The 55,525-nt window shown below is 68.9% G+C and carries 57 protein-coding genes (1 of these 57 only partly in view); 25 read left to right on the top strand and 32 right to left on the bottom strand.

Going from position 1 to position 55,525, the window contains the following annotated elements:
- From ACLARN_RS11860 to pafA, 5 genes are all read right to left on the bottom strand, one after another.
- Window positions 1-502 carry the 5' portion of a hypothetical protein gene (locus ACLARN_RS11860; RefSeq protein ID WP_409491390.1) on the bottom strand. It extends 5 nt beyond the left edge of the window, so only the first 502 of its 507 coding nucleotides appear in the window; the start codon lies at window positions 500-502; the stop codon falls past the left edge of the window.
- A 50-nt stretch (window positions 503-552) separates the two neighbouring features.
- Window positions 553-1,311, bottom strand: coding sequence for a hypothetical protein (locus ACLARN_RS11855; protein ID WP_409491389.1), 759 nt, complete (start codon window positions 1,309-1,311; stop codon window positions 553-555).
- A 24-nt stretch (window positions 1,312-1,335) separates the two neighbouring features.
- Window positions 1,336-1,659, bottom strand: coding sequence for a hypothetical protein (locus tag ACLARN_RS11850; protein ID WP_409491388.1), 324 nt, complete (start codon window positions 1,657-1,659; stop codon window positions 1,336-1,338).
- Window positions 1,659-2,381 (bottom strand): hypothetical protein, encoded by a 723-nt coding sequence (locus tag ACLARN_RS11845; protein ID WP_409491387.1) that lies wholly within the window; start codon window positions 2,379-2,381, stop codon window positions 1,659-1,661. Before ACLARN_RS11845 ends, ACLARN_RS11850 begins: the two co-directional genes overlap by 1 nt.
- 89 nt (window positions 2,382-2,470) lie before the next feature.
- Window positions 2,471-3,829, bottom strand: coding sequence for a Pup--protein ligase (gene pafA, locus ACLARN_RS11840; protein WP_181772308.1), 1,359 nt, complete (start codon window positions 3,827-3,829; stop codon window positions 2,471-2,473).
- A gap of 204 nt (window positions 3,830-4,033) precedes the next feature.
- On the opposite strand from pafA, the gene ACLARN_RS11835 reads away from it, so the two are divergent.
- Window positions 4,034-5,455, top strand: coding sequence for a bifunctional phosphatase PAP2/diacylglycerol kinase family protein (locus ACLARN_RS11835; protein ID WP_409491386.1), 1,422 nt, complete (start codon window positions 4,034-4,036; stop codon window positions 5,453-5,455).
- A gap of 30 nt (window positions 5,456-5,485) precedes the next feature.
- Here ACLARN_RS11835 and ACLARN_RS11830 read toward each other — a convergent pair whose 3' ends face one another.
- Window positions 5,486-6,460, bottom strand: coding sequence for an ArsR/SmtB family transcription factor (locus ACLARN_RS11830; protein ID WP_409491385.1), 975 nt, complete (start codon window positions 6,458-6,460; stop codon window positions 5,486-5,488).
- A gap of 286 nt (window positions 6,461-6,746) precedes the next feature.
- On the opposite strand from ACLARN_RS11830, the gene ACLARN_RS11825 reads away from it, so the two are divergent.
- Complete coding sequence (locus tag ACLARN_RS11825) at window positions 6,747-7,385, top strand: RICIN domain-containing protein (protein WP_409491384.1); 639 nt, start codon at window positions 6,747-6,749, stop codon at window positions 7,383-7,385.
- A gap of 182 nt (window positions 7,386-7,567) precedes the next feature.
- On the opposite strand, the gene prcA is transcribed toward ACLARN_RS11825, so the two are convergent.
- The 4 genes from prcA to dop form a co-directional block, all read right to left on the bottom strand.
- A complete protein-coding gene (gene prcA / locus ACLARN_RS11820; RefSeq protein WP_409491383.1) occupies window positions 7,568-8,329 on the bottom strand; it encodes a proteasome subunit alpha in 762 nt (253 codons plus the stop codon).
- Between the two features lie 48 nt (window positions 8,330-8,377).
- Complete coding sequence (gene prcB / locus ACLARN_RS11815) at window positions 8,378-9,214, bottom strand: proteasome subunit beta (protein WP_409491382.1); 837 nt, start codon at window positions 9,212-9,214, stop codon at window positions 8,378-8,380.
- 74 nt (window positions 9,215-9,288) lie between these two features.
- On the bottom strand, window positions 9,289-9,483 hold the full coding sequence (locus tag ACLARN_RS11810; RefSeq protein ID WP_037319666.1) for a ubiquitin-like protein Pup: 195 nt from the start codon (window positions 9,481-9,483) through the stop codon (window positions 9,289-9,291).
- 96 nt (window positions 9,484-9,579) lie between these two features.
- On the bottom strand, window positions 9,580-11,082 hold the full coding sequence (gene dop / locus ACLARN_RS11805; protein WP_409491381.1) for a depupylase/deamidase Dop: 1,503 nt from the start codon (window positions 11,080-11,082) through the stop codon (window positions 9,580-9,582).
- Between the two features lie 43 nt (window positions 11,083-11,125).
- Between dop and ACLARN_RS11800 the strand changes: the two genes are divergently transcribed.
- Entirely contained in the window at window positions 11,126-11,638 is a 513-nt protein-coding gene (locus ACLARN_RS11800; protein ID WP_409491380.1) for an NUDIX hydrolase, read from the top strand.
- Between the two features lie 73 nt (window positions 11,639-11,711).
- Here ACLARN_RS11800 and ACLARN_RS11795 read toward each other — a convergent pair whose 3' ends face one another.
- Genes ACLARN_RS11795 through ACLARN_RS11785 form a run of 3 tightly spaced genes read right to left on the bottom strand, consistent with a single transcriptional unit; the run spans window position 11,712 to window position 13,667 of the window.
- Window positions 11,712-12,317 carry a hypothetical protein gene (locus tag ACLARN_RS11795; protein ID WP_409491379.1) on the bottom strand — a complete coding sequence of 202 codons (606 nt, stop codon included), beginning with the start codon at window positions 12,315-12,317 and terminating at the stop codon, window positions 11,712-11,714.
- A gap of 55 nt (window positions 12,318-12,372) precedes the next feature.
- Window positions 12,373-13,326, bottom strand: a complete 954-nt coding sequence (locus tag ACLARN_RS11790; protein ID WP_409491378.1) for an aldo/keto reductase — start codon at window positions 13,324-13,326, stop codon at window positions 12,373-12,375.
- On the bottom strand, window positions 13,323-13,667 hold the full coding sequence (locus tag ACLARN_RS11785) for a hypothetical protein (protein ID WP_409491377.1): 345 nt from the start codon (window positions 13,665-13,667) through the stop codon (window positions 13,323-13,325). Before ACLARN_RS11785 ends, ACLARN_RS11790 begins: the two co-directional genes overlap by 4 nt.
- Window positions 13,668-13,810: 143 nt before the next feature.
- Between ACLARN_RS11785 and ACLARN_RS11780 the strand changes: the two genes are divergently transcribed.
- Window positions 13,811-14,722: a DMT family transporter gene (locus tag ACLARN_RS11780; RefSeq protein WP_409491376.1), complete on the top strand. Its 912-nt coding sequence runs from the start codon at window positions 13,811-13,813 to the stop codon at window positions 14,720-14,722.
- Between the two features lie 111 nt (window positions 14,723-14,833).
- Here ACLARN_RS11780 and arc read toward each other — a convergent pair whose 3' ends face one another.
- Window positions 14,834-16,636 (bottom strand): proteasome ATPase, encoded by a 1,803-nt coding sequence (gene arc / locus ACLARN_RS11775; protein WP_409491375.1) that lies wholly within the window; start codon window positions 16,634-16,636, stop codon window positions 14,834-14,836.
- A 363-nt stretch (window positions 16,637-16,999) separates the two neighbouring features.
- On the opposite strand from arc, the gene ACLARN_RS11770 reads away from it, so the two are divergent.
- On the top strand, window positions 17,000-17,818 hold the full coding sequence (locus ACLARN_RS11770) for a hypothetical protein (protein ID WP_409491374.1): 819 nt from the start codon (window positions 17,000-17,002) through the stop codon (window positions 17,816-17,818).
- Window positions 17,819-17,828: 10 nt separating this feature from the next.
- A complete protein-coding gene (locus tag ACLARN_RS11765) occupies window positions 17,829-18,278 on the top strand; it encodes a hypothetical protein (protein ID WP_409491373.1) in 450 nt (149 codons plus the stop codon).
- A gap of 89 nt (window positions 18,279-18,367) precedes the next feature.
- Here ACLARN_RS11765 and ACLARN_RS11760 read toward each other — a convergent pair whose 3' ends face one another.
- Both ACLARN_RS11760 and ACLARN_RS11755 read right to left on the bottom strand, forming a co-directional pair.
- Window positions 18,368-19,192 (bottom strand): tRNA (adenine-N1)-methyltransferase, encoded by an 825-nt coding sequence (locus ACLARN_RS11760; protein ID WP_409491372.1) that lies wholly within the window; start codon window positions 19,190-19,192, stop codon window positions 18,368-18,370.
- 60 nt (window positions 19,193-19,252) lie between these two features.
- Window positions 19,253-20,404: a site-2 protease family protein gene (locus ACLARN_RS11755; RefSeq protein WP_409491371.1), complete on the bottom strand. Its 1,152-nt coding sequence runs from the start codon at window positions 20,402-20,404 to the stop codon at window positions 19,253-19,255.
- 128 nt (window positions 20,405-20,532) lie between these two features.
- On the opposite strand from ACLARN_RS11755, the gene ACLARN_RS11750 reads away from it, so the two are divergent.
- From ACLARN_RS11750 to ACLARN_RS11740, 3 genes are all read left to right on the top strand, one after another.
- Window positions 20,533-21,426, top strand: coding sequence for a RecB family exonuclease (locus tag ACLARN_RS11750; protein WP_409491370.1), 894 nt, complete (start codon window positions 20,533-20,535; stop codon window positions 21,424-21,426).
- Between the two features lie 9 nt (window positions 21,427-21,435).
- Window positions 21,436-22,221: a thioesterase family protein gene (locus ACLARN_RS11745; protein ID WP_409491369.1), complete on the top strand. Its 786-nt coding sequence runs from the start codon at window positions 21,436-21,438 to the stop codon at window positions 22,219-22,221.
- A 232-nt stretch (window positions 22,222-22,453) separates the two neighbouring features.
- Window positions 22,454-23,389, top strand: a complete 936-nt coding sequence (locus ACLARN_RS11740; RefSeq protein ID WP_409491368.1) for a ParA family protein — start codon at window positions 22,454-22,456, stop codon at window positions 23,387-23,389.
- A gap of 104 nt (window positions 23,390-23,493) precedes the next feature.
- On the opposite strand, the gene hisG is transcribed toward ACLARN_RS11740, so the two are convergent.
- The 6 genes from hisG to ACLARN_RS11710 all read right to left on the bottom strand — a co-directional run bounded on the left by hisG (window position 23,494) and on the right by ACLARN_RS11710 (window position 28,159).
- The gene (gene hisG, locus ACLARN_RS11735) at window positions 23,494-24,339 is read right to left on the bottom strand and encodes an ATP phosphoribosyltransferase (RefSeq protein ID WP_409491367.1); all 846 of its coding nucleotides are present in this window, start codon (window positions 24,337-24,339) and stop codon (window positions 23,494-23,496) included.
- Between the two features lie 32 nt (window positions 24,340-24,371).
- The gene (locus ACLARN_RS11730) at window positions 24,372-24,635 is read right to left on the bottom strand and encodes a phosphoribosyl-ATP diphosphatase (RefSeq protein ID WP_076161940.1); all 264 of its coding nucleotides are present in this window, start codon (window positions 24,633-24,635) and stop codon (window positions 24,372-24,374) included.
- A 72-nt stretch (window positions 24,636-24,707) separates the two neighbouring features.
- On the bottom strand, window positions 24,708-25,199 hold the full coding sequence (locus ACLARN_RS11725; RefSeq protein ID WP_409491366.1) for a methylated-DNA--[protein]-cysteine S-methyltransferase: 492 nt from the start codon (window positions 25,197-25,199) through the stop codon (window positions 24,708-24,710).
- A gap of 15 nt (window positions 25,200-25,214) precedes the next feature.
- On the bottom strand, window positions 25,215-26,678 hold the full coding sequence (locus tag ACLARN_RS11720; RefSeq protein WP_409491365.1) for a DNA-3-methyladenine glycosylase 2 family protein: 1,464 nt from the start codon (window positions 26,676-26,678) through the stop codon (window positions 25,215-25,217).
- Between the two features lie 55 nt (window positions 26,679-26,733).
- On the bottom strand, window positions 26,734-27,414 hold the full coding sequence (locus ACLARN_RS11715; protein WP_409491364.1) for an HAD family hydrolase: 681 nt from the start codon (window positions 27,412-27,414) through the stop codon (window positions 26,734-26,736).
- A gap of 64 nt (window positions 27,415-27,478) precedes the next feature.
- Window positions 27,479-28,159 (bottom strand): TetR/AcrR family transcriptional regulator, encoded by a 681-nt coding sequence (locus ACLARN_RS11710; protein ID WP_409491363.1) that lies wholly within the window; start codon window positions 28,157-28,159, stop codon window positions 27,479-27,481.
- A gap of 72 nt (window positions 28,160-28,231) precedes the next feature.
- On the opposite strand from ACLARN_RS11710, the gene ACLARN_RS11705 reads away from it, so the two are divergent.
- Together ACLARN_RS11705 and ACLARN_RS11700 are read left to right on the top strand one after the other, a co-directional pair.
- Window positions 28,232-29,341 carry an FAD-dependent oxidoreductase gene (locus tag ACLARN_RS11705; protein WP_409491362.1) on the top strand — a complete coding sequence of 370 codons (1,110 nt, stop codon included), beginning with the start codon at window positions 28,232-28,234 and terminating at the stop codon, window positions 29,339-29,341.
- Window positions 29,342-29,398: 57 nt separating this feature from the next.
- Window positions 29,399-30,298 carry a PAC2 family protein gene (locus ACLARN_RS11700; RefSeq protein WP_076161950.1) on the top strand — a complete coding sequence of 300 codons (900 nt, stop codon included), beginning with the start codon at window positions 29,399-29,401 and terminating at the stop codon, window positions 30,296-30,298.
- Between the two features lie 135 nt (window positions 30,299-30,433).
- Here ACLARN_RS11700 and ACLARN_RS11695 read toward each other — a convergent pair whose 3' ends face one another.
- Genes ACLARN_RS11695 through ACLARN_RS11685 form a run of 3 tightly spaced genes read right to left on the bottom strand, consistent with a single transcriptional unit; the run spans window position 30,434 to window position 33,093 of the window.
- The gene (locus ACLARN_RS11695) at window positions 30,434-31,258 is read right to left on the bottom strand and encodes a metallophosphoesterase family protein (RefSeq protein WP_409491361.1); all 825 of its coding nucleotides are present in this window, start codon (window positions 31,256-31,258) and stop codon (window positions 30,434-30,436) included.
- A gap of 15 nt (window positions 31,259-31,273) precedes the next feature.
- On the bottom strand, window positions 31,274-32,518 hold the full coding sequence (locus ACLARN_RS11690) for an MFS transporter (RefSeq protein WP_409491360.1): 1,245 nt from the start codon (window positions 32,516-32,518) through the stop codon (window positions 31,274-31,276).
- A complete protein-coding gene (locus ACLARN_RS11685) occupies window positions 32,515-33,093 on the bottom strand; it encodes an ArsR/SmtB family transcription factor (protein ID WP_409491359.1) in 579 nt (192 codons plus the stop codon). The genes ACLARN_RS11690 and ACLARN_RS11685 overlap by 4 nt, the downstream gene beginning before the upstream one ends.
- Window positions 33,094-33,245: 152 nt before the next feature.
- Between ACLARN_RS11685 and ACLARN_RS11680 the strand changes: the two genes are divergently transcribed.
- Together ACLARN_RS11680 and ACLARN_RS11675 are read left to right on the top strand one after the other, a co-directional pair.
- Window positions 33,246-33,707 (top strand): MarR family winged helix-turn-helix transcriptional regulator, encoded by a 462-nt coding sequence (locus ACLARN_RS11680; protein ID WP_409491358.1) that lies wholly within the window; start codon window positions 33,246-33,248, stop codon window positions 33,705-33,707.
- A gap of 152 nt (window positions 33,708-33,859) precedes the next feature.
- Entirely contained in the window at window positions 33,860-35,467 is a 1,608-nt protein-coding gene (locus ACLARN_RS11675) for an ABC-F family ATP-binding cassette domain-containing protein (protein ID WP_409491357.1), read from the top strand.
- A 52-nt stretch (window positions 35,468-35,519) separates the two neighbouring features.
- Here ACLARN_RS11675 and mshC read toward each other — a convergent pair whose 3' ends face one another.
- Together mshC and ACLARN_RS11665 are read right to left on the bottom strand one after the other, a co-directional pair.
- Window positions 35,520-36,758 carry a cysteine--1-D-myo-inosityl 2-amino-2-deoxy-alpha-D-glucopyranoside ligase gene (gene mshC, locus ACLARN_RS11670; RefSeq protein ID WP_409491356.1) on the bottom strand — a complete coding sequence of 413 codons (1,239 nt, stop codon included), beginning with the start codon at window positions 36,756-36,758 and terminating at the stop codon, window positions 35,520-35,522.
- Between the two features lie 80 nt (window positions 36,759-36,838).
- A complete protein-coding gene (locus tag ACLARN_RS11665) occupies window positions 36,839-37,597 on the bottom strand; it encodes a MerR family transcriptional regulator (RefSeq protein ID WP_409491355.1) in 759 nt (252 codons plus the stop codon).
- Between the two features lie 49 nt (window positions 37,598-37,646).
- On the opposite strand from ACLARN_RS11665, the gene ACLARN_RS11660 reads away from it, so the two are divergent.
- On the top strand, window positions 37,647-38,960 hold the full coding sequence (locus ACLARN_RS11660; RefSeq protein ID WP_409491354.1) for a cytochrome P450: 1,314 nt from the start codon (window positions 37,647-37,649) through the stop codon (window positions 38,958-38,960).
- A gap of 218 nt (window positions 38,961-39,178) precedes the next feature.
- Here ACLARN_RS11660 and ACLARN_RS11655 read toward each other — a convergent pair whose 3' ends face one another.
- Together ACLARN_RS11655 and ACLARN_RS11650 are read right to left on the bottom strand one after the other, a co-directional pair.
- Entirely contained in the window at window positions 39,179-41,137 is a 1,959-nt protein-coding gene (locus tag ACLARN_RS11655; RefSeq protein WP_409491353.1) for a vWA domain-containing protein, read from the bottom strand.
- The gene (locus tag ACLARN_RS11650) at window positions 41,134-42,531 is read right to left on the bottom strand and encodes a sigma 54-interacting transcriptional regulator (protein ID WP_409491352.1); all 1,398 of its coding nucleotides are present in this window, start codon (window positions 42,529-42,531) and stop codon (window positions 41,134-41,136) included. Before ACLARN_RS11650 ends, ACLARN_RS11655 begins: the two co-directional genes overlap by 4 nt.
- Window positions 42,532-42,721: 190 nt before the next feature.
- Between ACLARN_RS11650 and ACLARN_RS11645 the strand changes: the two genes are divergently transcribed.
- The 4 genes from ACLARN_RS11645 to ACLARN_RS11630 all read left to right on the top strand — a co-directional run bounded on the left by ACLARN_RS11645 (window position 42,722) and on the right by ACLARN_RS11630 (window position 45,609).
- Window positions 42,722-43,486, top strand: a complete 765-nt coding sequence (locus ACLARN_RS11645; protein ID WP_409491351.1) for a hypothetical protein — start codon at window positions 42,722-42,724, stop codon at window positions 43,484-43,486.
- Window positions 43,399-43,947: a sensor histidine kinase gene (locus ACLARN_RS11640; RefSeq protein ID WP_409491350.1), complete on the top strand. Its 549-nt coding sequence runs from the start codon at window positions 43,399-43,401 to the stop codon at window positions 43,945-43,947. Before ACLARN_RS11645 ends, ACLARN_RS11640 begins: the two co-directional genes overlap by 88 nt.
- The gene (locus ACLARN_RS11635) at window positions 43,940-44,581 is read left to right on the top strand and encodes a response regulator (protein WP_409491349.1); all 642 of its coding nucleotides are present in this window, start codon (window positions 43,940-43,942) and stop codon (window positions 44,579-44,581) included. Before ACLARN_RS11640 ends, ACLARN_RS11635 begins: the two co-directional genes overlap by 8 nt.
- 230 nt (window positions 44,582-44,811) lie before the next feature.
- Window positions 44,812-45,609, top strand: coding sequence for a hypothetical protein (locus ACLARN_RS11630; protein WP_409491348.1), 798 nt, complete (start codon window positions 44,812-44,814; stop codon window positions 45,607-45,609).
- Window positions 45,610-45,690: 81 nt separating this feature from the next.
- Here the strand turns inward: ACLARN_RS11630 and ACLARN_RS11625 are convergent, their stop codons facing one another.
- Window positions 45,691-46,737 (bottom strand): ferrochelatase, encoded by a 1,047-nt coding sequence (locus tag ACLARN_RS11625; RefSeq protein WP_409491347.1) that lies wholly within the window; start codon window positions 46,735-46,737, stop codon window positions 45,691-45,693.
- 85 nt (window positions 46,738-46,822) lie between these two features.
- Here ACLARN_RS11625 and ACLARN_RS11620 point away from each other — a divergent pair, with 85 nt between their 5' ends.
- The 3 genes from ACLARN_RS11620 (at window position 46,823) to ACLARN_RS11610 (ending at window position 49,073) form a co-directional block, all read left to right on the top strand.
- Window positions 46,823-47,407, top strand: a complete 585-nt coding sequence (locus ACLARN_RS11620; RefSeq protein WP_409491346.1) for a TetR/AcrR family transcriptional regulator — start codon at window positions 46,823-46,825, stop codon at window positions 47,405-47,407.
- A 71-nt stretch (window positions 47,408-47,478) separates the two neighbouring features.
- Entirely contained in the window at window positions 47,479-48,660 is a 1,182-nt protein-coding gene (locus ACLARN_RS11615) for a Cmx/CmrA family chloramphenicol efflux MFS transporter (protein ID WP_409491345.1), read from the top strand.
- Between the two features lie 8 nt (window positions 48,661-48,668).
- Entirely contained in the window at window positions 48,669-49,073 is a 405-nt protein-coding gene (locus ACLARN_RS11610) for a nuclear transport factor 2 family protein (RefSeq protein ID WP_409491344.1), read from the top strand.
- Window positions 49,074-49,338: 265 nt separating this feature from the next.
- Here ACLARN_RS11610 and fabI read toward each other — a convergent pair whose 3' ends face one another.
- A complete protein-coding gene (fabI, locus tag ACLARN_RS11605; RefSeq protein ID WP_409491343.1) occupies window positions 49,339-50,106 on the bottom strand; it encodes an enoyl-ACP reductase FabI in 768 nt (255 codons plus the stop codon).
- A gap of 48 nt (window positions 50,107-50,154) precedes the next feature.
- The gene (gene fabG, locus ACLARN_RS11600; protein ID WP_409491342.1) at window positions 50,155-50,859 is read right to left on the bottom strand and encodes a 3-oxoacyl-ACP reductase FabG; all 705 of its coding nucleotides are present in this window, start codon (window positions 50,857-50,859) and stop codon (window positions 50,155-50,157) included.
- 191 nt (window positions 50,860-51,050) lie between these two features.
- Here fabG and ACLARN_RS11595 point away from each other — a divergent pair, with 191 nt between their 5' ends.
- From ACLARN_RS11595 to ACLARN_RS11580, 4 genes are read left to right on the top strand one after another with little or no spacing between them, the layout of a single operon-like run.
- Window positions 51,051-52,409, top strand: a complete 1,359-nt coding sequence (locus ACLARN_RS11595; RefSeq protein ID WP_409491341.1) for an MFS transporter — start codon at window positions 51,051-51,053, stop codon at window positions 52,407-52,409.
- A 16-nt stretch (window positions 52,410-52,425) separates the two neighbouring features.
- On the top strand, window positions 52,426-53,088 hold the full coding sequence (locus ACLARN_RS11590) for a response regulator transcription factor (RefSeq protein ID WP_409491340.1): 663 nt from the start codon (window positions 52,426-52,428) through the stop codon (window positions 53,086-53,088).
- Window positions 53,089-53,091: 3 nt separating this feature from the next.
- Entirely contained in the window at window positions 53,092-54,492 is a 1,401-nt protein-coding gene (locus ACLARN_RS11585; RefSeq protein ID WP_409491339.1) for a sensor histidine kinase, read from the top strand.
- Window positions 54,489-55,430, top strand: a complete 942-nt coding sequence (locus tag ACLARN_RS11580) for a TAXI family TRAP transporter solute-binding subunit (RefSeq protein WP_409491338.1) — start codon at window positions 54,489-54,491, stop codon at window positions 55,428-55,430. The genes ACLARN_RS11585 and ACLARN_RS11580 overlap by 4 nt, the downstream gene beginning before the upstream one ends.
- The last annotated feature ends 95 nt before the right edge of the window (window positions 55,431-55,525 follow it).

The following is a 55,525-nucleotide window of genomic DNA, read 5'->3' as shown; positions in this document are numbered from 1 at the left end:
CGGACTCCCGCGAAAGATGCTTCTGGACCTTCGCGACAGTCGGGAAAAGCAACCGATGCGCGACGACGAGATTGACGACGGCCAGAATCGTGGCGAGAACCGGTAAGAGGGTGTACATCACGATGCCTGGCGTGAATTCTATTCGATCTTTCGCATCATATCGCCCAGAACCGGCAATCCCGGAGACATAGAAGATCAAGAAAACCACTGTCGCAAAGAAAGCGCCGACGAACATTCCCGCCTCGACTCCACGCACGAGAATGGCACCTTTGGTCTCGACAGCACCAGTTCTCACATACGACCGGGACATCATCATGCCAACGCCGGAGAGGAACAGAAAGGCTGCAGTCAGTGTCGCCATTCCCATGGTAAGGACATTGGCCCCGTCACTCGAAGTGGGGAGAACCCTTCCTTCAATCTGTATGACGACGACGAGAACCAGGCCGATAACGCCCGTCCCCGCACCGAGACTGGTGGAGATCTCGCGAATGGCTCTGATCATGCCGGATGGGAGCCGCCGGTAGGGCTCCGTCGGCCACACAGTCGGATACGTCACGACTGCCGCTTCCAGTCCGTCGGATGCGACATCGATTCCGTGTTGGTCTTGGGCCAGGTGCTCCCCAGAGAGGTGACCTTGTCCAGGATCGCGGTTTGTTCCACACCGATGCTGTTGGTGAGCGAATCAACGGCACCGATGGTGGTGAAGATCGAAGCAATGCCCGCGCCGAGCACTCCGATCAGAATGACGATCGCAGCCGGAATTCCGACCACGGTGATGGCGCTGACAGCGGCCGCGGCGGTAGCGATGACCAACCCCGCGACCGTTCCGTATATCTGGAGCCAGAAGCTCTCAAGGCCGTTGGCGAGGTTGACGAGCGAGTTCCGGATCTGCAATCCCAGATCCTTGAGCGAGTTCAGCCCCGCGACTTGAGCGGGCACGGTGGCCTTGTACGTCTCGGCCGCCTTGCCACTCCATTCGATGTTCGTCTTGAGCTTGTCCAGGGTTACCGAACCGGCGATCTCGCCGACACCGTTACCGATCCGATCCGACCACTCGGCGGCTACTTGTCTCAGTTTGACGGGGTCGCCGATGTCGGTGGTGAAATTTCTGATCGCACCCCAGAACTCGGTCATCTTCCCGTTCAGTTCGTTCATGCCCCGTCGCACGGGTTCGATCAGATCCGAGAGGACGTCCGGCACCCAGCTCATCACGCTGTTCACCTCGTCGAACAACTCGCGGATCTTGTCTTCGATTTCGCGAAGCTTTTCCATCGACTGATCGATGACCGGATTCGCTCCAGCGGCCGTCATGGTGGATTCCCCTCGGGTAGGTCGCTAGCCGCGGCCGGCGCGATCGATGTCGAGCGCGTGCTGGTCCTCGTCATGCGCGTACCGGTCAGCAGCCGCGCGCAGGCTGGAAGACAGCGCGCGGAAGTTGCTTCCGGCTTGGTCGATCATGTCCTGGATGAGGGCACGGGCCTGGTTGTATTGCCTGTCGAGTCCTTTCGCTGCCGCGTACGACATGACCTCACGGGGCGTCAGTCCGAGTGGATCGATCGCAGCGCGAGGAGCGGCGAGATCGTCCGCGGCTGTGTCCCACAGGTCCGCGTCCGAACGAAGCGCGTCCAGCGCCAGCGCAATGTCGTAAGCGTCCGCCATCAGGACTGCTCCCTGCTGATCGACGGTCCGAGACCGACGCGACGCGCCATCCGGTGCGGGTCGAAGAGCAGTCCCATGAGCTCGGCGATCGCGGGACCTTGCGGACCATCGGTGAGGCCCGGCGGAGCGCTCGCCCTGCGAAGCTGACGAAGCACGTCGAGGATTTCGCTCTCGATCTCGCCTGTCCGCACCTGCGCCACCCACGACGAGTCGATCTCCACGGCGACGATCTGCCCGTTGGACGCCTCGCCGCGGACATGGCCGCCGCGACTCTCGACGGTGATGCGGCGATTGACGACCGTGGCGGCTCGCTGAGTGAACTGCGCCAGCTCGGCGGTCGCGGCGTCCACCAGGCGAAGCATGTCTTGAGTACCGAGAGGTGACTCGTCAGCGGCGGACGCGGGGGTCGCACCGAAGGTCGGCATGGCAGGCGGATTGCGTGCGACATCGTCCACCTGCCGACCCAACGCGGCGATGGTGGCGGCGTTCGCCGCCGCGGTCACGGCGCTGGGAAGCCCGCGCGGGTCGACCGACTGTTTCCACTCGTGCGTGAGGACCACTGAGAGGACATCGGCGTCCGGTGACACGACCACCGTGACGACACCATCCTGATCCTGGCCGCTGATCCGGTCCTCCTCGGGAACCGGCTCAGTGGATGACGACCGCGGTGGATCGTCGTCCTGTTCCAGTTCCTCCTCGAAGGCCCATCGCTCGTCGTCCATCCTCGCCCTCCCCGGCTCAGAACCAACAGCGACCAACACCGTACTCGGAGTAATGGTCGCATGTCAGCCGGTTCTGAGCCGGGTGTCGATCAGAGCGAGGAGATCAGCCTCTCGACGCGTTCGTCCACCGAACGGAACGGGTCCTTGCACAGCACGGTCCGCTGCGCCTGGTCGTTCAGCTTCAGGTGCACCCAGTCCACGGTGAAGTCACGTCCGGCGGCCTGCGCGGCGGCGATGAAGTCACCGCGCAGTTTCGCCCGCGTGGTCTGCGGCGGGGTGTCCTTGGCGACCTCGATCTCGCCGTCGTCGGTGACCCGGCGGACCAGCCCCTTGCGCTGCAGCAGGTCGAAGATGCCGCGGCCACGCCGGATGTCGTGGTAGGCCAGGTCGAGCTGCGCGATCCGCGGGCTCGACAGGTCGAGGTCGTGCTTGGCACGGTAGCGCTCGACCAGCCGGTGCTTGATCGCCCAGTCGATCTCGGTGTCGATCTTGCTGAAGTCCTGCTGCTCCACCGCCTCCAGCGCCCGGCCCCACAGTTCGACGACGCGCTCGGACTGCGGCGACGAACCGGTCTCCTTGACGTGCTGGACGGCGCGGGCGTGGTACTCGCGCTGGATGTCCAGCGCGGACGCCTCGCGGCCGCCGGCGAGCCGCACCTGGCGGCGGCCGGTGAGGTCGTGGCTGATCTCGCGGATCGCCCTTATCGGGTTGTCCAGGGTGAAGTCGCGGAACTGGACACCCGCCTCGATCATCTCCAGCACCAGGTTCGCCGACCCGACCTTGAGCAGGGTGGTCGGTTCGGCCATGTTCGAGTCGCCGACGATCACGTGCAGGCGCCGGTACCGCTCGGCGTCGGCGTGTGGTTCGTCGCGGGTGTTGATGATCGGCCGCGAACGCGTGGTGGCGCTGGAGACGCCTTCCCAGATGTGTTCCGCTCGCTGGGACAGGCAGTACACCGCGCCACGCGGCGTCTGCAAGACCTTCCCCGCGCCGCAGATCAGCTGCCGGGTCACCAGGAACGGCAGCAGCACGTCGGCGATCCGGGAGAACTCCCCGGCACGGGTCACCAGGTAATTCTCGTGACAGCCGTAGGAGTTGCCCGCCGAGTCGGTGTTGTTCTTGAACAGGAAGATGTCGCCGCCGATGCCCTCGTCCGCCAGCCGACGCTCGGCGTCGACCAGCAGATCCTCGAGGATCCGCTCCCCCGCCTTGTCATGCGTGACGAGCTGGACGAGGTCGTCGCATTCGGCCGTGGCGTATTCCGGGTGGGAGCCCACGTCGAGATAGAGCCGCGAGCCGTTGGACAGGAACACGTTCGACGAACGCCCCCAGGACACGACACGCCGAAACAGGTAACGCGCCACTTCGTCCGGAGAGAGCCTGCGTTGCCCGTGAAAGGTGCACGTGACCCCGAACTCGGTCTCGATGCCAAAGATCCGCCGCTGCATCCCACCAGAGTAGGCGGTGAGGCCCCACTGACGGTGCGCCGTTCGGGCGGCGACACGCGGTCGGTACGTTGCATTCGGTGAAAGGTGTGCGGGAAGTCCCGATCGGGTATCACGCGCATGACATCCCGATCCGGAAGCGGTGAAACCGTGTTAAAGCAGCTCAAGCGCCCTTTCCGCAAGGTCGGGCGGACCGACCGGCGACTGATGGCACGGAGCGCGGCGCTGCCGAGGACCCGGGCCGACGACGTGATCACCTCGCTCTCCAAAAGTGCGGACAAATCCAAGCTCTGGTGGTGTGTCGCGGTCCTGCTCGCGGCGAAGAAGGGCCCGACACGCCGGGGCGCGCTCCGCGGTGTGGCGGCCATCGCCGGAGCGAGCGCCGCGGCGAACCTGATCGGCAAACCGCTGTTCCCCCGCCGCCGCCCCGCGGCCGAGGAGGTGCCGATGCACCGGCGCCTCGTCCGGCGCCCGACCTCGTCGTCGTTCCCCTCCGGGCACTCGGCGTCCGCGGCCGCCTTCGTCACCGCCGTCGCGATGGAATCGCCCAGGACCGGCGCGGCCCTCGTACCGCTGGCCGCCGCCGTGGCCTACTCCCGGGTCCACACCGGCGTCCACTGGCCGAGTGACGTCGGTGTGGGTATCAGCATCGGCGTCGGCGCGGGCCTGCTCACGCGGCACTGGTGGCCGCTGAACCCCGACGTCCCCGGCCGCACCGCGCACACCGCCGAGGCACCCGAAATGCGCGACGGCGAGGACATGCTCGTCCTGGTCAACCCGAACTCGGGGATCGACGGCCAGGACCCGACCGAGGAGGCCCGCTTCGCGTGGCCGAAGGCGACCATCCTGTACCCGGACTCGAAGCGGGACCTGCGCGAACAGCTCGTCGACGAGATCGCCGGCCGTGACGGCACCGTGCGCGCGCTGGGCGTCGCCGGCGGGGACGGGACGGTCGCCGCGGTGGCCTCCGTCGCGGCCGACCACGACCTGCCGCTCGCGCTCATCCCGGCGGGCACCCTCAACCACTTCGCCCGGGACGTCGGCATGCGCTCCATGCCCGACGCGGACGCCGCCACCGAGGCGGGCAACGCCGTGGGCGTCGACCTCGGCGAGGTCGAGATCAACGACGACGATGACCACCGCTACTTCGTCAACACCGCCAGCCTCGGCGGCTACCCGGAAATGGTGCGGGTGCGGGAAAGGCTGCAGAAGCGGCACCCGAAGTGGCCGTCCGCGGCGATCGCGCTCGCCCGCACGCTCCGGCGCGCGAAGCCGCTGGAAGTGACCCTCAACGGGAAGACGACCAGCATCTGGCTGCTGTTCGTCGGCAACGGCACCTACGCGCCGAAGGGGTTGGCTCCCTCGCACCGCCCGGCGCTCGACACCGGCCTTCTCGACGTCCGCTACCTGCGAGCCGACCTTCCCTACTCCCGGGCGCGGTTCATCCTGGCCACGATCACGAACAGCCTCAACGCGAGCCACGTCTACCAGGAACTCGACGTCCCGGAACTGCATGTCCGGCTCCTCAACGGCAACCGCCGCGTCGCCACCGACGGCGAGGTCGGGCCGCTCGGCAACGACTTCCGCTTCCGGTCGCGGCCCAGCGCGCTGACCATCTACCGGAACTAGCGCTTAGTGGTCACCATCGAAGTCCTCCACTTAGGCTTCGAGCAGGGCGCTGCCCAGCGGCGTCAGCGAGTGCAGCACGGCGTTGCGGTCGCGTTCGGTGGTAATCAGCCCCGCGCGCCGCAACACGGTGGTGTGCTTGCTGATCGCCGACGGCGTCACTCCCAGCCTGGCGGCCAGCTCGGACGTGCTGCGCCCGACCGCGAGGACCGCCAGCGCCGCCGCCCGGGTCGGCCCGAGCAGGTCGGCGAGCGCGCTGTCCGGCGATCTCCGCACGTCACGGCCGTAGCCGGTCGACGGGGCCGCTTGCCGCACCGACGGATACAGCAGCCGGACCGGTGCCTCACCCGCCGCCGGGACGATCACCGGGCACACCGCGAAGTAGGTCGGCGAGATCACCAGCCCGGCCCCACCCGCGGCACAGGAGCCGATGATCCCGTCGGCGATCTCCAGCACCGGAGACGACCAGCGCACCCGCGGCCGCAGACTCGTCAGTACCGCGCCCACTCCGCCGTGAAGCAACAGCTGCGCCCGCATCCCACGGTCCGCGTCGACCTGCGCCCGCGCCGGCTCCCATCCCGGCGCCAGCGACAGTTCGAAGTAGTCCTGCATCGCCTGGACGAGCCTCGAGAGCCCGGCGGTGTCCCCATCCGGCAATCCCGCCGCCCACGCGGGCAGTTCCCGGTTGACCGCGGCGTCCCGCAACGCCGCTTTCAGGTACACCGAGTCGGTCCGGGCGATCTCCGCGAGCCCCGCCTCCAAGCCGCTTTCGTCGGCGTCCGGAACGAGGAACGCCGGGATCGGTGCGTACGGGCGGCACAGCCACAGCAGTACCGAGGCCGACTCCGGCAGCCCGAGCCGGACACGGTGCCGCCACCGGTTGAACAACGCCGAGCCCGCGTCGCGCCGTTGCAGGATCTGCAAGCTGGAGACCAGCTCGGCCAAGGGGTCGGCTTCGGGCGCGAGCCGGACGCGTGTCAGGTCCTGCAACGTCAGCTCGATGCGCACGGATGTCCTCGCCTTGATCGGAGTCTTCGCCGTGTGATCGCGAGCCACGCCGTTCCGTTACATGGCTGAACTGCCTTATTGCCGCTCCCGGAAATCTCCTCGACGGCCGTGGTTCAGACCTGAATGATGTTCGAAGAAGGTCCGCTTCTCGGGGGTTTACGCGGAGCCTTCCACGAGGGGGATTCACCGGCAGGGCCCAAAGGCCGCGATTCGTCGCGGTCTGACGATTCCTGCCGTTCTCCCTCACCTCACTGGGAGAAAACGCTTTCCACAAAGGGGAAAGAAAATGACTAAAATGAAGCGCCTGGCGGGAATCATCGCCGCCGCGGCCGGTGTGCTGACCCTGGCCACCGCGCCCGCCGCCACCGCGGCCCCGCAGCCCACCGGCGACGGGTTCAAGACGGTCTCCGTGCACGGCATCAAGCTCATCCCGGTCAAGCGCACCTCGACCGGCGCGCGCACGCAGGCCGCCGGCGTGGCCGACGCGGACATGTACCTGATCCCGTCCGGGCTGGACTCGAACAAGTGCTGGGACGCGGACCTCAACAGCATCAACCGCAACGGCACCAGGATGCAGCTCTGGGACTGCAACCTGGACGCGGACCACCAGGCGTTCTACATCACCGACAACCCCGAGGGCTACTCCCGCTTCCAGAACGTGGCCAGCGGCCGCTACCTGGACGCGGACCTCAACACCATCAACAAGAACGGCACCATCGTCCAGCTGTGGGACTTCATCGCCGGCGCCAAGAACCAGTGGTGGGGCGGCACCGTCAACCCCGAAGGCTACGTCCGGTTCCAGAACCCGAGCAGCGGCCGGTACCTGACCGCTGAGGGCAACTCGGCCTCCAACGGCACGCGGCTCCAGCTGTGGAGCTTCATCGCCGGTGGCCGCAGCCAGTGGTGGGGCGACACCCCCTCCTGATCCTGAGTCGTGACTGTTCCAAGTCGTGCTGAGGACCCGGACACTCACGCATCAAGTACATGAAGGCCCCCTTGCTTGCGCCTGGCGCAAGCAAGGGGGCCTTCATATACTTGGGAATCGCGCCTCAGCTCGCAACCTGCCGTCCACTGTGTACGGCGCGGCTCGCAATTCCGTGAAGGAACTCAGTCCTTCTTGGACTCGCCTTCGGGCTTGTCGCCCTCGGCCTCGTCCTTCGCCGGTTCCTCCGGCTCGGGGGGCAGCAGCGCGTCCAGCGCCGCCCCGACGACCCGGCGGAACTTGCGGTTGCGCCGCTCCCGTTCCAGGACGGCGACTTCGAGCTTCACCGGGTCCGAGTCGCCGTTCGTGGGTGTCGGGGTGTTGTCGCGCAACGCCTTCACCGCGACGCCGAGCGCCGCCTCCAGCTCCAGGTCCGCCTCGTAGCTGTCTTTCAGCTTCGTGGTGAGCGTGTCGGCCTGACCACCCATCACCACGAACTTCGGCTCGTCGAAGATCGAACCGTCGTAGGTCAACCGGTACAGCTGGTCCTCGGCCGCGGTCGCGCCGACCTCGGCGACGCAGATCTCCACCTCGAACGGCTTCAGCTGCTCGGTGAAGATGCTGCCCAGCGACGCGGCGTACGCGTTCGCCAGCGCACGCGCGCTGACGTCCCGCCGGTCGTACTGGTAGCCCTTCAGATCCGCGTGCCGGATACCGGCGACACGGAGGTTCTCGAACTCGCTGTAGCGGCCCACGGCCGCGAAGCCGATCCGGTCGTAGATCTCCGACACCTTGTGCAACGTCGCCGAGGGGTTCTCGGCCACGAACAGCACGCCACCGCGGTACTTGAGCACGACCACGCTCCGGCCGCGCGCGATGCCCTTGCGCGCGATCTCGGAACGCTCCCGCATCAGCTGCTCGGGAGAGGCGTACAACGGCATCGTCACTGTGGTGCTCCGCTCTTTCTGGCTCTCATCGGAAGGGGACAGCGACGGCTAGCGCCCGCGCTCGGCGCGCGCGGCGACGATCGCCTCGGCCACCGCGGTCGTCTGCTCCTGCGGCACCGCCACCGCGCCCTGCTCCGCGGTGATCGTCACGATCGTCGGGAAGATCCGGCGCACCAGATCCGGCCCGCCGGTCGCGGTGTCGTCGTCCGCGGCGTCGTACAACGCTTCCACCGCCACCCGGATCGCGGCTTCGGCGTCCGCGTCCGGGTCGTACAGCTTCTTCAGCGAGCCCTTCGCGAACAGTGAACCCGAACCGATGGCGTGGTAACCGGCGTTCTCCTCGTAGCGTCCGCCCGTCGCGTCGTACGAGACGATCCGGCCCGCGTGCTTCGCGTCCTCCGCGTCGAGGTCGTACCCGACGAACAACGGCAGCACGGCCAGCCCGGCCATCGCCATCTCGAGGTTGGACTTCACCAGACCGGCGAGTTTGTTCGTCTTGCCGTCGAGCGAGAGCGAAACGCCCTCGATCTTCTCGTAGTGCGCCAGTTCGACCGCGTACAGCCGCACCATCTCGATCGCCAGCCCTGCCGAGCCCGCGATGCCCACGGCCGAGTACTCGTCGGTGAGGTGCACCTTCTCCATGTCGCGCGAGGCGATCAGGTTGCCCGACGTCGCCCGCCGGTCACCGGCGATCAGCACCCCGCCCGCGAACTTGACCGCGACGATCGTCGTTCCGTGCGGCGCGTCGAGCCCGGCCGCCCCGGACGCGACGCGCCGCTCCGGGAGCAGCTCAGGTGCCTGCGCCCGGAGGAAGTCCGAGAACGACGAGGTCCCCGACGTGAAGTACGCGGCGGGCAGCGCCGACTTACCCGAGGTGTGTTCCATACGTGCTCAAAGTTCCCATCTGTGTGATCCGCCGGCTCTGCGCGGACGGCCGCATCCGGCCGCCGGAAGACGAGTTACTCGCCGCCCTTTTGCACGTACGCGCGGACGAAGTCCTCGGCGTTCTCCTCGAGTACGTCGTCGATCTCGTCAAGGATCGTGTCGACGTCCTCGCCGAGCTTCTCGCGTCGCTCCTGGCCCGCCGGACCGCCGTCCTCGAACTCTTCGTCCGAGTCGCCTCCGCCGTGCTTTTCGATCTTTTCCTGAGCCATCTCGCCTCCCGGTGTGGCTGATGTTCCTAGCCTACCCAGCGGTCCCGACATTCCGTGGGATCCGTGATCGCTTAACCCTGAGGAAAGGAATTCCCGCTAGTCCGAACCGGTGAGGGCTTCCACCAGCTCCTCGGCTGTCGCGGACTCGTCCAGCAACTTCCCCACGTGGGCCTTCGTGCCCCGCAGCGGCTCCAACGTCGGGATCCGCACCAGCGATTCCCTGCCGACGTCGAAGATGACCGAATCCCAGGACGCCGCGGCGATGGAGCTGGCGTACTTCTCCAGCGTGCGGCCCCGGAAATAGGCCCTGGTGTCCGAAGGCGGGGTCGTGACCGCCTCCAGCACCTCCTCCTCGGTCACCAGGCGCTTCATCGAACCCCTGGTGACGAGCCTGTTGTACAGGCCCTTGTCCAAGCGGACATCCGAGTACTGCAGGTCGACCAGCCGCAATCGCGGCGCACCCCAGGCCAGCTGGTCCCGAGCGCGGTAGCCCTCGAGCAACCGCAGCTTCGCAGGCCAGTCCAGCCTGTCCGCGCATTCCTGTGGGTCCCGCGCCAGCGCGTCCAGGATCTCGCCCCAGACCCGCAGGACCTCCTTGGAGGCCTCGTCCGCGCCGGTGCGCTCCAGGTTCGCCGACGCGATCTCGTGGTAGGCGAACTGGAGGTCCAGCCCGGTGTACTTCCGCCCGTTGGCCAGCGACACCTTCGCCTTCAGCGTCGGGTCGTGGCTGATCTGGTGCACCGCGCGCACCGGCTCGTCCAGCTTCAGGTCGTCGAACCGGATGCCTGCCTCGATCAGGTCCAGCACCAGCGCCGTCGTCCCGACCTTGAGGTACGTCGAGTACTCGGCCAGGTTCGCGTCGCCGATGATGACGTGCAGACGGCGGTACTTGTCGGCGTCTGCGTGCGGCTCGTCGCGGGTGTTGATGATCCCGCGCTTGAGCGTCGTCTCCAGGCCGACCTCGACCTCGATGTAGTCGGAACGCTGCGAGAGCTGGAAGCCCGCTTCCTCGCTCTGCTGCCCGACACCGACACGGCCCGAACCGGTCATCACCTGACGGGAGGCGAAGAACGGCGTCAGCCCCGCGATCACCGCGGTGAACGGGGTCGACCGCTGCATCAGGTAGTTCTCGTGCGTGCCGTAGCTCGCGCCCTTGCCGTCGACGTTGTTCTTGTACAGCTGCAAAGGCGGCTGGCCGGGCACCGTGGCGGCCTTGCGCGCCGCCTCCTCCATGACCCGCTCGCCCGCCTTGTCCCAGATGACCGCGTCGCGCGCGTTCGTCACCTCGGGCGCTGAGTACTCCGGGTGAGCGTGGTCGACGTACAGTCGCGCGCCGTTGGTCAAAATCACGTTCGCCGCGCCGAGATCCTCGACGTCCGGGTCGTGCCCAGGGCCGCTCGGGCCGGTCAGGTCGAACCCACGGGCGTCGCGCAGAGGTGATTCCACCTCGTAGTCCCACCGTGCCCGCCTGGCCCGTGGGATGTCCGCCGCGGCCGCGTAGGCCAGCACGACCTGGGTCGAGGTAAGTACCGGGTTCGCCGTCGCGTCGCCCGGCACCGCGATGCCGTACTCGACTTCGGTTCCCATGATCCGCCGCATACCCACCACCCTACGGGGTCGGAGCCGTGCGACGATGCCCCCCATGGCAGGCAGTGACGAACTCGTTGCGCTCTATGACCTCGGCGGAACCGCCGTGGGGGCGGCCACCCGCTCCCGGGTCCGCGCCGAGGGACTGTGGCACGCGGCGGGCGTGGTGTTGGTCCGTTCGAGTGATGGAAACTCCGTTTACGTGCACCTGCGTACGCCGACGAAGGACGTCTATCCCTCCACATGGGACTGCTGGGCAGGCGGCATCGTCGCGGCGGGTGAGACACCGGAGGACTGCGCACGCCGTGAACTGGCTGAAGAACTGGGTGTTCACGGAGTGGAACTGCGGCCGCTTTTCATCCATGTCACCGACGACGACACGATCCGCTGCCACAACTTCGCGTTCGAAACACGATGGGACGGCCCCTTCGTCCATCAAGCGTCCGAAGTCGTCGAAGGACGGTGGCTGACGCTGGACGAGTTGCGTTCGTGGCTCGACGATCCGGGCAGCCGGTTCGTGCCGGACGGACGTCTCGGCGCCTTGGAGTGGTTCCGGCGGGAGGCCTAGTGTCGCGTGATCCCGCAGGTCTTACGCGTGACTGGACGGAGAGCTCGCGTGATCAGACGGAGATCTCGCGACACTAGGCCGAACGGAGGCGTTGCGCGACGAGCGGAAGCAGCCGCTTCGCCGCTTCGGTCGCCCGAGCCTCGGTCCCGGCGGTCACGCTGAGGGCGGAGACGAGCTTCCCCTTGGCGAGCAACACGGTGCACGTCGTGCCTTCACACCAAGCGCGCTGTACTTCGACGCCGGTTTGCTTCGCCAGGGTGAGCTTCTTGCCTTCGCAGTCAGCCTGGGTGACGACGTCCGAAGCGTCGCGGTCGGTGTACTCGGTGACCTGATGCTCCAGCGTCGAACCACTCGGGTACGACCACGCCGTCGAGCGGCTGGTGCCGCGGGTGAGACCGGTCAGGCAGCCGGACACCTTGGTCTCGGCCGGGACGACCTCTTCCTCGGCGACGTCCTCGTCGGTCAGCAACGCGGCGGAAACGGCCACGGGGGCCGGAGCCGAGGTCGACGGCGGCGGGATCGGGGCGGCTTGCGGCTTGACCGAAGGCTGCGCGGGTTCGGCCGCGGGCGTCGGTGCCGGATCGTCGTAGTAGGTGTCGAGATCGTTGGGACGGTCGGCGCAGCCCGACAAACCGAACAGCGCGACCGTCGCCACCGCGAGCACCTGCCGATGACGCACCCTCAAGCCTCCCCGGTGACCCGCCAGACGTTTGCCGCGAGACTAGACCAGCCCTTCAGTGCCAGCCGAGGCAGGACCTGTGCCGCCAGTAGGCGACCGGTTCTTCGGCGAGTCCGGCCAGCTCTTCGAGTTCGGCCGCGGCCAGCTTCGCCTTGGTGGCAACGAGATTCTCCGCGAGCTGCGCCGTGCTCGACGGGCCGATGACCGCGACCGGCCGCCAGTCCTGCGCCAGCACCGCCGCGATCGCCACCGCGTCCGGGCCGGCTTCGTGTTCCCGCGCGATCCTCGCGAGCGCCGCCGGTGGCTCGACCACCAGCCGTCCGTTCGCGACGGTTTCCTTGACCAGCACCTGTTTCCCGGCCGCGTGTGCCTCGGCGAGCGCCGGGCCGACGGAGGGTTCGAGCAGGTTCCACGTCGACTGCACGGCGCTGAAAACCGGCGTTCCGGACACTTCCAGCTCGAACGCCCGGCGGACCGCGTCGGCCTGTGCCGGTCCGGACGTGGAGAACCCCACCGGGACACCGTCGGCGGCGAGTTCGGCCAGCGCGCCGACGAGCCGGTCGTCGGTGAACAGCGGACTGTCCACAGTGAGCGAGTGGACCTGGTAGAGCGAGACCGCCTTCCCCAGCAGGCCAACGGTTTCCGCCCACTGCTCGGCGAACCGCGTCGCGGTGTGCTCCTTGACCTCGTGCACTTCCGCGTCGAGCTTCCACTCCCCCACGTAGCGGTAGCCCCATTTGCTCGACACCGTCACGTCCGGGTGGGCGCGATCGGCGAGCCAGCCGGCGAGGAACTCTTCGGAGGAACCATACGATCGGGCGACATCGATCCAGCGGACACCGGCTCGGTACGCGTCGTCGAGCACGGCATAGGTCGCCGCGCGCATCGCTTCGAATTCACGTCCCGGCGGCAGCGCGTCGACCCGGCCGAGATTGATGTACGCGGGCCTGCCGAGCGCCGCCAGCCCGACGGCGATCCGTTCGCCGACGCCGATTTCCGAGTCTGTCACCGGGCTCCTTCGTTCTTGTGCCGGAGGATCGCGAGCCACTGGCCCGAGTTCTGCGCCTGCCGATGGAGCTTCTCGAGGCGGGCGGCGGGAGCCCGAACGTAACCCTTGCCGAAGACCGGCGCGATCTGACGAAGGCTGGCACCCTCCTCCCTGGCGGCGAGCAGCGCCCAGTCGGACGCGTCGGCGCAGGCCGCGGAGGCACGCCGCAACTCCCCCAGGATCTCGATGAGTTCGGGGGCGCTCACCTCCCCCGCCCGCACGGCGGCGGCCGTCGTTTCCAGCCACGCCAGGACATCGGCTTCGGTGATCGGCGCGCGCGGGCGCCCGGAGGATTCGCTCACGGCTCCGAAGTATAGGGCGTTATACGCTTGATTCGGCCGCGAGGCGCGCCGGAGGCGTCGGACACATCGTCCGAAAACCGCTGGAGTACACAGTGGATTCCAGCTTCACTGAGTCCGAAGATGAGGACTCTGGAGAAGGACAATTGGGACGTTTCGGTATCACGATCCGGTTCGCGGCACTCGCGATCGTGTGGGGCGCGAGTTTTCTGTTCATCAAAATCGGTCTCACCGGCCTTTCACCGGCTCAGGTGGCGCTCTCCCGCGTCTGCCTCGGCGCGCTGGCGCTGATCGCCATCGCCGCCTGGCGGCGAAAGCCACTCCCCCGTGATCCGGCGGTCTGGGGCCATCTCGCGGTCGTCTCCGTACTGCTGTGCGTCATCCCGTTCCTGCTGTTCTCCTGGGCCGAGCAGTACATCTCCTCCGGGCTCGCCAGCATCTTCAACGCGACGACTCCGCTGATCACCATGCTCATCGCGGCGGCCGCGCTGCCCTCCGAGCGCTTCACGAAGGCCCGCACGACCGGCCTGGTCCTCGGTTTCCTCGGCGTGCTCACCATCGTCGGGGTCTGGCAAGGGATCGACGTGTCCCACGAACTGACCGCGCAACTGGCGTGCCTCGGCGCGACGACCTGCTACGGGATTTCGTTCGTCTACGTGCGGCGGTTCATCTCCTGGCGGAACCTCGACGCGCCGACCATCGCGCTCGGACAGGTCTGCTGCGGGGCCGTGGTGATGCTGGTGCTCGCGCCGTTCATCGCGACGACGCCGGTGCACCTCGACACGACGATCGTCCTCAGCATGATCGCGCTCGGGGCGCTGGGTACCGGACTCGCCTACGCCTGGAACGCGTCGATCATCGCGGCGTGGGGCGCGTCGAACGCGTCAGCGGTGACCTACCTCACACCCGTTGTGGGAGTACTGCTCGGGGTTCTGGTCCTCGACGAACCCTTGGCGTGGAACCAGCCCGCCGGAGCGCTGCTCGTCGTCCTCGGGATCCTGGCCGCGCACGGTCGCCTGAGCCCGCGCAAGAAGGTCGAGGAACCCGTAGCCGTATAGGTACGACGAAGGGGCCCTTCACCTCCATCCATGCCCCCGCCGCCACCCTCAACGGTGGCGCTGCGCGCCCAGCCTGGATTCCAATGCGGTGAAGGGCCCCTTCGGCTCGTTCTACAGGTACTGACCGGTGTTCGTGGCGGTGTCGATCGCCCGCCCCGAATCCTGGTTCTTGCCGGTGACGAGCGTGCGGATGTAGACGATCCGCTCACCCTTCTTGCCGGAGATCCGGGCCCAGTCGTCCGGGTTGGTGGTGTTCGGCAGGTCCTCGTTCTCCGCGAACTCGTCGACGATCGCGTCCAGCAGATGCTGCACACGCAGGCCGGGCTGCTGGGTCTCCAGCACCGACTTGATGGCCGACTTCTTCGCCCGGTCCACGATGTTCTGGATCATCGCGCCCGAGTTGAAGTCACGGAAGTACAGGACCTCCTTGTCACCGTTGGCGTAGGTGACCTCGAGGAACCGGTTCTCGTCCGTCTCCTCGTACATCCGCTCGACGGTGTGCTGGATCATCGCGTCGAACGTCGCCCTGCGGTCACCGCCGAACTCTGCCAGGTCGTCCGCGTGGATCGGCAGACCGTCGGACAGGTACTTGGAGAAGATGTCCTTCGCGCCTTCGGCGTCCGGACGCTCGATCTTGATCTTGACGTCGAGCCGGCCCGGCCGCAGGATCGCCGGGTCGATCATGTCTTCACGGTTGGAGGCGCCGATGACGATGACGTTCTCCAGGCCCTCGACACCGTCGATCTCCGAGAGCAGCTGCGGGACGATCGTGGTCTCCACGTCGGAGGACACGCCCGAACCGCGGGTGCGGAAGATCGAGTCCATCTCGTCGAAGAACACGATCACCGGGGTGCCTTCGGAGGCCTTTTCCCGAGCCCGCTGGAAGATCAGGCGGATATGCCGCTCGGTCTCCCCGACGAACTTGTTCAACAGCTCCGGACCCTTGATGTTCAGGAAGTAGGACTTCCCGTCCGCCTTGTCGCCGCGTGCTTCCGCGACCTTCTTGGCGAGCGAGTTGGCCACCGCCTTGGCGATGAGGGTCTTACCGCAGCCAGGAGGCCCGTAGAGCAGCACGCCCTTCGGCGGGCGCAGCTGGTACTCCTGGTAGAGATCCGCGTGCAGGAACGGCAGCTCGACGGCGTCCCGGATCTGCTCGATCTGCCGGGTGAGGCCACCGATGTCCTCGTATTGGACGTCGGGCACCTCCTCCAGCACGAGATCCTCGACCTCCGCCTTCGGCACGCGCTCGTAGGCGTAACCGGCTTTCGAGTCGACCAGCAGGGAATCGCCCGGTTTGAGGGGCTGTTCGGCCAGCGGATCGGAGAGCAGGACGACCCGCTCCTCGTCCGCGTGCCCGACCACGAGCGCACGGGGGCTGCCGCCCTCGACGTCCGGGGCCAGCACCTCGCGCAGTGCGCAGACCTCGCCGATCTTCTCGAAATCGCCGCCTTCGACGACGGTGAGCGCCTCGTTGAGCCGCAACGCCTGTCCGCGTTGCAGCGACGAGACCTCGACCGCGGGTGAGACCGAAACCCGCATCTTGCGGCCCGCGGTGAACACGTCCACCGTGTTGTCCTCGTACGCGGTCACGAACACGCCGTAACCGCTCGGAGGTTGGGCCAGCCTGTCGACCTCCTCTCGCAACGCGAGCAACTGGCCACGCGCCTCGCGGAGCGTCTCGACCAGTTTCGTGTTGCGTTCCGTGAGTTGGCTCACTCGTTCCGACGCCTCGGCGAGTCGCTGCTCCAGCACTCGGTTCTGACGTGGCGAATCGGTGAGCTTCCGGCGCAGCAGGGCCACTTCCTCCTCGAGGAAGCGAATTTGACGTGCCTGCTCGTCGGACGTGGTTCCAGCTCCGGTCGTTTCTGAAGGGTCGGCCTCCTCGCGCCGACCTCCGGGAAGGTCATGATGCATTGGGCACCTCCTCGGAGTGCTTTTCATTCCACGGTACCGGCGATCACCGACAATAAAAGGCCTTTCCGCATCACAAGATCGGCGCGTCGCGTTCCGGACGGCCTGCGAGCACGTACGTTCCCGCCGCGCAAGAGGCCATCCCGGTGCCCGGTCCGGCACTCCCATGGTCACAATCCGTCCACCTGCCCTGACCTGCGACGGGCTACCCGGCTCCGTCCGGGTACAAACTCCGATTCCGGTATCAGTTCGGCCCTAATCGAGCGGCGATCCGGCTCGGTGGCTAGCATCGGGCGACGTTCGCCGGGGAGGCGGACCGGCATGTCGAGTTGAGCATTTTCGCAGAACAGCTAGGGGGCAACAGCCATGACTTACCCGCCGCAGCAGCCCGGCGGCTACGGACAGGATCCGTACGGCCAGCAGGGCGGGTACCCGCAGAGCGGTCCCCAGCCGCAGCAGGGATACCCCGGTGGCGGCCAGTACGGGCAGGACCCGTACGGCCAGCAACAAGGTGGCTACCCGCAGAGCGGCCCCCAGCCCCAGCAGGGATACCCCGGCGCCACCCAGCAGTTCGGCCAGCCGGATCCGTACGGTCAGCAGGGCGGCTACAACGCCTACCCGCAGGACGGCGGTGGCTACGGCGAGCCGCCGAAGAAAAAGAAGACCGGCCTGATCGTCGGCATCGCGATCGGCGCGGTCGTCCTGGTCGGCGGCGGTGTCACCGCCCTCGTCATCGCGCTCAACTCGGGGGACGACAACCCGACCGCGGCACCGCCCGCGAGTTCCAGCAGCGTGGCCCCGACGGGTTCCGAGTCTTCGTCCAAGAAGCCGTCGACCTCCTCGACCCGGAGCAAGTCCAGCTCACCGAGCACCTCGGTGAGCAAGGGCTCCGGTCCCGCGCCGCTGGGCAAGGGGACGCCGCAGGAGGTGGCCGACGCCGTCATCGCCGCCTACAACGCCGGCGACGGCAAGACCGTCGCGCAGTCGGCCTGCCGCAGCGTGAACACCAAGGACGAAGTGCCGATCGCCAAGGACATCAAGATGGAGAAGACCGGGGAGATGACGATCAGCGGCGACACCGCGAAGATCCCGGCGAAGGTCACCCAGAACGGTAAGGCCGACTCGGGCAACCTGAACTTCAAGAAGGAGTCCGACCTCTGGTGCTTCACCGGCGGCAAGAGCTGACACGAAACCGGTGTCCAGCAGGCTGATCGCCGTTCTCGCCGGATGCGGCGCGGTCGTGGTGGGTGTCGTGGTGGGGCTGCTGTTGGTGGCCCCGTCCGGCTCCGACCCGGCCGCGTCGAGTTCCGTCGCACCTCCGTCGTGGCCGGGTTCGTCCCGTCCGGTCCCGGTGGACCCGGACGTGGCGGCGGTCGAGGTGGTCGGCAAGGCGATCACCGCGGCCATCGTGAATCACGACGCGACGGCGTTCGGCAAGCTCACCTGCGTCCAGCAGTCTTCGGCGGATCTGGCCGAGCTGAAGCGGAAGTGGGAGGCCGCGGGCAAGGTGTCCGCGACCATCCCCGACCCGCCGACGGTCGGTGGCGACTCGGCCACGGTGACCGTCCACGTCGAGGGCGCGGGTGGGCAGAAGGACACCCCCTTCCCGCTGAAGAAGCGTGACGGGAAGTGGTGCGTGCCGTGATCATCTGAAGTACATGAAGGCCCCCTTCCTTGCGCCTGGCGCAAGGAAGGGGGCCTTCATGTACTTGGGAACGTCCGCAGGCGTTGCGCTCAGCCCTTGCCGGAGCGGCGGTGCACCCGCGGTGAGACGGTCCCGTCGGCCAGACGGCGCGCGGTCAGCAGGAACGCGGTGTGCGCGACCATCCGGTGGTCCGGCCGCACCGCGAGGCTCACGACGTGCCAGGGCCGCATGAGCGTCTCGAAGGATTCCGGCTCGGTCCAGCACTGCTGGTCCCGCAAGGCTTCCGTGATCCGCGAGAGCTGTGTGACCGTCGCCACATAGACCGTGAGCACGCCGCCGGGCACGAGATGCGCGGCGACCGTCTCCAGCTGGTCCCAGGGCGCCAGCATGTCGAGCACCACCCGGTCGACCTCGCCGGTGTGCGTCGACAGGTCCGCGACCGTCAGCGACCAATTGTCCGGTTTGTGGCCGAAGAACTTCTCCACGTTCCGTTCGGCGTGTTCGGCGTGGTCGTCCCGGATCTCGTAGGACTGCACGGTGCCTTCCGGACCGACCGCCCGCAGCAGCGAACAGGTCAGCGCACCGGAACCCGCGCCGGCCTCGAGCACCCGCGCGCCCGGGAAGATGTCGCCCCACATCACGATCTGCGCGGCGTCCTTCGGGTAGATCACCTGCGCGCCGCGCGGCATCGACAGCACGTAATCCGGCAACAGCGGGCGCAGCGCCAGATAGTGGCTGCCGCCCGCCGAAGTGACGACCGAACCCTCCTGCGCCCCGATCACGTCGTCGTGCGCCAGCGCGCCGCGATGGGTGTGATACTGCTGTCCCTCGGCGAGCACCATGGTGTAGTGCCGCCCCTTGGAGTCGGTCAGCTGAACCCGGTCACCAATACGAAACGGCCCACGGACCGACACTGAACCTCCATACACACGAACACTGATCGACGACAGATCCTCGCAGGTGGCCGTCCCGCGCTACGCCGGGGGTCGGCTCCGGGTCATCGCGGCGCGCAGGTCCTCCCGCCGGAGCACGCCCGCGGGCCTGCCTTCGTCGTCCACGACGAGGAATTGCCACGCGGCGGTTTCCCTGACCCGCTCGGCGATCTCCTCCCCCGACTCCGAGGAGAGCAGCACGGTGTCGGCGCGGATCGGCTCCGCGGCCATCTCGGCGGGCGCGTGTGGCGAGGTGCCCGCCAGTTGTGCCGCGGCCTGCTCGTCGAGCAGGCCTGCGGCGACGCCGTCGGCGCGCACCAGGACCACCCCACGGCCCGCGGAGGCGGCCAGCGCGTCTGAGACAGGGCTTTCCGCGGGAAGCTGGAGAACGGGCCGGACGAGTTCACTCAGCCGGACACCTTCTGGCCAGCCTCGCCGCGCTTCTGCGGCGAGTTCGCTGCGCGCGCCGAGGATCACGAACCACGCGGTCACCACGCAGACGCCGAGCCGGAGCCAGCGGTCCTCGCTGCCCGCCGCCAACCCCCACAGCGCCCAGACGATCAGCCCGGCCGCGACGAGACCGCCACCGACGACGGCGGCCCGGGTGCCCTTGTCCCGGCGGCCCGTCGCCGCCCAGACGCCGGCGCGAACCAGGCGACCGCCGTCGAGCGGGAGCCCCGGCAAAAGGTTGAAGATCCCGACGGCGAAGTTCGCGACGGCGCATTCGGCGATGAGCAGCCATGCCGCGCTTTCCGGCGGGACGGCGAACATGAGCAGTCCGCAGAAACCGCCGAGCAGCAACGAAACCGCCGGTCCCGCGGCGGCGACGAGCCCTTCATGGCGCGGTTGCCGGGGCGTCCTGGCGACCTCGGAGAGACCACCGAGCAGGAACAGGCGCAGGCGCCGGACCGGGATGCCGAGGCGCAGCGCCACCAGGCAGTGCCCGAGTTCGTGCGCCAGCACCGAAAGTCCGAGCAGGACCGCGAACGCGGCTGCCAGCAGCCACGAGGTCAGCGTGCTCGCGCCGGGCAGGAACCGTCCGACCAGCGGCGTGTAGAGCACCACGATGACCAGGGAGCCGATCCACCACGAAGGGGCGAGCAGCACGGGGATCCCGGAGACGCGGAACAGCAGGAGCCCGCCCTCTGGTGCCACGCCTCGTCGAGGCGGGCCCTGCTCACCCGTCACCGCCATGCGTCAGAGCGTAGATGCCCAGGTGTGGGCTGCCGGTAACCCGCCCTTCCCGTCCGGGTGGTGTCGGTCATGCCGCTCCGGTGCGTTGCGGTCCCAGAACTGTCGGTACCCGGCGCTACCCTGCCTGCATGCCCGACACCGACACGGTCACCGCCGATCCGCCGCCCGGCGCCGAAACCCCGCGCCGTCGGCCGGCCCTGTCCCCGTCGCGTGCCAGCGACTTCAAACAGTGCCCGCTGCTCTACCGCTTCCGCGCCGTCGACAGGCTGCCCGAGATCCCGACCAAGGCCCAGCTGCGCGGCACGCTGGTGCATTCCGTGCTGGAGCGCCTGTTCTCCCTCCCCCAAGCCGATCGCACCCCTCCGCAGGCCAAGGAGCTGCTGGCGCCCGCGTGGGAAGAACTGTCCGCGGAACGTCCGGAGTGGATCGAACTGTTCGATCAGGACGATCCCGAGGCGGTCACTTCCTGGCTCTCTTCGGCGGAGCAACTCGTCGACACCTACTTCGGGCTCGAGGATCCCAGTCGGCTGGAGCCCGAAGCGTGCGAGCTGCACGTCGAGATCGAGCTGGGCTCCGGGGTGCTGCTGCGGGGCTACGTCGACAGGCTGGACGTGGCGCCGACCGGCGAGATCCGCGTCGTCGACTACAAGACCGGTGCCGCACCCCGCGAGATCGGCGAGGCCAAGGCGATGTTCCAGATGAAGTTCTACGCCGTGGTCCTGTGGCGGCTTCGCGGCGTCGTTCCGCGCCAGCTGAAACTGATGTACCTCACCGACGGGCAATCACTGGCCTACACGCCGGACGAGGGCGAGCTGATCCGGTTCGAGCGCACGCTCGAGGCGATCTGGCAGGCGATCCTCAAAGCGGGCAAGACCGGCGATTTCCGGCCCAATCCGAGCAAACTGTGCGCTTGGTGCGACCACCAGGCGGTCTGCCCGCAGTACGGCGGCACTCCCCCGCCCTATCCCGGCTGGCCCGAACCGGATCCCGGTGAAGAGTCCGTTTTGGACCGTGCGGATTAGGCTGCCGTTGTGACAGAAGCCTTCTACGTTCCCTCCGGTGACGGAAAGTTCATCCCGACCCCGCACACCGCCGGCCCCTGGACCCCGGACGCGCAGCATTTCGGGCCGCCCTCGGCGTTGCTGGTCCGCGCGCTCGAAGAGGTCGAAGCACCGCACGCGAGCCAGCTGGCGCGGGTGACGATCGAGATCCTCGGTCCCGCGCCCTTGAAGGAGCTTTCGGTGCGGGCCCACGTCGAACGGCCGGGCCGTTCGGTCGAGTGGCTGGCGGCCGAACTCGTCCACGACGAGCGGGTCGTCGCCCGTGCCTCGGCCTGGCGCATCGCGACCTCGGACACCACGGCGGTGGCCACTGACGAAGGCCCCTCCTTGCCGTCGCCGGACGGCCTGCCCACGTCGAGCTGGCCGGAAGGCTGGCACGGCGGCTACCTCGACGCCGTCGAGTGGCGGCGCGTCAAGGGCGCGCTGGACGAACCCGGCCCCGCGACGGTCTGGGGACGCCAGCGCGTCGCACTCGTGGACGGGGAGAAGCCGAGCGCGCTGCAACGGCTGTTCGTCCTGGCGGACTCCGGCAACGGGATCTCGAACTTCCTCGACCCGCGCGAGTGGTGGTTCATCAACTCGGAGCTGACCGTGCACCTCCGCCGCCCGCCGCTGGGCGAGTGGATCGGCGTCGACGCGGCCACGCTGGTCGGCCCGAACGGCGTCGGCACGGCGACGACCACCCTGCACGACGCGTCGGGAGCGATCGCGTCCGGAGCGCAGGCGTTGCTGGTGCGGCCGCGACAGGCGGGCTGACTTGCTTGCCGCACGGCCCTGACCAGCTGAACCGTAGTCGCGCGCCTCTTTTGGCCGGAGGCCCTGGAAGCATTTTGCAGGGCACCGTCCAACACGAAGCGACGTGTGCCGGGGTACGTGCCCTGCGGGATGCTTCCAGGAGCGCGCGACCGAAACACCGTCAGATAGACGCGCTTTCTCGGCGTGTTTCCAATAGCCTTCCCGGAACAACAGACGCAGGGAGCGCTTCGGCATGCAGATCACCTCGGTGGTCAACCAGAAAGGCGGGGTCGGCAAGACCTCACTCAGCGTGGGCGCTTCGGCCGCACTGGCCGAACGTGGCCGCCGGGTGCTGCTGATCGACCTCGACCCACAGGGGCACGCGACCACCGAACTCCTCGGCCTGGACGAGGTGCCCCCGGGAGCGCCCAGCCTGGCGAAAGCCTTGACCAAGGTGTGGAAGGGCCCGATCGAGGAACTGGCCGTGCGGCATCCGCGCAGCAACCTCGGCCGGGGCGGCGCGTTCGACGTCATCCCAACGTCGCCGGGCATGTTCGACCTGATCCGGCGGCTGGACCAGTTCCGCGTGCCAGGCTGGCAGCTGGCCAGGGTCATCCAGTTCGCGAACTACGACCACGTCATCATCGACTGCCCGCCCGCGCTCGACGTCCTGACCAACAACGCGCTCGCCGCTTCCCACGGGATCCTCGTGCCGGTGCAGCCGGACCGGACGAGTATCCGGGCGCTGCGACTGCTTTCGGACCAGGTGCGCTACGTCGAACAGACCGTCGGCCGCCCGCCGATCGCCTACTACGGCCTCGTGCCCGGGCTGTACCGCCGCCCGATCTCGCATTACGCGGCGGCCGCGTTGCAGGAGCTGTACACGTTCGGGATCCCGATGCTTTCGCACGTCCCCCTCGGTGTGGTGATGAACGAGGCCGCCGCGCACGGCGTGCCCGTGACGACCTACGCGCCGGAAACCCTGCAGGCGCTGTCGTTCCGGGAGATCGCGGAAACGCTGGACGGGTATCTCCAGAACCACCCGGCCCCGGCGATCGTGCCCGCGGACGAAGAGTTCGTCTTCGAGGACTTCATCACCGAGGTCTCGGTGACACGCAGCGCCAACGACAACGGCGCGCGGAAGCGTCTCTACGACCTCATGCCCAAGAAGCCGAACCGGCCCCGGTAGCACCGCACCGCAAGTAGTCGACTACTTGCGCCAACCCCCGAAGCGCGTGAAGGCCCCCTTCCCTCGGCTGAGCCGAGGGAAGGGGGCCTTCACGCGCAATGACGCTAAAGCCGGCAGGCCCGGATGTCCGAAGCCAGGACGGCCTTCGCGCCGGTCTCGGCGAGTTCGTCCATGATCCGGTTGACCTCCTTGCGCGGCACCATCGCCCGCACGGCCACCCAGTCCTCGTCGGCCAGCGGCGCGACGGTCGGCGACTCGAGGCCCGGCGTGATCGCGATGGCCGCCTCCATCAGCGAACGCGGGCAGTCGTAGTCCAGCATCATGTAGTGCTGGGCGAACACGACGCCTTGCAGCCTCGCCTTCAGCTGGTCCTTGGGCCGGGTGTGCTCGGTACCGGCCCGCTGGAGCAACACGGCTTCGGACACGCAGATCGGGTCACCGAAGGCCACGAGGTTGTGCTGGCGCAGCGAACGTCCGGACTCGACGACGTCGGCGATGGCGTCGGCCACCCCGAGCTGGATCGAGATCTCGACGGCGCCGTCGAGGCGGATGACCTCCGCCTCCACCCCGTGCTGCTTCAGGTTTTCCCGCACGAGCCTCGGGTACGACGTCGCGAGCCGTTTGCCCTGGAGGTCTTCGGCCTTCCAGTCCCGGCCCGCCGGCGCGGCGTACCGGAAGGTGGATCCGCCGAAGCCGAGGCCCAGCATCTCCTCGACCGGGGCACCGGAGTCGAGCGCGAGGTCGCGGCCGGTGATGCCGAGGTCCAACTCGCCGGATCCGACGTAGATCGCGATGTCCTTGGGACGCAGGAAGAAGAACTCGACCTCGTTGACCGTGTCCAGCACGGTCAGGTCGCGGGCCTCATGTCGCTTGCGGTAGCCGGCCTCTCCGAGCATCTCCGACGCGGCGGCGGCGAGGGCTCCCTTGTTCGGCACGGCGACACGCAGCATTGCTTCTCCTTGGTTCTCCGGACGCGAACGCGTCACAGGTACCGGTACACGTCCTCTGTCGACAGTCCACGGCCGAGCATGAGCACCTGCACCCGGTACAGCAGCTGTGAAATCTCCTCCGCGAGCCTGTCGTCGGATTCGTGCTCGGCGGCGATCCACACCTCGCCCGCCTCTTCGAGCACCTTCTTGCCCTGCGCGTGCACACCCGCGTCCAGCGCGGCGACAGTGCCGGAACCGTCGGGGCGCGTGACCGCGCGGTCGGCAAGCTCGGCGAACAGCTCATCGAAGGTCTTCACAGTCTGGAGATCCTTCCATCCGCGCTCACGTCGCGCTGCCCCGGGCCGCTGTGGTGACACTCGCGTCACACCTCAGAACAGCGTGGCGCCCTCCCGCTCGAAGTCGAGCAGCTGCCGCTTCCGTTCGATACCGCCGCCGTAGCCGGTGAGATCGCCGTTGGTGCCGACGACGCGATGGCACGGCACGATGATGCTGATCGGGTTCTTCCCGTTGGCGAGCCCGACCGCACGCGACGCGGTGGGCCTGCCGAGCCGGTCGGCGAGCTGGCCATACGAAACCGTCTCGCCATAGGGGATTTCGAGCAGGCCTTCCCAGACCGTCCGCTGGAATTCGGTGCCGCCGAAGCTCAGCGGGAGTTCGAAGTCCTGCCGCTGGCCGGCGAAGTACTCCTTCAGCTGTTTCTCGGTTTCCATGAAGATCGGCGCGCCCGGATCGGGGTGGCCGAAGGTCTCCTCGGCCGGGCGATGCCGCTGCTGGTCCATGAACAGGCAGCACAGGCTTTCGCCGTTCGCGACCAGGGTCAGCGGACCGTACGGGCTGTCGATGACAGTGTGCGTGCGCATGGCGCTCCTCGGAACTCAGGCGGCGGGCAGCCGGTTGATCGGGTGATCTCCGGTCGCCCAGAGGTGCTGGACGGCGTAGGCACGCCACGGACGCCAGCGCTCGGCATGTTCGGCGAACGCGGCCGGGCCCAGCCTGAGTCCCTTCGCGGCGACTTTGACACCGAGGTCGGTCGGCAGGAAGGCGTCCGGGTCGCCGAGCGAGCGCATCGCGATGCTCTCGACGGTCCACGGGCCGAAGCCGGGCAGCGCGTGCAGCCGCTCCCGGGCCTCCTGCCAGTCGCTGCCCGCCCCGAGGTCGAGGCCGCCGTCGTTCAGTTCGGCGACGAGACCGAGCAGGGTCCGTTTGCGGCTCTGCGGCATCGCGAGGCTTTCCGGGTCGATCTCCGCTAGCGCGGTCGCGTCCGGGAAGACATGGGTGAGGCCACCGTCCGGATCGTCGACGGGCTCGCCGTGCGCGAGGACCAGCCGGGCCGCGTGGGTCCGGGCGGCGGCGGTGGACACCTGTTGCCCCAGCACGGCACGGACGGCGAACTCGTCGCCGTCGACGGTCCTCGGCACCCGCCTGCCGGGCGCGGCGGCCACCAGCGGCCCGAGCATCGGGTCCGCGGCCAGTGCGTCATCGACCGCGACCGGATCGGCGTCGAGGTCGAGCAGGCGGCGGCAGCGGCTGATCGCGGTCGAGAGATCACGCAGATCCGAAAGGGTGAGCCGGCAACCGATGTAGCCGTCTTCGGGTTTGAGCGCGACGACGGCGGGACCGTGCGGCAGCCGCAGGGTCCGGCGGTAGGCGCCGTCACGCCATTCCTCGACGCCGGGTACGCCCGTCGCGACGAGGTGCCCGAACAGGTTGTCCGGGAACAGCGGCTTCCGGTACGGCAGACGCAGGTTCAGCGTCCCGGGCGCGGTCGCCGGCGCCGTGCGGACCCGGGCCCGCAGTTCGGTCGGGGACAGCGCGAAGACCTCGCGGACGGTGTCGTTGAACGTCCGGACGCTGCCGAACCCGGCGGCGAGGGAGACGTCGATCATCGACAGACCGGTCGTCTCGATCAGCAGCCGCGCCGTCTGCGCGCGCTGTGCCCTGGCGAGACTGAGCGGACCCGCGCCGAGTTCGGCGCGCACGTGCCGCTCCACCTGCCGGACGCTGTACCCCAGCCGAGCGGCCAACCCGCTCACGCCACCGGTGTCGACGACGCCGTCGGCGATCAGCCGCATCGCCCTGGCCACCAGGTCCGCGCGCTCGTTCCACTGCGGCGACCCGGGACTCGCGTCCGGACGGCACCGTTTGCAGGCGCGGAATCCGGCTTCCTGCGCGGCCGCCGCACTCGGGTAGAACGTCATGTTCTCCGGTTTGGGCGGGACGACCGGGCAGCTCGCCCGGCAGTAGATCCGCGTCGTCAGGACGGCGGTGAAGAACCAACCGTCGAAACGGTCGTCCTTCGCCTGGACCGCCCGGACGCAACGCTCGAAGTCCTCATGCACCCGGTCAGCATCACCGACCACGCGGCCGGGGTCTAGCGGAAATGCGACATGGTGGTCAGGGCAGCAGCGCGGTCAACTCCGGAACGTCGAGCCCGACCAACGACGAACGGAACACCCGCCGCTCTCCTGGCTGGACCTCGACGTCGTTCGGGATCACCACCACCGTGCACCCGGCCGCGGCCGCCGAAGCCGCGCCCGGCGGTGAATCCTCGATCGCGACGCACCGGGAAGCCGGGACTCCCAGCAACTCCGCCGCCAGCTGGTACGGCCTGGCGTCCGGCTTGTTCAGACCATCGACCTCGTCACCGCAGACGGTCGCGGCGAAGTACTCGCGGCCGATGGTGTTGAGGGCGAGTTCGGTCAGCGACCGTTCGGTGGAGGTGACCAGCGCCATCGGCACCCCTTTGGCGCGCAACAGTTCGAGCAGCTCCTGTGCGCCGGGGCGCCACGGGAGGGGGCCGTCGAAGAGGTTGGCCGTGCGCTTGCGGATCCACTCCCCCATCTCCGCGATCGACTCGGGGCCGACGGGTTTGCCGCACACCTCCAGGAGAAACGCGGCCGTGTCGTCCATATTGGACCCGACGAGACTCAGGCGCTGCTCCTCGGTCAACGTGCCGCCGAGGCTTTCGACGGCCTCATAGAGGGCGACGTCCCACAGTTTCTCCGAATCGACCAGCGTGCCGTCCATATCCCACAGCACGGCGGCGAGTCCGTCCAGTGTGGACGGTTCGGTCACGGCTCCCCCTCGATGATCAGGTAGTGAAGTACCGATTCTCGGCTCCACGGTAACCGAACACGTGTCACCCGGAGATACGGGCTTCGATGCCGTCGAGCAGGTATTCGAGGCCGATCCGGAAGGTCTGGTCGGCGTCCAGGTGGGCGGCGTCACGTACCACCGTGGCGAGCGCCGGGTATCGGCCGTCGGCGAAGGCCCGTTCCAGATAGGGGCCGTGTGCGGCCTGCCAGCGCTTCTCGTCCAACCCGGTGGCGCGTTCGGCACGTCGCTCGGCGATCTCCCGGCGCACCGCGCCGGTCACATACGCGGTGACCGAGGCGACGACCGGCATGACGACGTCCAGTTCGACGTCGTCCAGCGCGGCCATCACACTCTCTGACGTGGCGAGGGCGTGCGGCCCGAGCCGGGGACGGCCACCCAGGAGATCGGCGAGCCATTCGTGCTCGTGAGCGGCGTGCCGGATGGCTTCGGCGAGAGACCGCAGCACCTCCCGCCGTCCGTCTCCGGACGGCCGGATCTCGGTGTGGACGGTGTCGACCATCAGGTCGAGCAACTCCTCCTTGTTCTCGATGTAGCCGTACAGCCGCATCGGGCCGACGTCCAGCGCGGTGGCGATCTTGCGCAGCGACACCCCTTCCAGGCCGTCCGCGTCGGCCAGCCGGATCGCCGCTCGCACGATCCGCTCCCTGCTCAGCGGGGCCAGCACAGGTCGATTCGGCGGCTCCGGCCGCTCCCACACCAACATTTCGTTGACAATACATCGCATCGCGTCGATACAGTGTATCGATAAGTACGGCGTATCGAAGGAAGGCTCACCATGACCATCGCCATCGTCGGAGCAGGCCTCGGCGGCCTCTCTCTCGCCCGGGTGCTGCACGTGAACGGCATCGACGCCGTCGTGTACGAACGTGAGTCCTCGCGTGACGCGCGCGGCCAGGGCGGCATGCTCGACATCCATTCCGGCCAGCGAGCGCTGCGCGACGCCGGTCTGATCGACCAGTTCTTCGCGATCGCCCGCGGTGAGGGCCAGGACATGCGGCTTCTGGAACCGGACGGCACCCTGCTGCTCCAGGAGGACACGCCCGACGACGCCCCGCTCTCGCGACCCGAGGTCGACCGGGCCGATCTGCGCGACCTGTTGCTGGATTCCCTCCCCGAAGGCACGGTTCGCTGGGGGCACGCGTTCAGATCCGCCGACGACGGCGTGCTGCGCTTCGCCGATGGGCACACCGCGCCATACGACCTGCTGGTCGGCGCGGACGGGGCGCAGTCGCGGGTCCGCGCCCTGCTCACCGACGCCCGCCCGGCGCATATCGGCCAGAACACCGTCGAGGTCGGCATTCCCGACATCGACCGCACGCACCCCGACCTCGCGGCGATGGTCGGACGCGGCAACTACTGGGTGCTCGGCGGCGGAATCTCCCTGGGGGCGCAGCGCAACGGCGACGGTCGCGTTCGCATTGGCCTCAGCTTCTACCAAACCGACGAGGGCTGGTTCGCCACCAGCGGGATCCCGCTCGACGACCCGGCAGCCGCCAGGGCGCGGCTGATCGACCTGCTCGACGGCTGGGACCCGCGGTTCACCGCGCTGATCGCGGCCTGCGACGACACGGTCGAGCGGCGATCGATCGCCACGCTCCCGGTCGGCTTGACCTGGCCGTCCGCGCCGGATGTCACGCTGGTCGGTGACGCCGCGCACCTGATGCCGCCGACGGGCGAGGGCGCCAACATGGCGCTGCTCGACGGCGCCCTGCTCGCACTCGCGCTGGCCGCGCACCCGGACGACTACCCTGCCGCCGTCGAGGAGTACGAACGCGAGATGTTCGAGCGCACCAGCGCCGCCGCCCGGATGTGCGCGGACATGCACGAATTGCTGAGCTCGCCGGACGCCGCCCGGAAACTGCTCGCGTTCTTCCAACCCGGCTGAAGACGACCGGACATGCTCACTCAACGGTGCGGGGCCGCGTGGTCGTAGGCTGGTCCGGTGAGTGAGCCCGTCGACGAGACCCAGCGGCCCGGCCGCGACCACCCGGATGACACCAAGCCGATCATGATCGTCGCCTTCGAAGGATGGAACGACGCAGGTGACGCGGCCAGCCGGGCGGTCGAGCATCTCCAGCTCAACTGGGATGCGACACCGCTGAGCGAGCTGAGTCCGGACGAGTACTACGACTTCCAGGTGAGCAGACCGACCGTCCGCATGGTGGACGGCGTCACCCGAAGGGTCGATTGGCCGACCACGCGGCTCTCGGTGTGCCGCCCGGAAGGCTTCAGCCGGGACGTCGTGCTGGTCCAAGGGCCCGAGCCGAACATGCGCTGGCGCGCCTTCTGCGCCGAACTGCTGGAGCACATCCAGCAACTGGACGTGGCCACCGTCGTCACCCTCGGCGCGCTCCTCGCCGACACCGCGCACACCCGGCCCGTCCCGGTCACCGGGACGGCGTACGACAAGGACACCGCTTCCCAGTTCGGCCTGGAGCTGAACAACTACCAGGGCCCGACCGGCATCGTCGGCGTCCTCCAGGATTACTGCGTGCAGGCCGGTGTCCCGGCGGTGTCGATCTGGGCGGCCGTGCCGCATTACGTCTCGCATCCGCCGTCGCCCAAGGCCACGCTGGCGCTGCTGCACAAACTCGAGGACGTCCTCGACGTCGAGATCCCCCTCGGCGCCCTTCCCGAGCAGTCCGAGGAGTGGCAGCGGACGGTCACCGAGATGGCCGAGGAGGACGAGGAGATCACCGAGTACGTCCGGGGCCTCGAGGAGCGCGGCGACGCGGAAACCGAGTTCACGCTGGACGACGTGAGCGGGGACAAGATCGCGGCCGAGTTCGAGCGGTACCTGCGGCGGCGTCGTCCCGGCCAAGACGGTCCGGGGCGAGGCTGACCGGCTCAGCCGAGGAAACTCGACCTTCACACCTTCCCAAGTACATGAAGGCCCCCTTCCTTGCGCTAGGCGCAAGGAAGGGGGCCTTCATGTACTTCAGCCGACCAAGGCGCCGGTAACCGCTGGATCGGGCCTCTAGAAGATGCGTCGCAGCGGGATCGGGCCCCTCGCCCGCTTCCGCCACTCACGCGGATAGCCGAGCGAGACCTCCTCGAACCGCACCCCGTCCGCCTCGGTGGAGCGCGGGATGTGCAGGTGCCCGTAGACGGCGACCTCCGCCCGGAAACGCAGGTGCCAGTCCTCGGTCTCGGTCGTCCCGCACCACAGCGCGAACTCCGGCCAGTACAGCGGCTCGGTGGGGTGGCGGTGCAGCGGCCAGTGCGACATCAGGATCGTCCCGTGGTCCTCGGGGATCGCTTCCAGCCGCTCCGTGCTGATCTTCACCCGGTCGGCGCACCACGCCTGCCTGCTGGGGTACGGGTCGGGGTGCAGGAAGAACTCGTCCGTGCACAGCACGCCCGCCTCGCGCGCCTGGTCGACGGCCGTCAGCAGCGGCAGCCCCTCGGCCGCGGGCGTCCGCCAGCTGTAGTCGTACAGCACGAACAGCGGGGCGATCGTCAGCGGCTTCTCGTGGTGCTCCCACACCGGGTACGGGTCTTCCGGGGTGAGGACGTCGATCTCCCGGCATCGCTCGACCAGGTGCTCGTAGCGCGCCTGGCCCCGCAGCTGACATTCGTCCTTCTGGGTGGTCCACAGCTCGTGGTTGCCGGGGACCCAGACGACCTTCGCGAAGCGTTCCCGCAAGGTCCTGAGCACCCCGATCACGGATTCGGCTCGTTCGGCGACGTCACCGGCCACGAGCAGCCAGTCGTCGGGGGTCCGGGGTACGACCTCGTCGACGATCGGGGCGTTGCCCTCATGGGTGACGTGGAGGTCGCTGGTGGCGAAGAGATGCGGCACTCCACCACCGTAGCTTCACCCGGACTGGGGAACCGCCGAAACCGCGTCGCGGCGCAACCGTCCCGACGCCGACACACCCAGCACGATGAGCGCCGAGGCGACGTGCAGGCCCGCCTGAAGGTTCAGCAGGACGCCGGTGCCCAGCACACTCACCAGTCCGCCCGCCAGCAACGCGCCCAGCGCAGTGAACCCCGCCGTCCCGGCGAACATGGTGCTCAGCACGCGGCCGGACCGTTCGGGGGACGCGGTCGTCTGGACCAGTGAGAGCAGGCCGGATCCGGCCAGCACCCCGGGCGCACCGACGAGTGCGAAGAGTCCGATGAAGACACCCAGCGGCAGCGACACGGTGAGCGCGGGCAGGTTCCAGATCAGCGCCGACAGCAGGCCGAGCGCGAGTCCGCCCCAGCCGAGCAGAGCGGCGGGCGCGACCTTGCGGGCGACGGTGGCGACGGCGAATCCCGCGGCCAGCCCGCCCAGCGCCTGGACACCGCGAAGCAGGCCGACGTCGCCTTCGGTGCCGTCGAGGACGTCGAGCACGAAGACCACGAACAGCACCAGGAACATCCCCTGCGCCAGGGAAGTCAGCACCACGACGACGCCCGCGAGACGAAGGCGCCCTTCGCGGCCGATCTCGCGAAGCCCGTCCAGCCAGGCTCGCAACACAGGTTCGTGCGGGCCCGCCACGGTCGGCGCGGCGACCCGCCGGAACGGGCGTGCCAGCAGGGCCGAGCCGATCACCAGCACTCCGAGGTAAGCCACCACGACCCAGCCGAGCCCGCCGAAGCCGAGCAGGAGGCCGCCCGCCCAGCCTCCGACGAGGCGCGCGACGCTGCTGTTGATACTCATGAGGCCGTTGGCACCGATCAGCTCGTCCGGGGCGATCAGTTCCGGCACGAGCGCGTTGCGGGTGGGTTCGAACAACGAAGCCAGCCCCGCCTGCGCGGCCATGACCCCGTAGATCACGAACACCGGGCCGCCGGACGCGACGAACAGCAGGGGCAGCGCCACGAACGCCTGCCCCGCGCACACCACGCACAGCACCAGCCGCCGGTTCCACCGGTCCGCGATCACGCCGGCGATGGGGCTCAGCAGCACCGCGGGCACCAGGCCGAGGACGATGCTCAACGCCGTGGTGGCCGCGGAACCGGTCGCCTGGAAGACGAACACCGGCAGGGCGATCTGCAGCATCCACTCGGCGGTCTCGGAGAAGAAGGCGGCGACCCACAGTCTCGCGAAAGCGGGTTCTCTCAACGGTTTCACGTACTGGGCTTCCCCTCGGTGTCGATGCGCGGGAACGCCCGCAGTCCCAAGTGGACCGGCAGGGCTCCCTCAGGGGCGTCTTCGCGGATCGTGCTGACGAAAGGCCTTACGAGCGCGTCGATCCCCCGGACCAGTTCGTCCAGCTCCGCCGCGGTCACCCGCAGCGAGTACGTGGAGATCCCGGCTGCGTCCTGCCAGTCCTTGCCGAGCCGGTCGGCGGCGTCGAGATAGCGCTCGGTCAGCTCCTTCTCCCGCACCAGCGTGGTTCCGACGACCGCCAGTTGCGCCCCGCGCAACTCCGGGTCGTCGCCGAACTCGATGCCGACCTGGCAGGCACGCCAGGGCCGCTCTCGCCCGTCCTCCCCCTCGACCCGCTCGACGAGGCCATGCTGGGCCAGCTGGCGCAGGTGCCAGCTGCAATTCGAGGCTGTCGAGCCGACGGCCGTCGCGCATTCGCTCGCGGTCCGAGGGCCGACCGCCATCAGGTGGTCCACCAGCGCCGAACGCAGCGGATGCGCCAGCGCCCGCATCAGCTCGACGTCTTCGATCCGCTTGCGCGGCGGCAACTCGGCCATCGCCCCGATCCAATCTGAAAGAAGTCTTTCGAAAGTTCTCTTTCAGAGTTGCAGGTGGCCGCGGGAATGTCAATCGAGCTCGATACCCTTGCCGTGACAGCTGCTGTATACGGCAGTAACTGCACAAATCAACTACTGACTTGGGAACGTGCATGCCTGACCAGCGAGAACTCGCCACCGCGGCGGCTTTGGAGATCCCCCGGTTCGTCAGCGCGACCGTTCTGTTCCATACAGCCATGGCGGAACGGCTCGGGGTCAGCCCCACCGAGTTGCACGGACTTCAGCTGGTCATCAGCGGCGAGGCGACGTCACCGACCCAGCTGGCACGGGCGCTCGGCATGACCACCGGCGCGGTGACGCGGATGCTCGACCGGATGGAGGCGCAGGATCTGGTCGAACGGGTCCCGGATCCGGCCGACCGCCGCCGCCTCCTGGTCCGCCCGCTGCCGGACCGGCTCGGCGAGGTCTCAGACCTTTACTCCCCCATGGCCCGGTTCTTCGGGGACCGCCTCGGCCGCCTGGACCGCCGCCAGCTAGCCGCACTGCTCGGCGTCATGACCGACGGACGCGCCTTCGCCGAAGAAGAAGCCACCAGATTAAGAAATAGGGGTTGACTAATGCTACACCGGTTGCGTTAGACTGCTCCCATCATGGACAACTGACACCGCACCTTCCCCGCTCTGAGGCTGCTTCGGTCGAGCACGGCTCCCGTAAGCGATCAGGCCCGGCAGGGATCCCTCATGACCTCGAAACGCGGTGATGTCGTATGTCTCTTTCCCTGATCGCCAAAGATCTCGTCCACTCCTACGGCGCCCGCGTCGTACTCGACGGCGTGAACCTGACCGCTTCGGCCGGGCAGCGACTCGGACTGGTCGGCGAGAACGGCGTCGGCAAGTCCACGCTCCTGCGCCTGCTGGCCGGGGTCGAGGAACCCGACGCCGGCGAAGTGCTGCGCGGTGACGACCTCGGATTCCTCTTGCAGGAGCTGCCCTTCCCGCTGACCGCGCGGTTCTCCGACGTCATCGACGACGCGCTCGCCGAGATCCGGCAAGCGTCGGCGAGACTCGGCGAACTGACCGAAGCGCTCGCCGAACGCCCGGACGACACGGCGGTGCTCGACGAGTACGGCACCGTCCTCGAATGGGCGCAGGCCCACGATCTCTGGGACGCCGACCGGCGGGCCGAGGTCGTATGCGCGGGCCTCGGGCTCGCCGGGATCGACCCGGCGCGCGAACTGGGCACCTTGTCGGGCGGGCAGCGGTCACGCCTCGGACTGGCCGCGTTGCTGATCCGGCGGCCGGGCACGCTCATCCTGGACGAGCCGACGAACCACCTCGACGACGTCGCGATGGAGTTCCTGGAACACCATCTCGCTTCGCTGACCGGTGTCCTCGTGCTGTCGTCGCACGATCGTGTGTTCCTCGACGCGGTGTGCACCGACATCGTCGACCTCGACCCGGCGCTGGGCGGCCCGACCCGCTACGGCGGCACGTATTCCGACTACCTGGACCAGAAACGGGCCGAACGGGCGCGCTGGGAGCAGCGCTACGCCGAAGAACAGGACGAACTCAAGGAACTGCGCGAATCGGTGGCCGTCACCGCGCGCAACGTCGCGCACAACCGGCCGCAGCGCGACAACGCCAAGATGCTCTACGACTTCAAGACCGGGAGGGTGCAGAAACAGATCTCACGCCGGGTCCGCAACGCGCAACTGCGGCTGGACGAACTGGAACGCGACCAGGTGCGGAAACCACCCGCGCCCCTGCGGTTCCAGGGCGGCCTGACCGGTGAACCCGGAGAGGACAAGACGGCGATCTCCGTACGGGAAATCGAGATCGCCGGACGGCTGCGCCTGGCCACCCTCGACATCACGACGACGTCGAGGCTCCTGATCACCGGCGGGAACGGTGCCGGGAAGTCGACGCTGCTGTCCGTCCTCGCCGGCTCGCTGACGCCGGACTCCGGGACCGTCCTTTCCGGACGCGGGGTGCGGATCGGCATGCTGGCACAGGATGTCGCGTTCGCCGAGCCGGAGAAGACCGCGCAGCGGACCTACGTCGAAGCGCTCGGCGAGGACGCCCCGCCGTTGCGCGGCCTGGGCCTGCTGGCGCCGCGGGATCTCGGGACCAAGGTGGGCGCGCTGTCGGTCGGGCAACGGCGACGGCTCGCGCTGGCGTTGCTGACCGCCGATCCGCCGGAGGTACTGCTGCTGGACGAGCCGACGAACCACATCTCGCTCACCTTGGCCGAGGAGTTGTTCGCCGCGCTCGATTCGGCGCCGGGCGCCGTCGTCATCGCTTCACACGATCGATGGCTGCGGCGAGATTGGGCGGGTGACCACCTCCGGCTGGAAGCCGGTCGCGTCGCCGTGTAGGGCGTTATACAGACTGCTCGGGCGGACGGTTTCGTCCGCCCGAGCAGTGTTTCTACAGCTCGATGCCGAGCAGCGCGTCGACCGCGTTCCGGATCAGCCCGGGAGCCGCGGGGTCGGTGCCCGACCGGTTCAGGGCCTGCTCCGCCCAGGCGTCGACGGCGGCGAGTGCCTTGGGCGTGTCGAGGTCGTCGGTCAGGTGGTCGCGCAGGCGCGCGACGGTGTCCTCCGCGGCCGGGCCCGTACCGAGCGAGATGGCGTCGCGCCAGCGCGCGAGCCGGTCTTCAGCGTCCGCGTGCAACTGCGCGGTCCACGGCCGGTCCGAACGATAGTGGCCGGCGAACAGCGCGAGCCGGATCACGCCAGGGTCGACCTTGTCTGCCCGCAGGCGCGAGACGAACACCAGGTTCCCGCGCGACTTCGACATCTTCTCGCCGTCGAGGCCGATCATCCCGGCGTGCACGTAGTGCCGCGCGAACGGCCGGTCCCCCGCGACGGCCTCCGCGTGCGCGGCGCTGTACTCGTGGTGCGGGAAGATCAGGTCCGAGCCACCACCCTGGACGTCGAAGCCGAGGCCGAGGCGGTTGACCGCGATCGCGCTGCACTCGATGTGCCAGCCCGGCCGTCCCGCACCCAGTTCCGACTCCCACGACGGCTCACCCGGCCGCGCCATCCGCCACAGCAGCGCGTCGAGCGGGTGCTGCTTGCCCGGCCGGTCCGGGTCGCCGCCGCGTTCGGCGAAGAACTTGGCCATCGTCTCGGCGTCGTAATTCGACTCGGAACCGAAATGCCCGGTCGCGTTGTGGTCGAAGTAGATGTCCGGGTACTCGGCGTCGTCGGCGCGGTAGGCGCTGCCGTTCGACAGCAGTTTGGCGATGACCTCGACGATCTCGGGGATGCTCTCCACCGCCCCGACGAACTGCCGCGGCGGCAGCACCCGCAGCGCGGTCATGTCCTCTCGGAACAACGCCGTCTCGCGCATGCCGAGGACGACCCAGTCGTCCTTGTCGCGCGCGGCGCGCTCCAGCAGTGGCTCGTCGATGTCCGTCACGTTCTGGACGTAGTGGACGTCGTGCCCGGCGTCGCGCCACAGGCGGTTCACCAGGTCGAATGTCAGGTACGTGGCGGCGTGCCCCAGATGGGTGGCGTCGTACGGCGTGATGCCGCAGACGTACATCCGGGCGGTGGACCCGGGCGCGGTGGGGCGGATCTGCCCCGTCGCGGTGTCATGGAGCCGCAGCGGACGGGGGGTGCCGGGGATACGGGGCACGTCGACCGTTGACCAAGTCTGCATACCTCGACTGTAAGCGGAGCCGCCGCGCCGTTCCCGTCCGGTGGGAGCCGGACACGGCCGGAGTAACCGAACTCGCCCTCTCAGGACCGGTCGGCGTTGGCGTGGACGGCGTCCCGGATGTACTCGGCGAGGCCCGGCCGCTGGTCCGGCTCCCGCACCAGGAAGCCGAACTGGACCGGATCCGTCACGTACATCCCGGCGACCTCGCGGTGCATCGCGTGATCGCAGTCCCCCATGAACGCGGCCAGCAGCCGCCGGTGCTCCTCGGCGAGGTCCATCGCCGCGTCGCTGTCCGCCGTCGCGCCGGAGTCGACGACGTCGAGCAGCCGCCTCACCCAGTCCTGGCGGACCTTCTCCGCCTCGATCCACTCCTCCTTGGACAGTGGCACGGCCGCCGTCCGCCACTGCGGGGTCTCGCCCCACCGGCGGACGGCCTCCTCCGCGTAGCCCTCCGGTTCACGGAACTCACCGAAGACCTCGAACTTCTCCTCCGGGGTCAGGGCGCCACCGATCTCCCTGGCCTTGATCACCCGTTCGACGGACTCGGCCATCCGGGTCAGCTCGTCGATCCGCTCGCGCAGGAGCGTCCGCTGCCGCCGCAGATGCTCCTGCGCGTCCAGGCCGGGGTCGTCGATGACCTTCGCGATCGCCTCCAGGCCGAACCCGAGTTCGCGGTAGAACAGGATGCGCTGCAACCGGTCGAGGTCGTCGTCGCTGTAGCTGCGGTAGCCCGCCGGTGTCCGCCCGCCCGGCGACAGCAGGCCGATCTCGTCGTAGTGGTGCAGCGTGCGCACGGTGACCCCCGACAACGCGGCGACCTTCCCCACCGGATACCCCATCGGCCCAGCGTAGGTGGACGCCTTCCCTCGCCGCGCGTAGAAACGACTTATGGGGAGAGCTGGAACCACCGTGTCGGCCGCACTTCCGCCTGGGCCTCGGCTGCCCGGCCTCGTCCAGACACTCGTCGTCGGCAACCTCCGGCATCACGTGCTCCCGCTGCTCGAACGCCGCTACGGATCCGTCGTCCGGATGAAGTTCGCGCCGCACCGCGACATCGTCATGCTCACCGACCTCGACGACATCAAGACCGTGTTCTCGGGACCGGTCACCACCTTTCACGCCGGCGAGGGCAACGTCGTCCTGAAGCCGGTGATGGGTGAGCACTCCGTCCTGCTCACCGACGAGGAACGGCATCTGCGCGCGAGGAAGCTGCTGATGCCCGCGTTCAACGGCGCGGCCCTGCGTGGCTACCGCGACATGATCACCGTGCTGACCAGGGCCGAACTCGACCGCTGGCCGGAGAACCGGGTCTTCGGCGCGCACGACCGGATGCGCGCGCTGACGCTGGAAATCATCCTGCGGGTCGTGTTCGGCGTGGCCGAAGGACCACGGCTCGACGAACTCCGGCAGCTGATCGGGCACCTGGTCGAGATCGGCCTGGTCCAGGTGCTCGGCTGGCAGGACCCTCGCCTGCGACGCTACCGCCCCTGGCGCACGTACGCCGAGCGCCAGGCCCGGGTCGACGAGCTGCTCTACGCCGAGATCGCCGAGCGGCGCCGGGCGACCGACCTCGATCAGCGCACCGACGTCCTGTCCCGGCTCCTCACGGTGCCCGCCGACGGGGACGAACTGACCGACGTGGAACTCCGCGATCAGCTGGTCACCCTCTTGCTCGCGGGTCATGAGACCACCGCGACCGCGCTCGCCTGGGCGCTGCACGAACTTTCCCGCGACCCCGCGCAGGCGGCGTTCACCACCCGGGCGGCGGACGACGGCGACGAGAAGGCGCTCGAAGCGGTGATCAAGGAGGCGATGCGGCTACGTCCGGTGGTCGGCGAGGTCGTCCGGCGGCTGACCGAAGACATCGAGATCGGCGGCTACCGGATCCCCGCCGGGTTCGACGTCATGCCGTCGATCATCGTCGTCCACGGCGAGGACGACCACCATCCCGACCCGAAGGCCTTCCGGCCGCACCGGTTCCTCGAGGGCTCGCCGCCCGCCGGTAGCTGGCTGCCGTTCGGCGGCGGAGCGCGGCGGTGTCTCGGCGCGGGGTTCTCCCTGATGGAGGCCACGATCGTGCTTCGGGAGCTGTTCGGCCGGTTCACGGTCACCCCGGAACACGCGCGACCGGAACGCGTCCGGTCGCGGCCGATCACCCTGGAACCGGCCCGTGGAGCCAGGATCAAGGTGACCGGCCGCTGACCTAGGCCGAGGGCTGAAGGGGTCTCGCGTCGGCTTCACACACTAGAGAACTCGGGTAAACGATAGCAAATCAGGCAATTCGACCCATCGGGCATCCTTTGTGGACAGTCCGAGAACCTCAGGCGCTGACCCTTGAGTTCCTGGCATTGCGGCTGAGCCGAGGGAAGGAGGCCTTCACGGCCAATCAACCGCAAGCGCTGCGGTGACCGGCCGCTGACCTACCGCTTCCTGGTCCGCAGGTAGTCGCCGACCACGGCGGCGCCGAGCCCGTCGAGGTCCGGAGCGACGACCCGGCCGCCCGAGCGGCGCGCGATGAGATCGACGAACGCGGTCAGGCGCGGGTCGTCCCCGAGCCGGAACACCGTCACCGACGCGCCCAGCTTCGCGATCCGGTCCACTTCGGACAGTGTCTTGAGCAGGGTCCTCTGCTGCGGCGGATAGTCGAATTCCGCCGTGCCGTCGGGTTCCAGATGCGCTGTCGGCTCGCCATCGGTGACCATCAAGACCACCGGCTGCGCGTCGGGATGCCGCCGCAGATGCCGTCCGGCCAGCAACAACGCGTGGTGGGCGTTCGTGCCCTGCTCCCAGGCGCCTTCCAGGCCCACGAGTTCGGCCAGTTCGACCGACGTGGCATAGCGGCCGAATGTGATCAGCTGGAGCGCGTCGTTGCGGAACCGGGTGCTGATCAGCTGGTGCAGCGCGAGCGCCGTCCGCTTCATCGGCAGCCAGCGGCCCTCCTGGACCATCGACCACGAGGTGTCCACGAGCAACGCCACCGCCGCGCGCGACCGGTGCTCGGTCTCGATCACCTCGACGTCGGAGACGTCCATCCGGACGGACCGCTCGCCCACCGAAACCGAACGCAGGACCGAGTTCCGGACCGTCCTGGAGACGTCCCACGGCTGCATGTCCCCGAACCGCCACGGCCTGGTCGCGCCGGTCGGCTCGCCCGCGGCGCCCGCCGATTCGGTCTCCCGCTGACCTGCCTTGCCGCGCAACGCGTTCACGACGTCGGCGAGCGCCGTCTCCCCCAGTCGTCTCAATGCCTTGGGAGACAACCGGAGGGTGCCGTCGGGAGCGCGTTCGAACAGGCCTTGCCGCCGCAGCTCGCGTTCCAGCTCGGACAATCGTCGCGCGTCGACGCCCGCGTCCGGTCCCAGCTGGCGTTCGAGGGCGTCGACGTCGATGTCCTCCAGTCTCGCACCGGGATAGGACTGGCCGAGCTGTTCGGCCAGCGCGTCCAGTTCGGCGAGGTCGGACATCGCCTGGGCACCCTCACCGAGGCCGAGCGGATCGTTGCCCCGGAAGCGTTCCGACGACGTCCAGTCCTCACCGGGCCGCAACGCCTTCAGCTGGGAATCCAAAGTGGACAGCTGCTGCGCGAGCCGGGGATCGCCGAACGCCTGCTGCGACAACTCGGCCAGTTCGGCGCGCTGTTCGGGGGTCATCGAGTTGAGCATCCGCTGCGCGGCCGCGGCGCGGGCGGCGAGGACGTCGATCAGTTCCTCGACGTTCTTCGGGTTCTCCGGGAAGAACTCGCCGTGCTCGCGCATGAACTCCGCGAACCGCTCGGGCACGTCCTCGCGGCCTTGCGCGTGCGCGGCCAGCAGGCTGTTGAGGTCGGTGAGCATCTTGTTGGCGCGCTCGACGTCCTCGGGTCCGGCGTTCTGGAGTGCCTCCTTCATTCCCTCGAACCGGGAATCCAGCAGCTCACGCCCGAGCAGGTCGCGGATCTTCTCGTAGTTCTCCCTGCCCTGCCGCGAACGCCAGTCGTACTGGGCGAGTTCGCGGACAGCCGCCGCCGTTCCCGGGGGAAGCGCGTCGAGCTGCGCCTCGCGGAAGCGGGCGTCGTCGTCCGGATCGGGGAACAGCTCGCGCCTCTCGGCCTCCAACGCCTGGTCGAGGAGCTGCCGGACCTCCTGGAGTGTGCCGTCGAGCCGGTGCCGCCGCTGGATCTCCGACCGGCGCTGCCAGAGCCGTCTGGTCAGCTCGTCCAGGCCCGCGGTGCGCGGGGTGCCGCGCCGCAGCAGTTCTTCCAGCGCGGATCGGGGCGACGCGCCCGCCATGACGTCGCGGCCGATCTCGTCGAGCGCGTCCCGCAGGTCGGCGGGCGGCGCCAGCGGATCCGGGCCGTCGTGCCACGGCCCGTACGAGTAACCCTCCGGGACGGAACTCATCGGCCGTAGACGGTCGTCGTGTCGTCCGAGTCCTTGGCGAGTTTCCTCGACAGGAACAGGGATTCCAGCGCCAGTTCGACCGCGGCCGCGATCCGCCCCGCCGGTTCGTCCGGGCCGACGCCGGCACGCGCGGCGACGTCGTGGAGCACGGGCAGTTCCGGCAGCGCGGCGAGGACGTCCTTGCCGGGCACGCGTTCGCCGGTGGCCACCAGGTGCCCGTCCTCGACGGCGTCGGCCAGCGGCAGCAGGTCCAGCCCGGCGAACCGCGAGCGGGCCGTTTCCGCGACCGCCCGGCGCAGCAGGTGCACGAGGTGCTCGGTCTCGCGCCCCTCCTCCCCCGGCTCGAATTCGAGCTTGCCGCGCAGCACGGCGGGCACCGCGTCGAGGTCGACCGGACGCGCCACCGCGGGTTCCTCGCCGGTGAGCGCGGACCGGCGCAACGCCGCCGCGCCCACGGTTTCCGCCGCCGCGACGGCGAACCGGGCCGAGACACCGGACCGCTGGTCGATCACCGGCGATTCACGCAGGTTCCGCACGAACCGGGCTAGCACCTCCAGCAGCGGCTCGCCGACCTCGGCGACCAGATGCGCCTCCTGCCGCACGACCGCGATCTCGGACTCGACGTCGAGCGGGTAGTGCGTCCGGATCTCGGCGCCGAACCGGTCCTTGAGCGGGGTGATGATGCGGCCGCGGTTGGTGTAGTCCTCCGGGTTGGCCGTCGACACCAGCAGCACGTCCAGCGGCAGGCGCAGGGTGTAACCGCGCACCTGGATGTCGCGTTCCTCCATCACGTTCAGCAACGCGACCTGGATGCGCTCGGCGAGGTCGGGCAGCTCGTTGATCGCCACGATGCCGCGGTGGGCGCGCGGGACGAGTCCGAAGTGGATGGTCTCGGGGTCGCCGAGACTGCGGCCCTCGGCGACCTTCACCGGGTCGACGTCGCCGATCAGGTCACCGACCGAAGTGTCCGGTGTGGCCAGTTTTTCCGTGTAGCGCTCATCGCGATGGCGCCAGGTCACCGGGAGGGCGTCGCCGAGTTCGGCGGCACGGCGGCGTGATTCCGGGGTGATCGGGTCGAGCGGGTGCTCGGCCAGTTCGGCGCCTTCGATGGCAGGCGTCCATTCGTCGAGGAGCCCCACGAGGGTACGCAACAGCCGGGTCTTGCCCTGGCCGCGTTCGCCGAGGAGGACGACGTCGTGCCCGGCCAGCAGCGCGCGTTCCAGCTGCGGCAGCACGGTGCGCGAGAAACCGACGATCCCGGGCCAGGGGTCTTCCCCGGCGCGGAGCTTGGCGAGAAGGTTGTCGTGCAGTTCTTGTTTGATCGAACGCGGCAGGTGGCCGGCCGCGCGAAGGTCCCCGGCGGTCCGGGGCAGATTTGCGGGAACATCGTTCACCCGTTCGACGCTACGTCGCCATCATGTCCCCTGTCGACGTGAACCAACTCCAGGTCGGGATCAACCGATCGGTGGAGTGACTTCAAAAGATCGGTTGATGTGGAACCGGGTGCCGCCGCGCGAGGCTTGGTGGCGGCGATCGCGAACGGCGGCATCTGCGATCGTTGTTCGCGAAGGACAGGGGGTATGGATGAATGTTCCGGAACCGCTGCGCGGACCGGTGACGCAGGTCCTGCCGTTCGTGCTCCTCGCGATCCTGACCGCTTTCACCGTGGCCGCCAACGGGCCGCGGACCGGGGACCTCGTGCTGTGCGGCCTGGCCGCCGTGTGGATGCTGGGGGTATTCGCACTGCGGCCGGGCCGGCACGAGAGTGTGCCGGTGATCGGCGTCTTCGTCGGTGGGCTGACGGCGATCACGCTGGTCCTCGTGCTGGAGGCGCCGTGGTTCGGCTGCTTCACACCCGTGCTCTACGTCTACGCGTTCCGGCTCCTGCCGTGGCCGTGGCTGCTCCCCGGAGTCGCCGCGGTGGCGGTGGTGGCCGGGACGGCGCAGTCCTACGACATCGAGAAGAACACGGTCATCGGCGTGCTGAGCTATCTCGCCGTCCTCGCCTGCAACATCGGGCCGATGGGCGGTTTCGCCTGGTTCGCCTGGCGCAGCGACGAGCGGAACCGTCAGCGGGAACAGGCCTTGCGCGAACTGGCCGAGGCCAACCGGAGACTGGAGGCGAGTTTGGCCGAGAACGCCATCCTCCACGACCAGTTGCTCGCCCGTGCCCGCGAGACCGCCGTGCACGGCGAACGCGAACGGATGGCCCGCGAATCCACGACACGCTCGCGCAGGGCCTCACCGGGATCGTCACGCAGTTGCAGGCGGCCGAACAGGCCGAGGACGATCCGGCGGCGTGGCGCAGGCACACGACGGCCGCGACCACGCTGGCGAGGGAGAGTCTGACCGAGGCCCGGCGTTCGGTGCACGCGTTGCGGCCAGAGCCCTTGCAGGCGTCGAGGCTGGGTGAGGCGTTGGACGACGTCGCCGCTCGGTGGACAGCGCTGCACGGCGTCACCGTCCAGGTCACCACGACCGGGACCGTCGTGCCGTTGTCGCCCGAGACCGAGGTCGCGTTGCTGCGGACCGCGCAGGAGGCGCTGGCGAACGTCGCCAACCACGCCAAGGCCACGCGGGCGGGCGTGACACTTTCGTACCTGGGCGCCGAAGTGGCCGTGGACGTGCGGGACGACGGCCGGGGGTTCGACCCGCTGCGGCCGCGGGGCGAAACGACCGGGAGCGGCTTCGGGCTGACCGCGATGCGTCAGCGGATCGAAAGCCTCTCGGGAACGTTGCGGATCGAGTCCGAACCGGGCGGCGGCACCGGGATCTCGGCGTGTGTCCCCTTGGGAGTGATTCATGAGTGACAAACCGATCCGGCTGCTCGTCGCCGACGATCATCCCGTGGTCCGCGATGGCCTGAGCAGCCTGTTCGCCCGTGAGGCGGGGTTCGAGGTCCTCGGCGAGGCCGCCGACGGCACCGAGGCGGTCCAGCTCGCCGAGTGCCTGCGTCCGGACGTCGTGCTGATGGATCTGCGGATGCCCGGGATGGACGGTGTCACCGCGATCCGCGTGCTGGCCGAGCGGCTGAATCCGGCGCGGGTGCTCGTCCTGACCACCTACGACTCCGACAGTCACGTACTTCCCGCCATCGAGGCGGGCGCGACCGGTTACCTGCTCAAGGACGCTCCGCGTGACGAACTGCTCCGCGCCGTCCGCGCGGCCGCTCGAGGCGAGGCCGTTCTCGCGCCGTCTGTCGCCGCCACGCTGATGGGCCGCGTGCGCGCACCGGCGCCAGGGCCGCTCAGTGAGCGGGAACTGGAGGTGCTGCGGTTGGTGGCGGCCGGGAATACCAACCGGGAGGCCGCCGCAGGGCTGTTCATCACCGAGGCGACGGTGAAGTCTCACCTGCTGAACATCTACGCGAAACTCGGCGTGAACGACCGGGCCTCCGCCGTCGCCGAAGCCTTCCACCAAGGTCTCCTGACAAAACGCCCCTAAGGACCACGCCCACCCCGCTACACACCGCCCCGCACCGACCCGCCCTGGACCGGCGGACCGTCTTCCCGGAAGCGCGCCAGCGCGACGGGAAGACTTCACCGGTCGTGCGCCCTCTTTCGGGCCGAAGGCCCACGGAAACCGTTTGCGGGGCGCCCTCTCCACCCGCGTGACTTTAATCCCGATCTGCGCCCTGCGGACGGTTTCCGTCAGCGCACGATAAAATAAACAGAGTGTGCCGTCCTAGTGCGACCCTCGCGGTCTGGTCTTCGGCGTGGCTGAACGGAGCCGCCGCCTCCGACGACGTCCTTGACGCCCTGTTGGTCTGGGGCGAGGCCCACGACGTCGTCGCCGCGGATGCCGCGGCCGCCGAGGCGTTCGAGTTGCCGCTCGCGTTCAACCGTGCCGCGACTCCGGTCCAGCTGCTTCTCGCCTTGCGTTCGCAGGGCGCGAAGAGCATGCAGTTGCTGATGCCGGTGCCCGGCGATGTCCGGGGTCTCGGCGGTGGCGGTCCCTTCGCTGAGGCCGCGCTGCGGACCGGCGACGCCGCCTTGTTGCCGGATTTCGGCTACGGCCTGGTCCCGGAGGCGATCGCCGAAGGCCTGATGCGGTGGACCGTCTATTCGGTACCCACGCCGGGTGTTCTCGAGTACCGCCCGCTGGGCGAAGCCGAGCATGGCCTGACCGGCGCGATCCGCGCGAGCGCCGGAGCACTGCAGACCCTCGACGTCGCCAGCGAGCGCCCTGGCGTACGCGCGGAACTCTCCGCACGCCTGCGGGCGGTCACCGACGCGCCCTGGCCCGCCGGGATGCCCGGCCGCTCGCTTCGGGTGCTTCAGCGGTCCGAGGAGATCGCGGCGATCCTCGCCATCGCCGAGTCCGACGATCCGGGCGGCGCGCTTTCGGCGTCAGCGGCCAACCGCCGGGCCGAGGCCCTGCGACCACTGACCGAGGCTGTCCGCACTGCCCGGTACGCGGCGATCAACGAGGCGGTCCGGGTTTTCGCGGACCAGGCGGACCGCCACCCGTAGCCCCGCGCTCGAAACCGCAAGTAGTCCTCTAGTTGCGGTACTTGCGCGTGCAACTACCGCAACTAGAGGACGAAATGCGGGTTACGGGTGTGCGGGGCGCTTCGCGGGCTCGCAGCACCCAACGGCGCAAGGCGCTCCGTTGATCGTGCATCCGGCCGCCGGGAACGGTGACAGCTTCCGCGCCGGCACACCCTCCGTGTGCTCGCGAACCAGCTCCACGACAAGCTCGGCGAAGCGCGGGTCCGTATCCGGCGTCGCGGCCCGCGCGAAGCCCATGCCGTGTTCCGCGGCGCGCTCGGCGGCCTCGTTGTCGAGGTCCCAGATCACCTCGAGGTGATCGGACACGAAGCCCACCGGGCAGACCACCACCGAAGTGACACCGTCCGCGTGCAGGGCGTCGATGTGGTCGACGATGTCCGGCTCCAGCCACGGCACCTGCGGCGGGCCGGAGCGAGACTGCCAGACGACGTCGTAGGTCTCGATGCCCGCTTCGGCCGCGACGAGACGGGCGGCTTCGGCGATCTGGCGCGAGTAGCGACGGCCGCCTTCCGAGGGCGGTCCGGACGCGGTGTCGGCGGACTCGGGCACCGAGTGGGCGCAGAAGACCGTCCGGGTACCGGGCAGGTTCCCCAGTTCCGCGTGCGCGGCGCGGACGGCGTCGGCGAAGGCCGCGATGAACAGCGGATGGTCGAAGAACTGCCGCAGCTTCACCAGTTCCGGCGCGCCGTCGCCGACCGCCGCGCGGGCGCGCTCGATGTCCTCGTCGTACTGGCGGCAGGCGGAGTAGCCGCCGTACGCGCTCGTGGGGAAGACCAGGACGCGCTGACCACCCGCCTTGGTGATCTCGGCGAGGGTGTCCTCGACCATCGGCCGCCAGTTGCGGTTGCCGAAGTGGACGGGCAGGTCGATACCGGCGGCCGCGAGCCGCTTCTCCACCGCGGAGATCGCGTCGCGGTTCAGGCGGTTGATCGGCGAGACCCCGCCGAAGTGCTGGTAGTGCTCGGCGACCTCGAGCAACCGTTCCCGGGGGATCCCCCGCCCCCGGGTGACGTTCTCCAGGAACGGCATCACCTCGTCGGGCCCCTCGGGACCACCGAACGAAAGCCAAAGCAGCGCGTCATAACCCACCCTGACATCTTGCCGCTGTGGCGCCCCGCACGCTGACCCGGCCCATTTTGAACTGACCGATCCAAAACCTGGTACGGTCACTTCCATGGCCAGGCCGAAGGAATTCGACGAGCGCGCGGCGATCGGGCGCGCCATGGACGCGTTCTGGGTGCGCGGTTACGAGGGCACGTCGACACAGGCCCTCTGCGAAGCCACCGGTTTGGGCCGCAGCAGCGTCTACAACACCTTCACCAGCAAGCACGAGCTGTTCATGCGAGCACTCGACCAGTACGCCGAACGCGGCATCGTCGCCAGGACGGCGTTACTGGAGAACCCCGGGACCGGCATCGAGCGGTTCCGCGCGCTGTTCTCGTTCACCATCGAGGAGGAAGTCGCCACCCACGGCCGCGGCTGCCTCGTCGTCAACACCGTGGCCGAATTCGGCGACCGCGATCCCGAGGTCAAAGCGCGGATCGACGCCGACACCGGACGGCACCTCGTCCTTCTCGCGGCCTGTGCCAGGGAAGGACAACTCGACGGGACGGTCGACGGCGCCCGTAAGCCGGCCGACATCGCCGAGTTCGCGCACAGCACCGTCGCCGGACTTCGGCTCATGTCCCGCCGCGGCGCCGAACGGACGGCCATGGATGCGGTCGCCGATATCGCACTGGGCGCGATCGCCGCGAAGTAAACCGAAACAAGTCTTGTGCGCGACGTTGCCCACATTTTGGACTGATCAATACAAAACTGGAGGGAAATCCCGTGCCTTTGGCAGTCTGCGTTCTCGGACTGAGCGTCTTCGCGCTCGGCACGTCCGAGTTCATGATCACCGGCCTGCTGCCGGGGATGGCGGCCGACCTGAACGTGGGCATCCCGGAAGCCGGGTTGCTCATCTCCGCCTTCGCGATCGGCATGGTCGTCGGCGCTCCCCTGCTCGCGATCGCGACGCTGAGAGTGCCGAGGCGGGCCACGTTGATGGCGCTGCTCGTCGTCTTCGGACTCTCGCACGTCGTCGGCGCGCTGGGTACGGGGTACGCCTTGCTTTTCGCGACACGTGTCGTCAGCGCCGTCGCCTGCGCCGGGTTCTGGGCGGTCGCGGCGGCCACCGCGGTCGCGCTGGTGCCGGTGGAGCGCCGCGGCCGCGCACTGGCCATTCTCGTCGGCGGGCTCACGATCGCGAACATCGCCGGCGTCCCGGCCGGGACCTTCCTTGGCCAGCACGCGGGCTGGCGGGCGGCGTTCTGGGCGGTCACTGCGCTGACCGTCGTCGCGTTGATCGGCGTCTTCGCCCTCGTCCCGGAAACGCAGAACGGCGAGACCAAGACCGACGTCGCGACCGAACTGCGGCTCTACCGTGGTGGCCGGTTCTGGCTGGCGCTGGGCGTGATCGCGTTCGCGCAGGCGATGATCTTCGCGACCTTCAGCTATCTCGCACCTTTGCTGACCGAAGTCGCCGGACTGCCGGAAAGCTGGGTCCCGGGCGTGCTCTCCCTGTTCGGGCTCGGCGCGCTGATCGGCATCACCGTCGGTGGCCGCCTCGCCGACGCGAGGCCGTTCGCCACTCTCTACGGCGGTCTCGCCGTCGCTCTGCTCGCCCTGGTGCTGCTCGCGCTCTCCGGCCCGGCGACCCCGGTCGCGATCTTCGCCGTGTTCCTGTTCGGCGTCGCTGGATTCGGGATCAACCCCGCCTTGAACGTCCGCGCCTTCGCCGTGGCGGGCAACGCACCCGTCCTCGTCGGCGCGAGCACGACCGCCGCGTTCAACGTCGGCAACACCGTCGGCCCGTGGCTCGGCGGCGAGTCGATCGGCGCCGGTCTCGGCTACCCGAGTGTCGCGTGGGTGAGCGTCGGACTCGGTGTCGCCACGGTGGTCGCGCTCACCTTCGCCGCCGGTGTCCAGCGCACCGACGACACCCGCCTGCTCCGCGAACCCGTTACCCAGTAAGGAGAATCATGTCCGACCGAACTCAAGCCACTCTCGACGAGTTCTTCCGCCGAATGTCCACAGGGGACACTGATGGCGCTTCGGAACTCTTCGCCGACAGCGTCGCCTGGGATATCCCCGGCGCGACCGAGCTGGTCCCCTGGGTCGGCCCGCGCCGGAACCCGGCGGAGATCCGCGAGTTCTACGACCTGCTCGGCAAGGGGCTCATCAAGGACCGGTTCGACGTCGAACGCGTCCTCGTCGACGGGCCGCACGCGGTCGCGGCCGGGCGGCTGCGCTCGATCATTCGCAGCACCGGCAAGGTGATCGAGACGGCCTTCACCATCCAGTTCGAGGTGAACGACGACGGCCTGATCACCAAGTACCTGCTCCTCGAGGACTCCTGGCACGTCGCGAACGCCGTCCTCCCCTGAAGTGCCGCGAGCCAAGGCAAAGGTGACGTCGGGTGAGGGGTGTGTGGAAATAGGGACGTTGAGTGTCCCTATTTCCACACACCCCCTCCGGACCTGGTGGTTACAGGGACTGTCACGCAGGACTGTGTGGATTTCGGGTCATCTAACGTCCCAAAATCCACACAGTGCAGGGCCCTAGCACCGCCAACGCGTGAAGGCCCCCTTCCCTCGGCTAGTCACTCAAAACCTCAGCCGAGGGAAGGGGGCCTTCACGCGAGAAAAGACCTCAGAAACCGGTCGCGTGCACTCCGCCGTCGACCATGATCATCGAGCCGGTGGTCGCGGGCAGCCAGTCCGAAAGCACGGCGCAGACGGACTTCGCCGTCGGGTCCGGGTCGGAGCTGTCCCAGCCGAGCGGGGCACGGGCGCCCCAGCCGTCCTCCAGGTCGCCGAACCCGGGGATCGACCGCGCGGCCATGGTCTTCATCGGGCCGGCGCTGACCAGGTTGACCCGGATGCCCTGCGGGCCAAGGTCGCGCGCCAGGTAGCGGTTGACCGACTCCAGCGCCGCCTTCGCCACGCCCATCCAGTTGTAGGCGGGCCAAGCGACACGCGCGTCGAAGTCCATGCCGACGATCGACGCACCGCGCGAGAGCAGCGGCAGGGTCGCGACCGCGAGCGCCTTGAAGGAATACGCCGAAACATCGACGGCCACCTTCACGTCCTCGCTCGGGGCGTCCAGGAACGGCGCGCCGAGGCAGGACGGCGGGGCGAACCCGATCGAGTGCAGCACGCCGTCGAGCCCGTCGACGTGCTCACGGACGCGGTCGGCGAGCGAGTCGAGGTGCTCCTGGTTGGTGACGTCAAGCTCCAGCACCGGCGCCTCCTCGGGGAGACGCTTGGCGATGCGCTCGACGAGCGACAGCCTGCCGAAGCCGGTGAGCACGACCTTCGCGCCCTCTTGCTGCGCGATCTTGGCCGCGTGGAACGCGAGCGAGGCGTCGGTGATGACGCCGGTGATCAGCAGACGCTTGCCTTCGAGCAGTCCTGGCACGGGACCTCCAGTCCGGAGTGGGTGATCAGTACAGGAAAACGGGGGACGTCAGTGGCCCATGCCGAGGCCGCCGTCGACCGGCAGCACCGCGCCGTTGACGTAACCGGCTTCTTCGGAGGCGAGGTAGCGGACGGCGGCGGCGATCTCCGACGGCTCGGCGTACCGGCCGGAGGGAATCTGGGCGAGGATCTCCTTCTTGCGGTCCTCGCCGAGTTCGTCGGTCATGTCCGTGGCGACGAAGCCCGGCGCGATGATGTTCGAGGTGATGTTGCGCGAGCCCAGCTCACGCGCCAGCGAGCGGGCGAGACCGACGAGACCGGCCTTGCTCGCGGCGTAGTTGACCTGGCCCGCCGATCCGGTGAGACCGACGACGGACGAGATGAAGATGTAGCGGCCCCACTTGCCGCGCAGCATGCCGCGAGAGGCGCGTTTGGCGACCCGGTAGGCGCCGGTGAGGTTCGCGTCCACCACGCGGGTGAACTGCTCCTCGCTCATGCGCATGAGCAGGGTGTCGTCGGTCATCCCGGCGTTCGCGACGAGGACCTCGACGGGGCCCTGGTGCTCCTCTACGAGCTTGAAGGCGGCGTCGATCTGCTCGGCGTCCGTGACGTCGGCCTGCACCCCGAAGAGGCCTTCGGGCGCGCCGGAGCCACGGTGCGTGATCGCGACCTTGTGCCCTTGCGCCGCGAGGTCCTTCGCGATCGCCAAACCGATGCCGCGGTTGCCGCCGGTGACCAGTACCGACCGTCCCACAGAGCTCTCCTCGCCTCGTCTTCGTCCCGCTGACGCCCTGAGGTTATCGGCTCGCCCGGGACCCGCCGGAGCCGCGCCACCCCTACCTCCGGGTAACCGCGACCGTCCTAAGCGGATGTTAGGAACCGCGCCGAAACCTTGCCCGGTCGTCACGGATTGTTCACCGTGAGCCGGAACACAGGAGGTCAAAGATGACAACCCGGATCGGCGAAGCGTCGCCGCCCGTAAGCGAGAGGCGAGTCGTCGGCAACGTGCTGCGCGGCTCCATCGGCAACCTGGTCGAGTGGTACGACTGGTACGCCTACGCCGCCTTCAGCACTTATTTCGCCAAGTCCTTCTTCCCCACCAAGGACACGACGGCGGCGTTCCTCGGCACGGCGGCGGTGTTCGCCGTCGGGTTCCTCATGCGGCCACTCGGCGGCTGGATGCTGGGCCGCTTCGCAGACCGCTTCGGGCGACGAAGCGCACTCGTGCTTTCGGTCACGTTGATGGCGGCCGGGTCGCTGATGATCGCGCTGACCCCGACCTACGCCACGATCGGGATCGCCGCGCCGATCCTGCTCCTGGTCGCGAGGCTGATCCAGGGGCTCTCGGTCGGCGGCGAGTATTCGACCTCCGCGACCTACCTGTCCGAGGTGGCCACACCCGGCAAGCGCGGCTTCTACTCCAGCTTCCAGTACGTGACGCTGTACGGCGGCCAGTTGCTGGCGCTCGGCCTCCAGCTGCTGCTGCAGGCGATCCTCACCGAGGCCCAGTTGACGTCGTGGGGCTGGCGGATCGCGTTCGTCGTCGGCGCGTTCGCCGCGGTCATCGTGATGTTCCTGCGGCGCGGGATGGACGAGTCGGCCAGCTTCGAGGAAGCCAAGGCGTCCGGCACCGGCAAGGACGCGGGCGAGAAGGGCACCCTGCGCGCGCTGATCAAGTACCCCAGGGAGATCGCGCTCGTCATCGGACTCACCCTCGGCGGCACGGTGTCGTTCTACACCTTCGCCACCTACAGCCAGAAGTTCATGGAGAACACCGCCGGCATCCCGCGCCGGACGGTCACGCTGATCCTGTTCTGCGCGATCCTCGTCGCCGCGATCCTGCAGCCGTTCGCGGGCAAGCTGTCCGACCGCATCGGCCGCCGCCCGCTGCTGATGTTCTTCGGCATCGCGGGCACGCTGCTGACCGTGCCGATCATGACGCTGATGGGCGGGACCAAGGAGCCGGTGCTCGCCTTCCTGCTGATGCTGGCCGGGCTGGTGATCGTCACCGGGTACACCTCGATCAACGCCATCGTGAAGGCCGAGCTGTTCCCGACGAAGATCCGCGCCATCGGCGTCGGTCTCCCGTACGCGCTCACCGTGGCGATCTTCGGTGGCACCGCCGAGCTCATCGCGCAGGCGCTGAAGGGCGCCGGCCACGAATCGGTGTTCTTCTACTACGTCGCGGGCTGTGTCCTGGTGTCGCTGATCGTGTACGGCACAATGCGGGAAACCTCGAAGACCTCGGAGCTGGACAAGAAGAAGCAGTCCGAGCCCGAGCTGGTGTCCGGCCGCGAAGGCTAGGCGGGAAGGTGTGGCCGTGCGGGTGCTTCTCGTCGAGGACGACGCCGGCGTCGCCGACGCGCTCGCCGAAGCATTGCAGGCGCGCGGCCACACCGTCTCTGCCGTGATCCGGGGCAGCGACGCGTTGCACCGGCATCGCGAGGCGGACGTCATCCTGCTGGATCTCAACCTGCCCGACATGCACGGGCTCGACGTGCTCAGGAAGGTCAGGCAGGTCTCTCCGGTGCCGGTCCTCGTTCTCACCGCGAGCGGCGACGAGCGCTCCGTGGTGCGCGGGTTGCGGCTCGGAGCCGACGACTACCTGACCAAACCGGTCCGCCTCGCCGAACTGCTGGCGAGGATGGACGCTGTCGTGCGCCGCGCCGCCCTTTCGTCCGCGCCCCAGGACGACGTCGTCCGCGTCGAGGACGTCGAAATCGACCTCGGGGCACGGCGGGTGCTGGTCGACGGAAACGACATCGGTCTCACCGCCAAGGAGTTCGCCGTTCTGGCCGTACTCGCCGTGCGGCCGGGTACCGCGGTGAGCAGGCAGCAGCTGATGGACGAGGTCTGGGGCGACGCGTACCTCGCCGTCTCCCGTTCGCTCGACGTGCACCTGACCCAGCTGCGCGCGAAGCTCGACCGGCCGGGGCTGCTGACCACGATCCGGGGTTTCGGCTACCGCCTCGGCCGGGGCTGACCGGTGCGCACCCGGCTGCTGGTCGTCCTCGTCGCGCTCGCGCTGACCGTGGTCGCCGCGTTCGCGATCCCGCTGTTCGGATCGACCGCCGCGCAACGGACCCAGCAGCTGGTGATCGCCCGCAACGCCGATGTCGACCGGTTCGTCGTCCTCGCCCAGCAGGCCGTGGACGCCGACGACCCGGCCGCGCTGGCGGTCGACGCCGCGCGGTATTCGTCGTTATACAGCGAGGCCGTCGTGGTGGTCGACGCGCGCGGTGTGCCGCTGGTCGAGACCGGTGGGATGACGGCCGCGGAACCGGTGGTCCGCTCGCTCGTCGAGTCCGCCCTTCGCAACCAGCCCGCGAAGGGACCGGAGCAGCTCAGCCCCTGGTCGGCCGATCCGGTCTACTTCGCCCGCCCTGTCGGCACCGGCACGCGGGTGGCCGGGGTGGTCGTGTTGCGGGCGTCCGTGACGACGGCGGCGACCGACGTCACCGCCCGCTGGGCCGCGATCGTCGCGGGCGCGGTGCTGGTGGCGGCGGTGTTCGTGCTGCTCGCGGTGCTGCTGGCACGGTGGATGGTGCGGCCGCTGCACGAACTGGAGACCGGCGTCCAGGCGGTGACCGAGGGGCATCGCGCCCAGGTTCCCGACCGGGCCGGTCCCCGTGAACTGCGGTCGCTCGCGACGTCGTTCAACCGGATGTCCGACGCCGTCGTCGAGGCTTCCGAACAGCAGCGGCGACTCGTCGCGGATACGTCGCACCAGTTGCGGAACCCGTTGGCCGCCTTGCGATTGCGGGTCGATTCGCTCGCCGCGCAGGTGGACGGCAACGGCCAGCGGGCCTACCGCGCGACCGTCGCGGAGGTCGAACGCCTGGAGTCGTTGCTCGACGGCCTGCTCGCGCTCGCGCTTGCCGAAAGCGCGGCGACCCGGCTGGCCGCCGGGGAATCCGGCGACGAACCCTGCGATCTTCCTTCCGTGCTGGCGGAACGGGTCGACGCGTGGCGGCCCTCCGCCGACGACGCCGGGGTCGATCTGGCGGCATCGGAAGGTCACCACACCCCGCTGACCGTGCGCTGCCCGGAAGGCGATCTCGCCCAGATCCTCGACGTCCTGCTGGACAACGCGGTGCACTACGCCGGCCGGGGCGCGACGATCACCACCGGCTACGACACCAGTGACTCGACCGCCACGGTCTTCGTGTCCGACAACGGTCCTGGACTGTCCACAGAGGATCGTGAACGCGCGACCGAACGGTTCTGGCGGGCCGGTGGCGACGGCGCGCCGCGCGGAACAGGGCTCGGACTCGCGATCGCGAACCAGCACGTGCTCGCCCGCGGCGGGAAACTCGAGCTGCGTCAAGCGGAACCGCACGGACTCGAAGTCCGCGTCGAACTTCCTCTCGCCGGGAGCACAGCATGACCGTCACCAGGCGCACCGCGCTCCTCGCCGGGCTCGCCACCCTCGCGGGCTGTTCGACGGCGGGTTACCAGGGCCCGGAGCGAGAGGTCGTCATCGCGGCGGGCGAGAGCGGCGGTTTCTACCTGGCCTTCGCGGAACTGCTGGCCCAGCAGCTGAACCGGGTGGAACCGCGGCTGCGCGCGACCGCCGTCGCGACCGAGGCCAGCGTCGAGAACCTGCGACGTCTGCGAGACGGGCGGGCCGATCTCGGCCTCGTCCTCGGCGACGTCTCCGAGTCCGCTTTCGCCGGAGCGGAGCCTTTCTCCGTCCCGATCGCGTTCTCGGCCATCGGCCGCGTCTACGAGAACTACCACCAGCTCGTGGTCCGCGCGGACGGCGGTGTGCGGTCGCTCGCCGATCTGGCGGGACGGCCGGTGGCGATGGGCGCGAGCGGGTCCGGTGTGGCGGTGTTCAGCACCCGGCTGTTCGCCCGCGCCGAAATCCCGGTGAACGCCAAGAATCTCGTGCTCGGGGAAGCGATCAACGCGCTGGTGGCGCACGAGGTCGACGCGCTGTTCTGGTCCGGCGGGATCCCCACGCCCGCGCTCACCGAGCTGAACCGGACCACCCCGATCACGCTCCTCCCCCTCGACACGCACCTTCCGGCGCTGCGCACGGGATACGGCCCGGTGTACGACCTGGTCCACGTCCCGGCGCAGGCTTACCGAGGTGTCGGGGAACTGCGGACGATCGGCGTCGCGAACCTGTTACTGGCGGCGCCTTCCCTCCCCGACGACGTCGCGGCCGCCGTCACGCGGGTGCTGGCCGGGCACGCCGCCGATCTCGTCCCGGCACCCGCCGTCGGCACTCAGTTCCTCGACGTCCGGACGCTGATCGGCACCGGCAAGGTCCCGCTGCACCCTGGGGCCGCGTCGGCCTACCGTGCCCTTCACGGGTGAGAGCGCCTCCATCTCCAGGGTGATGCGCGTAGTACCGGAGCGCTGCCAGGGTCGGAAGCAGGCGGCCCTCCCGGCCGCCCCGAACCGGAAGGACT

The sequence above is a fragment of the Amycolatopsis sp. cmx-11-12 genome (assembly GCF_046269425.1).
In the GTDB taxonomy this organism is placed as follows: domain Bacteria; phylum Actinomycetota; class Actinomycetes; order Mycobacteriales; family Pseudonocardiaceae; genus Amycolatopsis.
Note: the sequence above shows the minus strand (reverse complement) of the source record. Positions and strands in the feature narration are given on the sequence as shown.

Bases quoted from the DNA above. Each gene is read 5' to 3' on its own strand.
- ACLARN_RS11660 (WP_409491354.1), top strand. From the start codon at position 37,647: ATGGGGAGAGCTGGAACCACCGTGTCGGCCGCACTTCCGCCTGGGCCT.
- ACLARN_RS11750 (WP_409491370.1), top strand. From the start codon at position 20,533: ATGCCCGACACCGACACGGTCACCGCCGATCCGCCGCCCGGCGCCGAA.
- ACLARN_RS11845 (WP_409491387.1), bottom strand. From the start codon at position 2,381: ATGGACGACGAGCGATGGGCCTTCGAGGAGGAACTGGAACAGGACGAC.
- ACLARN_RS11855 (WP_409491389.1), bottom strand. From the start codon at position 1,311: ATGACGGCCGCTGGAGCGAATCCGGTCATCGATCAGTCGATGGAAAAG.
- ACLARN_RS11755 (WP_409491371.1), bottom strand. From the start codon at position 20,404: ATGGCGGTGACGGGTGAGCAGGGCCCGCCTCGACGAGGCGTGGCACCA.
- ACLARN_RS11810 (WP_037319666.1), bottom strand. From the start codon at position 9,483: ATGGCTCAGGAAAAGATCGAAAAGCACGGCGGAGGCGACTCGGACGAA.
- ACLARN_RS11645 (WP_409491351.1), top strand. From the start codon at position 42,722: ATGAATGTTCCGGAACCGCTGCGCGGACCGGTGACGCAGGTCCTGCCG.
- ACLARN_RS11680 (WP_409491358.1), top strand. From the start codon at position 33,246: ATGCCTGACCAGCGAGAACTCGCCACCGCGGCGGCTTTGGAGATCCCC.
- ACLARN_RS11635 (WP_409491349.1), top strand. From the start codon at position 43,940: ATGAGTGACAAACCGATCCGGCTGCTCGTCGCCGACGATCATCCCGTG.
- ACLARN_RS11675 (WP_409491357.1), top strand. From the start codon at position 33,860: ATGTCTCTTTCCCTGATCGCCAAAGATCTCGTCCACTCCTACGGCGCC.
- pafA (WP_181772308.1), bottom strand. From the start codon at position 3,829: ATGCAGCGGCGGATCTTTGGCATCGAGACCGAGTTCGGGGTCACGTGC.
- ACLARN_RS11740 (WP_409491368.1), top strand. From the start codon at position 22,454: ATGCAGATCACCTCGGTGGTCAACCAGAAAGGCGGGGTCGGCAAGACC.
- ACLARN_RS11835 (WP_409491386.1), top strand. From the start codon at position 4,034: ATGGCACGGAGCGCGGCGCTGCCGAGGACCCGGGCCGACGACGTGATC.
- ACLARN_RS11610 (WP_409491344.1), top strand. From the start codon at position 48,669: ATGTCCGACCGAACTCAAGCCACTCTCGACGAGTTCTTCCGCCGAATG.
- ACLARN_RS11710 (WP_409491363.1), bottom strand. From the start codon at position 28,159: ATGTTGGTGTGGGAGCGGCCGGAGCCGCCGAATCGACCTGTGCTGGCC.
- ACLARN_RS11685 (WP_409491359.1), bottom strand. From the start codon at position 33,093: ATGGCCGAGTTGCCGCCGCGCAAGCGGATCGAAGACGTCGAGCTGATG.
- ACLARN_RS11665 (WP_409491355.1), bottom strand. From the start codon at position 37,597: ATGGGGTATCCGGTGGGGAAGGTCGCCGCGTTGTCGGGGGTCACCGTG.
- ACLARN_RS11705 (WP_409491362.1), top strand. From the start codon at position 28,232: ATGACCATCGCCATCGTCGGAGCAGGCCTCGGCGGCCTCTCTCTCGCC.
- hisG (WP_409491367.1), bottom strand. From the start codon at position 24,339: ATGCTGCGTGTCGCCGTGCCGAACAAGGGAGCCCTCGCCGCCGCCGCG.
- ACLARN_RS11770 (WP_409491374.1), top strand. From the start codon at position 17,000: ATGACTTACCCGCCGCAGCAGCCCGGCGGCTACGGACAGGATCCGTAC.
- ACLARN_RS11595 (WP_409491341.1), top strand. From the start codon at position 51,051: ATGACAACCCGGATCGGCGAAGCGTCGCCGCCCGTAAGCGAGAGGCGA.
- ACLARN_RS11850 (WP_409491388.1), bottom strand. From the start codon at position 1,659: ATGGCGGACGCTTACGACATTGCGCTGGCGCTGGACGCGCTTCGTTCG.
- ACLARN_RS11800 (WP_409491380.1), top strand. From the start codon at position 11,126: ATGGCAGGCAGTGACGAACTCGTTGCGCTCTATGACCTCGGCGGAACC.
- ACLARN_RS11580 (WP_409491338.1), top strand. From the start codon at position 54,489: ATGACCGTCACCAGGCGCACCGCGCTCCTCGCCGGGCTCGCCACCCTC.
- ACLARN_RS11825 (WP_409491384.1), top strand. From the start codon at position 6,747: ATGACTAAAATGAAGCGCCTGGCGGGAATCATCGCCGCCGCGGCCGGT.
- arc (WP_409491375.1), bottom strand. From the start codon at position 16,636: ATGCATCATGACCTTCCCGGAGGTCGGCGCGAGGAGGCCGACCCTTCA.
- ACLARN_RS11655 (WP_409491353.1), bottom strand. From the start codon at position 41,137: ATGAGTTCCGTCCCGGAGGGTTACTCGTACGGGCCGTGGCACGACGGC.
- ACLARN_RS11725 (WP_409491366.1), bottom strand. From the start codon at position 25,199: ATGCGCACGCACACTGTCATCGACAGCCCGTACGGTCCGCTGACCCTG.
- prcB (WP_409491382.1), bottom strand. From the start codon at position 9,214: ATGGAACACACCTCGGGTAAGTCGGCGCTGCCCGCCGCGTACTTCACG.
- dop (WP_409491381.1), bottom strand. From the start codon at position 11,082: ATGCGGCGGATCATGGGAACCGAAGTCGAGTACGGCATCGCGGTGCCG.
- mshC (WP_409491356.1), bottom strand. From the start codon at position 36,758: ATGCAGACTTGGTCAACGGTCGACGTGCCCCGTATCCCCGGCACCCCC.
- ACLARN_RS11620 (WP_409491346.1), top strand. From the start codon at position 46,823: ATGGCCAGGCCGAAGGAATTCGACGAGCGCGCGGCGATCGGGCGCGCC.